This is a genomic window from Conexibacter sp. CPCC 206217 (assembly GCF_030646165.1).
Lineage (GTDB): Bacteria > Actinomycetota > Thermoleophilia > Solirubrobacterales > Solirubrobacteraceae > Conexibacter.
The window spans coordinates 56822-112622 of sequence record NZ_JAUTDO010000013.1; the positions used below are offsets into that span (position 1 = coordinate 56822).

General features: G+C 72.2%; 53 protein-coding genes (2 of these 53 cut by a window edge). 35 read left to right on the forward strand and 18 right to left on the reverse strand.

The window, feature by feature from the left end; genetic code table 11:
* The 11 genes from Q7L65_RS25180 to Q7L65_RS25230 form a co-directional block, all read left to right on the forward strand.
* On the forward strand, positions 1-1631 hold the 3' portion of the coding sequence (locus Q7L65_RS25180) for a copper resistance protein CopC (protein ID WP_304725756.1). It extends 121 nt beyond the left edge of the window; the window shows 1631 of its 1752 coding nt (coding positions 122-1752); the start codon falls outside the window, past its left edge; it ends in the stop codon at positions 1629-1631.
* Entirely contained in the window at positions 1628-2434 is an 807-nt protein-coding gene (locus Q7L65_RS25185; RefSeq protein WP_304725759.1) for a YcnI family protein, read from the forward strand. Before Q7L65_RS25180 ends, Q7L65_RS25185 begins: the two co-directional genes overlap by 4 nt.
* 321 nt (positions 2435-2755) lie before the next feature.
* Positions 2756-3598, forward strand: coding sequence for a DUF1775 domain-containing protein (locus tag Q7L65_RS25190; RefSeq protein ID WP_304725761.1), 843 nt, complete (start codon positions 2756-2758; stop codon positions 3596-3598).
* A 201-nt stretch (positions 3599-3799) separates the two neighbouring features.
* Positions 3800-4615, forward strand: coding sequence for a thioredoxin domain-containing protein (locus Q7L65_RS25195; protein WP_304725763.1), 816 nt, complete (start codon positions 3800-3802; stop codon positions 4613-4615).
* Positions 4616-4619: 4 nt separating this feature from the next.
* Positions 4620-5078, forward strand: a complete 459-nt coding sequence (locus tag Q7L65_RS25200) for a vitamin K epoxide reductase family protein (RefSeq protein ID WP_304725766.1) — start codon at positions 4620-4622, stop codon at positions 5076-5078.
* Positions 5047-6522 (forward strand): fenitrothion hydrolase, encoded by a 1476-nt coding sequence (locus Q7L65_RS25205; protein ID WP_304725769.1) that lies wholly within the window; start codon positions 5047-5049, stop codon positions 6520-6522. The genes Q7L65_RS25200 and Q7L65_RS25205 overlap by 32 nt, the downstream gene beginning before the upstream one ends.
* On the forward strand, positions 6519-7223 hold the full coding sequence (locus tag Q7L65_RS25210; protein ID WP_304725770.1) for an SCO family protein: 705 nt from the start codon (positions 6519-6521) through the stop codon (positions 7221-7223). Before Q7L65_RS25205 ends, Q7L65_RS25210 begins: the two co-directional genes overlap by 4 nt.
* A 70-nt stretch (positions 7224-7293) precedes the next feature.
* A complete protein-coding gene (locus tag Q7L65_RS25215) occupies positions 7294-7902 on the forward strand; it encodes a winged helix-turn-helix domain-containing protein (RefSeq protein WP_304725772.1) in 609 nt (202 codons plus the stop codon).
* 23 nt (positions 7903-7925) lie between these two features.
* A complete protein-coding gene (locus Q7L65_RS25220; RefSeq protein WP_304725775.1) occupies positions 7926-8138 on the forward strand; it encodes an RNA-binding S4 domain-containing protein in 213 nt (70 codons plus the stop codon).
* Between the two features lie 164 nt (positions 8139-8302).
* Positions 8303-8935 carry a 30S ribosomal protein S4 gene (gene rpsD / locus Q7L65_RS25225; protein ID WP_304725776.1) on the forward strand — a complete coding sequence of 211 codons (633 nt, stop codon included), beginning with the start codon at positions 8303-8305 and terminating at the stop codon, positions 8933-8935.
* Between the two features lie 5 nt (positions 8936-8940).
* Positions 8941-9609, forward strand: coding sequence for a hypothetical protein (locus tag Q7L65_RS25230; RefSeq protein WP_304725779.1), 669 nt, complete (start codon positions 8941-8943; stop codon positions 9607-9609).
* Here the strand turns inward: Q7L65_RS25230 and Q7L65_RS25235 are convergent.
* On the reverse strand, positions 9606-9791 hold the full coding sequence (locus tag Q7L65_RS25235; protein ID WP_304725781.1) for a CrcB family protein: 186 nt from the start codon (positions 9789-9791) through the stop codon (positions 9606-9608). The genes Q7L65_RS25230 and Q7L65_RS25235 overlap by 4 nt on opposite strands.
* A 111-nt stretch (positions 9792-9902) precedes the next feature.
* On the opposite strand from Q7L65_RS25235, the gene Q7L65_RS25240 reads away from it, so the two are divergent.
* Positions 9903-10808 carry a LysR family transcriptional regulator gene (locus tag Q7L65_RS25240; RefSeq protein WP_304725785.1) on the forward strand — a complete coding sequence of 302 codons (906 nt, stop codon included), beginning with the start codon at positions 9903-9905 and terminating at the stop codon, positions 10806-10808.
* Here Q7L65_RS25240 and trxA read toward each other — a convergent pair.
* The 3 genes from trxA to Q7L65_RS25255 form a co-directional block, all read right to left on the reverse strand.
* Complete coding sequence (gene trxA / locus Q7L65_RS25245) at positions 10794-11129, reverse strand: thioredoxin (protein WP_304725788.1); 336 nt, start codon at positions 11127-11129, stop codon at positions 10794-10796. The genes Q7L65_RS25240 and trxA overlap by 15 nt on opposite strands.
* A gap of 129 nt (positions 11130-11258) precedes the next feature.
* Entirely contained in the window at positions 11259-11624 is a 366-nt protein-coding gene (locus Q7L65_RS25250) for a hypothetical protein (RefSeq protein WP_304725790.1), read from the reverse strand.
* 86 nt (positions 11625-11710) lie between these two features.
* Complete coding sequence (locus tag Q7L65_RS25255; RefSeq protein WP_304725793.1) at positions 11711-12403, reverse strand: GntR family transcriptional regulator; 693 nt, start codon at positions 12401-12403, stop codon at positions 11711-11713.
* Between the two features lie 124 nt (positions 12404-12527).
* Between Q7L65_RS25255 and Q7L65_RS25260 the strand changes: the two genes are divergently transcribed.
* From Q7L65_RS25260 to Q7L65_RS25270, 3 genes are read left to right on the forward strand one after another with little or no spacing between them, the layout of a single operon-like run.
* Positions 12528-13208 (forward strand): ferritin-like domain-containing protein, encoded by a 681-nt coding sequence (locus Q7L65_RS25260; RefSeq protein WP_304725795.1) that lies wholly within the window; start codon positions 12528-12530, stop codon positions 13206-13208.
* A gap of 14 nt (positions 13209-13222) precedes the next feature.
* Complete coding sequence (locus tag Q7L65_RS25265; protein ID WP_304725797.1) at positions 13223-13957, forward strand: ferritin-like domain-containing protein; 735 nt, start codon at positions 13223-13225, stop codon at positions 13955-13957.
* Between the two features lie 4 nt (positions 13958-13961).
* Positions 13962-14858 (forward strand): L,D-transpeptidase, encoded by an 897-nt coding sequence (locus tag Q7L65_RS25270; RefSeq protein WP_304725799.1) that lies wholly within the window; start codon positions 13962-13964, stop codon positions 14856-14858.
* A 54-nt stretch (positions 14859-14912) separates the two neighbouring features.
* On the opposite strand, the gene Q7L65_RS25275 is transcribed toward Q7L65_RS25270, so the two are convergent.
* Complete coding sequence (locus Q7L65_RS25275; RefSeq protein ID WP_304725801.1) at positions 14913-16112, reverse strand: YibE/F family protein; 1200 nt, start codon at positions 16110-16112, stop codon at positions 14913-14915.
* Positions 16113-16182: 70 nt separating this feature from the next.
* Here Q7L65_RS25275 and Q7L65_RS25280 point away from each other — a divergent pair, with 70 nt between their 5' ends.
* From Q7L65_RS25280 to Q7L65_RS25300, 5 genes are all read left to right on the forward strand, one after another.
* A complete protein-coding gene (locus tag Q7L65_RS25280) occupies positions 16183-16524 on the forward strand; it encodes a hypothetical protein (RefSeq protein WP_304725803.1) in 342 nt (113 codons plus the stop codon).
* Complete coding sequence (locus Q7L65_RS25285) at positions 16521-17069, forward strand: hypothetical protein (protein ID WP_304725805.1); 549 nt, start codon at positions 16521-16523, stop codon at positions 17067-17069. The genes Q7L65_RS25280 and Q7L65_RS25285 overlap by 4 nt, the downstream gene beginning before the upstream one ends.
* Positions 17070-17315: 246 nt before the next feature.
* On the forward strand, positions 17316-18857 hold the full coding sequence (locus Q7L65_RS25290) for a sulfatase (RefSeq protein WP_304725807.1): 1542 nt from the start codon (positions 17316-17318) through the stop codon (positions 18855-18857).
* Positions 18857-20377, forward strand: coding sequence for a sulfatase-like hydrolase/transferase (locus tag Q7L65_RS25295; protein WP_304725810.1), 1521 nt, complete (start codon positions 18857-18859; stop codon positions 20375-20377). The genes Q7L65_RS25290 and Q7L65_RS25295 overlap by 1 nt, the downstream gene beginning before the upstream one ends.
* On the forward strand, positions 20374-22284 hold the full coding sequence (locus Q7L65_RS25300) for a DHA2 family efflux MFS transporter permease subunit (RefSeq protein ID WP_304725814.1): 1911 nt from the start codon (positions 20374-20376) through the stop codon (positions 22282-22284). Before Q7L65_RS25295 ends, Q7L65_RS25300 begins: the two co-directional genes overlap by 4 nt.
* Positions 22285-22286: 2 nt before the next feature.
* On the opposite strand, the gene Q7L65_RS25305 is transcribed toward Q7L65_RS25300, so the two are convergent.
* A complete protein-coding gene (locus Q7L65_RS25305; RefSeq protein WP_304725815.1) occupies positions 22287-23198 on the reverse strand; it encodes a PHP domain-containing protein in 912 nt (303 codons plus the stop codon).
* Between the two features lie 80 nt (positions 23199-23278).
* On the opposite strand from Q7L65_RS25305, the gene cysC reads away from it, so the two are divergent.
* Positions 23279-23881, forward strand: a complete 603-nt coding sequence (gene cysC / locus Q7L65_RS25310) for an adenylyl-sulfate kinase (RefSeq protein WP_304725817.1) — start codon at positions 23279-23281, stop codon at positions 23879-23881.
* On the opposite strand, the gene Q7L65_RS25315 is transcribed toward cysC, so the two are convergent.
* Entirely contained in the window at positions 23850-24935 is a 1086-nt protein-coding gene (locus Q7L65_RS25315) for a hypothetical protein (protein ID WP_304725819.1), read from the reverse strand. The genes cysC and Q7L65_RS25315 overlap by 32 nt on opposite strands.
* Before the next feature lie 147 nt (positions 24936-25082).
* Here Q7L65_RS25315 and Q7L65_RS25320 point away from each other — a divergent pair, with 147 nt between their 5' ends.
* Complete coding sequence (locus Q7L65_RS25320) at positions 25083-25406, forward strand: hypothetical protein (protein WP_304725820.1); 324 nt, start codon at positions 25083-25085, stop codon at positions 25404-25406.
* Positions 25403-25828 carry a type II toxin-antitoxin system VapC family toxin gene (locus Q7L65_RS25325; protein ID WP_304725822.1) on the forward strand — a complete coding sequence of 142 codons (426 nt, stop codon included), beginning with the start codon at positions 25403-25405 and terminating at the stop codon, positions 25826-25828. Before Q7L65_RS25320 ends, Q7L65_RS25325 begins: the two co-directional genes overlap by 4 nt.
* A 58-nt stretch (positions 25829-25886) precedes the next feature.
* On the opposite strand, the gene Q7L65_RS25330 is transcribed toward Q7L65_RS25325, so the two are convergent.
* From Q7L65_RS25330 to Q7L65_RS25345, 4 genes are read right to left on the reverse strand one after another with little or no spacing between them, the layout of a single operon-like run.
* The gene (locus Q7L65_RS25330; RefSeq protein ID WP_304725824.1) at positions 25887-26780 is read right to left on the reverse strand and encodes an ABC transporter permease; all 894 of its coding nucleotides are present in this window, start codon (positions 26778-26780) and stop codon (positions 25887-25889) included.
* The gene (locus Q7L65_RS25335; RefSeq protein ID WP_304725826.1) at positions 26777-27739 is read right to left on the reverse strand and encodes an ABC transporter ATP-binding protein; all 963 of its coding nucleotides are present in this window, start codon (positions 27737-27739) and stop codon (positions 26777-26779) included. The genes Q7L65_RS25330 and Q7L65_RS25335 overlap by 4 nt, the downstream gene beginning before the upstream one ends.
* Positions 27740-28981: a hypothetical protein gene (locus tag Q7L65_RS25340; protein ID WP_304725830.1), complete on the reverse strand. Its 1242-nt coding sequence runs from the start codon at positions 28979-28981 to the stop codon at positions 27740-27742.
* Entirely contained in the window at positions 28978-30381 is a 1404-nt protein-coding gene (locus Q7L65_RS25345; protein ID WP_304725833.1) for a HAMP domain-containing sensor histidine kinase, read from the reverse strand. The genes Q7L65_RS25340 and Q7L65_RS25345 overlap by 4 nt, the downstream gene beginning before the upstream one ends.
* A 91-nt stretch (positions 30382-30472) precedes the next feature.
* On the opposite strand from Q7L65_RS25345, the gene Q7L65_RS25350 reads away from it, so the two are divergent.
* Genes Q7L65_RS25350 through Q7L65_RS25360 form a run of 3 tightly spaced genes read left to right on the forward strand, consistent with a single transcriptional unit; the run spans position 30473 to position 32528 of the window.
* Positions 30473-31726, forward strand: a complete 1254-nt coding sequence (locus Q7L65_RS25350; RefSeq protein WP_304725840.1) for an alkane 1-monooxygenase — start codon at positions 30473-30475, stop codon at positions 31724-31726.
* The gene (locus Q7L65_RS25355) at positions 31723-31887 is read left to right on the forward strand and encodes a rubredoxin (protein ID WP_304725842.1); all 165 of its coding nucleotides are present in this window, start codon (positions 31723-31725) and stop codon (positions 31885-31887) included. The genes Q7L65_RS25350 and Q7L65_RS25355 overlap by 4 nt, the downstream gene beginning before the upstream one ends.
* A gap of 35 nt (positions 31888-31922) precedes the next feature.
* Complete coding sequence (locus Q7L65_RS25360; RefSeq protein ID WP_304725843.1) at positions 31923-32528, forward strand: TetR family transcriptional regulator; 606 nt, start codon at positions 31923-31925, stop codon at positions 32526-32528.
* A 24-nt stretch (positions 32529-32552) separates the two neighbouring features.
* Here Q7L65_RS25360 and Q7L65_RS25365 read toward each other — a convergent pair whose 3' ends face one another.
* Positions 32553-33218: a response regulator transcription factor gene (locus Q7L65_RS25365; RefSeq protein ID WP_304725845.1), complete on the reverse strand. Its 666-nt coding sequence runs from the start codon at positions 33216-33218 to the stop codon at positions 32553-32555.
* 173 nt (positions 33219-33391) lie between these two features.
* On the opposite strand from Q7L65_RS25365, the gene Q7L65_RS25370 reads away from it, so the two are divergent.
* From Q7L65_RS25370 to Q7L65_RS25395, 6 genes are all read left to right on the forward strand, one after another.
* Positions 33392-36637 (forward strand): choice-of-anchor D domain-containing protein, encoded by a 3246-nt coding sequence (locus Q7L65_RS25370; protein WP_304725846.1) that lies wholly within the window; start codon positions 33392-33394, stop codon positions 36635-36637.
* Positions 36634-38442 carry a hypothetical protein gene (locus Q7L65_RS25375; RefSeq protein WP_304725849.1) on the forward strand — a complete coding sequence of 603 codons (1809 nt, stop codon included), beginning with the start codon at positions 36634-36636 and terminating at the stop codon, positions 38440-38442. The genes Q7L65_RS25370 and Q7L65_RS25375 overlap by 4 nt, the downstream gene beginning before the upstream one ends.
* A 104-nt stretch (positions 38443-38546) precedes the next feature.
* The gene (locus Q7L65_RS25380) at positions 38547-39674 is read left to right on the forward strand and encodes a hypothetical protein (RefSeq protein WP_304725851.1); all 1128 of its coding nucleotides are present in this window, start codon (positions 38547-38549) and stop codon (positions 39672-39674) included.
* 7 nt (positions 39675-39681) lie between these two features.
* Positions 39682-42162: an FTR1 family protein gene (locus Q7L65_RS25385; RefSeq protein ID WP_304725853.1), complete on the forward strand. Its 2481-nt coding sequence runs from the start codon at positions 39682-39684 to the stop codon at positions 42160-42162.
* A 10-nt stretch (positions 42163-42172) separates the two neighbouring features.
* Positions 42173-42799 carry a DedA family protein gene (locus Q7L65_RS25390; protein WP_304725855.1) on the forward strand — a complete coding sequence of 209 codons (627 nt, stop codon included), beginning with the start codon at positions 42173-42175 and terminating at the stop codon, positions 42797-42799.
* A 34-nt stretch (positions 42800-42833) separates the two neighbouring features.
* Positions 42834-43334, forward strand: a complete 501-nt coding sequence (locus Q7L65_RS25395) for a DUF6328 family protein (protein ID WP_304725860.1) — start codon at positions 42834-42836, stop codon at positions 43332-43334.
* A gap of 3 nt (positions 43335-43337) precedes the next feature.
* On the opposite strand, the gene Q7L65_RS25400 is transcribed toward Q7L65_RS25395, so the two are convergent.
* From Q7L65_RS25400 to Q7L65_RS25410, 3 genes are read right to left on the reverse strand one after another with little or no spacing between them, the layout of a single operon-like run.
* On the reverse strand, positions 43338-44216 hold the full coding sequence (locus Q7L65_RS25400; protein ID WP_304725863.1) for a transglutaminase family protein: 879 nt from the start codon (positions 44214-44216) through the stop codon (positions 43338-43340).
* Between the two features lie 41 nt (positions 44217-44257).
* Positions 44258-45217, reverse strand: coding sequence for an alpha-E domain-containing protein (locus tag Q7L65_RS25405; RefSeq protein ID WP_304725865.1), 960 nt, complete (start codon positions 45215-45217; stop codon positions 44258-44260).
* Entirely contained in the window at positions 45217-46800 is a 1584-nt protein-coding gene (locus Q7L65_RS25410) for a circularly permuted type 2 ATP-grasp protein (RefSeq protein ID WP_304725867.1), read from the reverse strand. The genes Q7L65_RS25405 and Q7L65_RS25410 overlap by 1 nt, the downstream gene beginning before the upstream one ends.
* A gap of 233 nt (positions 46801-47033) precedes the next feature.
* Here Q7L65_RS25410 and Q7L65_RS25415 point away from each other — a divergent pair, with 233 nt between their 5' ends.
* Positions 47034-50846 (forward strand): alpha-L-rhamnosidase N-terminal domain-containing protein, encoded by a 3813-nt coding sequence (locus Q7L65_RS25415; protein WP_304725908.1) that lies wholly within the window; start codon positions 47034-47036, stop codon positions 50844-50846.
* Positions 50847-50899: 53 nt separating this feature from the next.
* On the opposite strand, the gene Q7L65_RS25420 is transcribed toward Q7L65_RS25415, so the two are convergent.
* Entirely contained in the window at positions 50900-52537 is a 1638-nt protein-coding gene (locus Q7L65_RS25420) for an ABC-F family ATP-binding cassette domain-containing protein (protein ID WP_304725869.1), read from the reverse strand.
* A gap of 190 nt (positions 52538-52727) precedes the next feature.
* Complete coding sequence (locus tag Q7L65_RS25425; RefSeq protein WP_304725871.1) at positions 52728-53573, reverse strand: alpha/beta fold hydrolase; 846 nt, start codon at positions 53571-53573, stop codon at positions 52728-52730.
* A gap of 59 nt (positions 53574-53632) precedes the next feature.
* Here Q7L65_RS25425 and Q7L65_RS25430 point away from each other — a divergent pair, with 59 nt between their 5' ends.
* Positions 53633-54232 carry a TetR/AcrR family transcriptional regulator gene (locus Q7L65_RS25430; RefSeq protein WP_304725874.1) on the forward strand — a complete coding sequence of 200 codons (600 nt, stop codon included), beginning with the start codon at positions 53633-53635 and terminating at the stop codon, positions 54230-54232.
* Positions 54229-55047 (forward strand): helix-turn-helix domain-containing protein, encoded by an 819-nt coding sequence (locus Q7L65_RS25435; protein ID WP_304725877.1) that lies wholly within the window; start codon positions 54229-54231, stop codon positions 55045-55047. Before Q7L65_RS25430 ends, Q7L65_RS25435 begins: the two co-directional genes overlap by 4 nt.
* 5 nt (positions 55048-55052) lie before the next feature.
* Here the strand turns inward: Q7L65_RS25435 and Q7L65_RS25440 are convergent, their stop codons facing one another.
* A protein-coding gene (locus Q7L65_RS25440; RefSeq protein ID WP_304725881.1) for an alkaline phosphatase D family protein crosses the window boundary here: on the reverse strand, positions 55053-55801 show its end. The gene runs 898 nt beyond the window's last position; the window shows 749 of its 1647 coding nt (coding positions 899-1647); its start codon lies beyond the right edge, outside the window; the stop codon is at positions 55053-55055.

Below are 55801 nucleotides of genomic sequence, written 5' to 3' on the forward strand. Positions count from 1 at the left end.
CCGTGCTGAGAACGCAGCCGGACGCGGTCGTGTTCCGTTTCGACGAGCCGGTCGAGGGCAACTTCGGCGCGGTGCGCGTCTTCGACGCGCGCGGCAGACGCGTCGACGCGGGCGACGCCTACCACCCCGGCGGGCGTGGAACCGCGCTCGCCGTCCACCTGCGCGACGACCTGGCGGACGGCGGCTACACCGCCACGTACCGGGTCGTCTCCGCCGACGCGCACATCGTCTCCGGCGGCGTCGTCTTCTCGATCGGCGAAGCGAGCACGTCCGGTCAGACGGTCGCCGAGCTGCTCGGCGGCCAGCAGACGGGCGCCGTCACCGACGTCGCGTTCGGGATCGCCCGCGGGCTCCAGTTCGGCGCGATCGCCGTCGCGCTCGGGGCGCTCGCGTTCCTGCTGTTGGTGTGGCGCGGCGTCGCCAGTTCGCTGGCGCTCTCAACCGCTGCGGTCATGGCGTTCGCGCGCCGTCATCGCACGCTCGTCGTCGGCGCCGCGCTCGCGGGCCTGCTGAGCGCCGTCGCCGGGATCGTGTTGCAGGGGGCGGAGGCCGCCGGGATCGGCGGCTTCGACGCACTCAGACCATCGGTCGTGCGCGAGACGCTCGGCACCCGCTTCGGCACGATCTGGGGGATCGCCGTTGCCGCCTGGTTGCTGATCGCGCTCGTGGCGCCTGTTGCGCTGGCACCGCCCGACACTCGCGGCGCGTTGCGTCCGCACGAACGCTTCGCGCTCGCCGCCTTCGTCGGGCCCGCGATCTTCCTGCTGCTGCTGCCGGCGCTCGGCGGGCATGCGTCGGTGCAGTCGCCGACGTGGCTGCTGCTGCCCGCCAACGCGATCCACGTCGCGGCGATGAGCGTCTGGGTCGGCGGGCTCGCGACGCTGCTGCTGGCACTGCCGGCGGCGACGCGCGCGCTGCCGGCGAGAGGCGATCGCAGCCGCCTGCTGGCCGCCGCGCTGACGCGCTTCTCGCCGCTGGCGCTGATCGCCGTGATCGCGCTCGTCGCGAGCGGGATCGTGCAGGGCGTCGTCGAGGTGCGCACGGTCGCGCACCTGTTCGACACGCCGTTCGGGCGGGCGGTCGCGATCAAGGTCGCGCTGCTGCTGATCCTGATCGGGCTCGGCGTCGTGCAGCGGCGGCGCGTGCTGCCGGCCCTGCGCGCGGTCGCGGCGGCGGCACGACCGCCCGCCGGCGCCGGGCTGCTGCTGCGGCGCGTGCTGCGCGGCGAGCTGCTGCTGATCGTCGCGGTGCTGGGCGTGACCGCTGCGCTGGCGTCCTACGCGCCGTCGATCGCGCAGCAGGCCGGGCCGTTCGCGGCGACCACGACGATCGGCCCGGAGCAGCTGCAGCTGACGGTCGACCCGGCGGCGGTCGGTTCCAACGAGCTGCACGTGTACCTGCTGGATCCGCGCGACGGCAGCCAGTTCGACGGCGCCAGAGAGGTGACGCTGTCGGCGACCCAGGCCGAGCGCGGGATCGGCCCGCTGGCGATCCCGGCCGACCGCGCCGGTCCCGGTCACTACGTCGCGCACGCCGCGCTCGGCGTGCCCGGCACCTGGGGCCTGCGCATCGCGGTGCGCGTCTCCGACTTCGACGAATACACGACAAGAGTGGAGGTTCCGATCCGATGAACCGCACAGGACCGACTGCCGCACGCTGCGCCCCTGCCCGGCTCCGGACCCGCCGCGCGCGGGCCGCACTCGCCGCGGGCGCACTCCTGCTCGCCGCGTTCCCGGCCGCCGCGCGGGCGCACGTCACCGTCGTGCCGAGAACGGCGCCGGCGGGCGCGTACACGGTGCTCGACGTGCGCGTGCCCAACGAGCGCGACGGCAAGGCGACGACGAAGGTCGACGTGAAGCTGCCGCCAGGGTTCGTCGCGGCGTCGTTCCAACCGGTCCCCGGCTGGGACGTGAGAGTGATCCGCGAGCGGCTGTCGAGACCGATCGAGACCGAGAACGGCCCGATCTCCGAGCAGGTCTCGCGGCTCGTCTTCAGCGGCGGCGAGATCCCGCCCGGCGCGTTCCAGGACTTCCCCGTCTCGGTCCAGATCCCCGACAGACCTGGTGAGACGCTGACGTTCAAGGCGTTGCAGACGTACGCCGGCGGCGAGGTCGTGCGCTGGATCGGCGCGCCCGACTCCGACACCCCCGCGGCCCAGGTCGCGATCGTCGCGGCCGACGGGGCGGGCGAGGGCGAGGGCGCCGGGGCGGGGCATGGCGGCGCGGCCGGCGGCAGCTCCAGCGGCGAGGCCGCCGCGAGCGCCGCCGCGTCGTCCGACGCCCCGGTGGCCGATCCGGCGCCCGCCGCCACGAGCGACGACGGCGCCTCCAAGGGCCTCGCCTACGCCGGTCTCGCGGCGGGCATCGTCGGCCTCCTGCTGGGCGCCGCCGCGCTGACGATCGTCACCCGCCGCCGGAGCACGCCGGCGGCATGACCGCGTTGCACGCCGATCGCCGCCGCAAGGACGCCGCGCACGCATGACCGCGTTGCTCGCCGGCCTGCTCTACCTCGCGCCCGCGCTGCTGATCGCAGCCGCGCTGCTGCGCGGGCGCTATCCCGGCGAGCGGATCCTGACCGCGGCCGCGAGCCGCGTGCGGCAGCCGCGCCGGCGACCGGCGCGCAGCAGCGGCAGCGCGCGGCGACGCCGCACCACGTCCCCGCGCGGCGGGCGGCTGGTCGCGACGCGGATGGCCGGACGGGCGCCCCCCGAGGGCGCGCGCAGCAGATCCGTCCACCAATCCTTCAAGGAGCATCCATGCGTTACCGCATCACGCTCGCGGCAGCCGCCGCGACCACCGTCCTCGCGCTGCCGGCCGCGGCGCAGGCGCACGTCACGATCAACCCCAAGGCGGTCCCCGCCGACAGCTACCAGGTGCTGAGCGTGCGCGTCCCCAACGAGGACGACAGCGCCGCCACGACGAAGCTGAGACTGACGTTCCCGCCCGGCTTCCAGTCGGCTTCCTACGAGGCGCAGGCGGGCTGGAGCGCGAGGGTCGCGCGGCGCAGACTGGCGAGACCGCTGCAGACCGAGGACGGTCCCGTCACGAGCGAGGTCGGCTCGATCACCTGGACGGGTTCCAAGCGCGGCCTCGGCCGGATCGCCCCCGGCCAGTTCCGCGACTTCCGCATCTCGCTCAAGCTGCCCGCGAGAGCCGGCGCGGTGCTGACGTTCCCGGCGCTGCAGACCTACTCGAACGGGACCGTCGTGCGCTGGACCGGCGCTCCCGACGCCGACAAGCCGGCCCCGACCGTGAGACTGACCGCGGCCGAGTCGGCCCACGGCGCCAGCACCCGACCCGCAGGCCCGCCCGCGCGCGCCGCCCACGCCGCGATCGTGCGGCGCACGCCGGCGCCGAACTCGACGGCGCGCGGTGTCAAGCGGGTCGCGATCACGTTCGCCGAGCGGCTCGTGACCGGCAAGCTCGACGTCTACCGCGGCTCCACGCGCGTGTCGCCGAAGAGCAGCGGCCCGTCCGGCGCGACCGTCGCGGCGACGTTCGCGCGCAAGCTCGCCGCTGGCAGCTACACGGTCCGCTGGCGCGCGGTCGCGCCCGACGGGCACGTGCAGACCGGCTCGTGGAGCTTCAAGGCGCAGTGACCCTTCGCGGGAGGGCGCCGAGCGGCGTCCTCCCGCGGTTCTTGATCCTCACCTAAGGTCGCACCCTGATCATGAACGGCCGTTACCATCGCTCGTAACTCCAAAGGCCCTGGGGGCGCGAGCGGTCGGAGACAGTCAAACCACGGGGGCGGGGCGACACGCCCCGTGTGCATCGGATTCAGGAGATCGAGGAACGACGCGATGGCGGACACGAGCGGCACCGGAACCAGAAGAGAGCGACGGGCGGCGCAGCGCGAAGAGCGCCAGCAGCGTGAGCGTGCAGAGGCCGCACGCGCCAGACAGCGCAGACGACTGTTCCAGCTCGGCGGCGCGCTCTTGCTCGCCGTCGCGATCGTCGTCGTGATCGTCGTCGCGACCGGCAGCGGCGGGGACGACGGCGCGCCGGCCAAGAGAGCGGGCGAGTCGGTCGCCGGGGCCAACGACACCGCCGCGCTGTTCCAGGGGATCCCGCAGAGAGGCGCCGAGCTCGGCGACCCGAGAGCGCCGATCACGCTGATCGAGTTCGGCGACCTGCAGTGCCCGTTCTGCAAGGACGCGTCCGACAGAATCATCCCGCCGGTGATCGAGAACTACGTCAGGGACGGCAGAGTCAAGTTCATCTTCCGCGACGTCGCCTTCCTCGGCACGGACTCGACGCGCGCCGGTCAGATGGCCGGAGCCGCGGCGCTGCAGAACCAGCTGTGGCCGTTCATCCACCTCTTCTACACCAACCAGGGTGAGGAGAACACGGGCTACGTCACCGACGACTTCCTGAGAGAGATCGGCGGCGGCGTCAGAGGTCTCGACGTCGACAGAGCGTTCAGCCAGATGGGCGACCCGGACGTGCAGAGAGCGATGACGGAGGCGCAGACGGAGTGGCAGGGCTACGGCCTGAGCGGCACGCCGTCGTTCGTCGTCGGCAGAACCGGCGGAACGCTGGAGCCGATCAACACGGACAACGGCCTCACGTTCGAGACGATCCAGGAGCCGATCGACAGACTGCTCGCGCAGAGATGAGCTGATGAGCGATCGCGTCCTCCACCGCGCGCTGCTGGTCCTGTCGTTGATCGGGATCGGCATCGCCGGCTACCTGACGTACGTGCACTACCGCGGCTTCGACCCGGTCTGCGCGGTCGGCCACGGCTGCGAGAAGGTGCAGGACTCCGAGTGGGCGAAGCTGGCCGGCGTGCCGGTCCCGCTGCTCGGTCTGATCGGTTACGTCGGCATCCTCGCGTCGCTGTTCGTGCGCGGGGAGCTGGCGCGGATGGCGACGGCCGGGATGGCGATCATCGGCTTCGCCTTCTCGATGTACCTCACGTACCGCGAGATATTCACGATCGAGGCGATCTGCCAGTGGTGCGTCGGCAGCGCCGTGGTGATGACGCTGATCGCGATCCTGTCGACGATCCGCGTGCTGCGGGTCGACGACGAGGCGTACGCTTCGGACCTTGCCGTCGAGCCGGAGCACGAGCCTGTCTGACCGTCGTCGGCCCGCGCGTCACGCGCGGGCTTGTGGCGCGCTCGTCGCGGCGCTGCTCCTGTCGGGAGCGGCGCTGCCGGCGGGCGCCCAGGCGCACGGCCTCGTCGGTCGCACCGACCTGCCGATCCCGCAGTGGCTGTTCGCGTGGGTCGCCGCGGTCGTCCTGATCGTCTCCTTCGCCGCGCTCAGCCTGCTGTGGCCGCAGCCGCGGCTGGAGCGCGCCGTCGCGACGCGGCGGCTGCGGGTGCCGCTGCTGCTGCGCGTGCTCGCGGGGGCGCTCGGCGTCGCCTTCTTCGCGCTCGTCGTCTACGCCGGCTTCGCCGGCACCGAGGTCCCGACCGCGAACCTCGCGCCGACCGCGATCTACGTGCTGGTGTGGGTCGGCATGCCGGTGCTCAGCGTGTTCTTCGGCGACGTCTGGCGCGTCGTCGACCCGTGGCGCGCGCTCGCGCGCGCGAGCGCCTGGGGACTGCGGGCGGTGCGCCGCGCCGACGCGGCGCCGCTGCGGCCGCCGCTGACGTATCCGGAGCGGCTCGGGCGCTGGCCGGCGGTCGTCGGCGTCGCCGCGTTCGCGTGGCTGGAGCTGGTCTACGTCGACCGCGACGTCCCGTCGACGCTCGCGACGCTGACGCTCGTCTACGCGCTCGTGCAGCTGCTCGGCATGGGATTGTTCGGAATCGAGCGATGGCGTTCGCGGGCGGACGCGTTCGCGGTCCTGCTCGAGTTCTTCGGGCGGATCGCGGCGCTGGAGCTGCGCGACGGCACCGTCTCGACGCGCCCGCTGCTGTCGGGCCTGCCGAGACTCGACGCGGCCGTCCCCGGCACCGTCGCGATGGCGGCGGTGATGATCGGCACGACGACGTTCGACGGCGCCTCCAACGGCGAGCTGTGGACCTCCGTCGCCGGCCCGCTGCAGGACTTCTTCGGCGACCTCGGGCTCGGCGTCACGCCGTCGGCCGAACTCGCCTCGACGGTCGGGCTGCTGGCCGCGATCGTGTTCGTCGGCGGCTTCTACCGGATGGGCATCGCCGGGATGCGAACCGTCGGCGGCGACCTCACCAGCGGCGAGCTGGCGCAGCGCTTCGCGCACACGCTCGTGCCGATCGCGTTCGGCTACCTGCTCGCGCACTACTTCTCGCTGCTCGTCTTCCAGGGGCAGTCGCTCGCCTATCTCGCGTCGGACCCGCTCGGCGACGGCTCGAACCTGTTCGGGACGGCTGACGCGACGGTCAACTACACGGTCCTGTCGGCTGCGAGCATCTGGTACGTGCAGGTCGCGGCGCTCGTCGCCGGGCATGTCGCGGGTCTGGTCTTGGCGCACGACCGCGCCCTGACGCTCTACCGTGACGCCCGTGAAGCGGTTCGCTCGCAGTACTGGATGCTCGTCGTGATGGTCGGTTTCACCTGCCTCGGCCTGTGGCTGCTGTCGGCGGTTTCGACGTGACGACGACGCCCGGCCCGCGCCGGCGCTCGCTCTCGACGCGCGCGCCCCTGCGTCGCGCCGCCGCCCTGCTCCTGCTGCTTGCCGGCTGCGCGCTGCTCGCCGCCGGCTGCGGCTCCAGCGACGGCGGCACGCAGACCGCGTCGGGCTCCGCCGACGGGCGCTTCGCGGCCGCCGACACGCTGCCGCCCGGCCTCGCCGGCAGAGCGGCGCCGCGGATGGCGCTGACCGACGCCAGCACGGCGGACGAGAGAACGCTCGACACCGCCTCGCTCGCCGGCACGCCGTACCTCGTCACGTTCCTCTACACGAACTGCCCCGACGTCTGCCCGCTGATCGGCCAGGAGATCCGGCAGTCGCTGCAGGAGCTGGGGCCGCGCGCCAGAGACGTCGCGGTCGTCGCCGTCAGCGTCGACCCGCGCCACGACACGGCCGAGGCCGTGCGCACGTGGCTCAGACGCCAGCGCCAGCCGTCGCAGTTCCACTACCTGATCGGCTCCGAGCAGCAGCTGACGCCGGTCTGGAGAGCGTTCTACGCCGCTCCGCAGGTCGCCGGCAACCCCGACAGCGCGCACACCGCCGTCGTCTGGCTCGTCGACGCCCAGGGCAGACTCGCCGGCAAGATCAGCGCCGGCGCCGCCTTCGAACCGGCCGACCTCGCCAAGGACCTGAGCACGCTGCTGTCCGAGCGCCCCGCGCGGTGATGCTCCCAACCGGGTCGTCGCTTAGCATGGTGCCTCGCACGCCGTTCCCCGCCGCCGGAGGTACCACCTGATGACCGAGTTGCTGCTCCCCCGCCTGAAGCAGGAGATCGAGGCACGCTTGGCGGAGCTGCGACCGCTCGTCGAGGAGATCGAGCAGTTGGAGGCGGCGAAGGCCGCGCTGCTGGCGCGCGCTGAACTGCCGGCGGCACCGCTGCGACGCAGAGCCGCCGCCCGCAACGGCGCCGCGCCGGCCGCGCCGTCGTCGTCGCCGAGCCCCGCTCCTGCTGCCGCCGCCGCGCCCGCCCGCAGACGCCGTGCCGCCAGAGCGGCGCCGGCCAGACGAGCCGAGGCGGCTGACGGCGATCGCGCTCCGCGCGGCGCCAACCGCGACGCGATCCTGCAACTGGTCGAGGAGCGTCCCGGCGTCTCCGTCGCCGAGATCGCGTCGGTGACGAAGATCGCCAAGCCGACCGTCGCGACGACCGTCTCCAAGCTCAAGCGCGAGGGCGTGCTCGCCGACGAGGCGGGCGGCGTCAAGCTCGCTTCGCGCCAGCCGCTGACGATCGCCGGCCCGGCCGCGGCGGACAAGCGTCCCGACGGCGTCAGCGACGCCGAGTGGGAAGAGGCCGCGCCCGCCGCCGGCGGCGGCGACGCCGCTGCCTCCGACGACGCGGCCTGACGGCGCGGCCTGACGGCGCGGCGATGCCCGTGCGCGAGATCCCGATCCGCGGCGAGATGATCCGGCTCGGCCAGCTGTTGAAGCTGGCCGACCTGGTCGACGTCGGCGCGGACGCGAAGCTGCTGCTGGAGGACGGGCTCGTGACGGTCAACGGCGAGTTGGAGCAGCGGCGCGGGCGTCAACTGCATCGCGGCGACGTCGTGCAGGTCGAGGACGAGTCGGTCCGCGTCGCGTAGCGCGCGTTCGACGCTGTTCGGGAACCCCCTGCGCAGGGGGCGAATTTCAAGGAGCACACCATGCGGACGGAACTCCCGCTACCATGGTCTGCCAATTTGCGAAGGACGGATGACCAGTCGTTTCTGCGACCGGTCATCTTTCCATGACTACCTAAGGAGACTGCGTGGGGCGTTACACCGGCCCGGTCGAAAAGCTCTCGCGTCGCGAGGGCGTCGACCTTTGCCTGAAGGGCGAGCGGCGACTGAATGGCAAGAGCGCTCTCGAGCGCCGTGGCCCGCAGCCGCCCGGCCAGCACGGCAACGCGCGGCGTCGTAGAGAGTCCGTCTACGCGGAGCAGCTGCGTGAGAAGCAGAAGGCGAAGCGCTACTACGGCGTTCGCGAGAAGCAGTTCCGTCGCTACGTCGCGGCTGCCACGAAGAAGCGCGAAGGCGTCGTCGGCGAGCAGCTGCTGCAGCTGCTGGAGCAGCGTCTGGACAACGTCGTCTATCGCCTCGGCCTCGCGTCGACGCGTCCGCAGGCGCGCCAGTTCGTCGGTCACGGTCACGTGCTCGTGAACGGCAAGCGTTGCGACATCGCGTCGCGTCAGGTCAGACCGGGTGACGTCGTGATGGTCGCGCCGGAAGCCGCGATCCGTCCCGTCTCGACGGTCGCCACCGAGCAGATGGGCCGCGTCGGCGCATGGCTCGAGGCCGACTTCGACTCGCTCGCCGGCAAGGTCCTGCGCCTCCCGGTCCGCAACGAGATCGACGCGCCGGTTGCCGAGCAGCTGATCGTCGAGTTCTACAGCCGGGTCTGAAACCGATGGCGGACGGGTTCGTCCCGTTCCACGCCCTCACGAGCTCGGACGACGTGGCGCACGGCGAATTGGCCGTTGCGCTCGGCGCCGAGTTCGAGACGGTGCGCGCGGCGTCACTCGACGCCGCGCTCGCACCGATGGTCGCCGAGTTGGCGCCGCTCACGAGCGGTTCTCCCGCCGAGCAGCTGCTCGGCGCGGAGGCGATCCTGTCCCGTCATCTGCAGGCCGAGGCGCGCGAGCACCGCGACCTCGGCATCGGCGACCTGCTGCCGCACGAGGTCGCCGAACGCGGTCGCGGCCATGAGCTGGCGGTCGCGCTGGTGGCGCTTGAGGCCGCCCGCCGCGCCGGCCTGGAGCTGAGCCTCGTCGCTTCGACCGAGGCCGTCTACCTCGCACATCCCGAGCTGGACGAGCCGGTGCTGCTGGCGCCCGAGCCGGAGGCCGACTGGCAGCTGCTCGACGCGCGTGAGCTGGATCAGCCGGAGCTGTCGTGGCAGTGCGCCCACGAGGCCGCCGCGCTGCTGCTGTCGCTGATCCTCGAGCGCACGCACGAGACCGGCCACATCGCGCACGAGCTGCTCGCCGCCGAGCTGTCGCTCGTGCTCCCGCTCGACGACGACGAGCAGGAGCGGATGCAGACGCAGCTCGCGTCGGTGCGGGCGCGGTTGAACTAGAGCGCGAGCGCGGCGAGACCCGCGGCCAGCGAGCCGGCGACGTTGAGCGCGGCGACCTGCGCATGGCCGGTCGCGCGCAGCCGCTCGCTGTCGACCATCCATGTCGAGAACGTCGTGTAGCCGCCGCGCAGCGCGATGCCGCCGAGCAGCGGCACGCCGATCCACGTCAGCGCCCCGCTCATCGCGGCGTCCGCCCGTCGGATCCGCTGGTCGCCGCCGCCGCGTCGTCGTCGACCGCCGCCAGCGGGTGCGGCCGCTCCGCGCGCGCCGGTCGCGCCCGTCACGATGTCCGGATGGAGCTGCGTCAGCTGCGCTACTTCTCCGCGGTCGCCCGCCAGGGGAACTTCACGCGTGCTGCCGACGAGCTGCACATGACGCAGTCGGCGCTGTCGCAGCAGATCAAGCGGCTGGAGGAGGAGCTGGGGGTCGAGCTGCTGGTGCGCGCGCCCAGCGGCGTCTCGCCGACGCCCGCCGGCGTCGACCTGCTCGCGCGCGCCGACGCGATCCTGGCGGAGGCGGCGCGCGCCCACGCCGACATGGACGCGCACGCCGGGCTGCTGCGCGGCGTCGTGCGGGTCGCGACCGACGCTGCCGCCGCGCTCGCGCTGCCGGCGGCGCTCGCGTCCTTCCATCGCGCTCATCCCGGCATCCGCATCGGCCTGCGTCAGGGCGCGGCGGGCGAGGTCGCGGGGCTCGTGCGCAACGGGGCGGCTGACCTGGCCGTCGCGTCGCTCCCGCTCGCCGTCGTGCCGGACGGCGTGCGCGCGGTCGCGCTCGCACAGGAGCCGCTGCACGCGATCGCCGCGCCCGGGGATCCGCTCGCGCGCGGCGGAGAGGTCGCCGTCTGGGAGCTGCGCGAGCGGCCGTTCATCCTCGCCGAGCCCGGCAGCGCGCTGCGCGAGCTGGTCGTCGCCGCCTGCGACGCGGCCGGCTTCGGGCCGGTGCCGCTGTTCGAGCTGAGCGACCCGGCGGCGGTGCGCCAGCTCGTGCACGAGGGGCTCGGCGTCAGCCTCGTGCCGGCCTCGTGGCTGGTCTCGCCCGGCCCCGCGGTCGGCGTCGCGCGGATCGCCGCGCCGGCGCCGCACCACCGCGCGCTGCTGCTCGCCCCGGCGGCCGGTGCCGCGCCGGCGGGAGAGCTGCTGGGGGCACATCTCGACGCGGCGCTCGGGAGCGTCCCGGCCCCCTCAGAGCGCCTCTGACAGCTCCCGCTCCAGGCGCGTCTTCGGCCGGCTGCCGACCAGCGTCAGCACCGGCTCGCCGTCGCGGAAGAGGATGAACGTCGGCATCGAGAGGATCGCGTATCTGATCCCGATCGCCTGCTGCTCGTCGACGTTGAGCGAGACGACGCGGAGGTCGTCGCGCTCGGCGTCGAGCGCGGCCAGCAGCGGTCTCATCGCGCGGCACGGCGGGCACCACGGCGCCCAGAAGTCGACCAGCACGGGGAGGTCGGATTCGAGCACGTCGGCGACGAAGCGGTCGTCGGTGGTGGCGGGGACGGCGGGAGCCGGGGTGACGGACATCGAGCGCTCCTTCGGCGTTGCAGAACGGGAGGAGCACGACCTTCGCGCAGCGACCGTGCGCGGCCAAGTCGAATCGCTGATCGCGGCGATCAGCTCCCGCGCTGATCGCCGTGCAGGCGCGTGCGGCGCTCAGGCCGCAGCGGTCTGCGGGAGGTGCGCTATCGCCTCCTGGAAGCGACCGATCGCCTCGGGGATCCCGGACGTCCCGTAGCCCTCGACCACGCGCAGGTCGTCGACGACGAGCGCCGCCTCCGCGAGGATCTGCTGGAAGCGGTCGTCCTGCACGACCGCGTCGAGCTGCGCGTGCGTCCCGTGCAGCAGCATCATCCCGTCGATCTCTGCGGCTGGCGTGAGGACGGCGTCGAACCGCTCGATCCGCCCCGTCTCCTGCAGCCCCGCGTAGTATCCGACCGCATCGTTGAAGACCTCCAACGAATATGCCTCGCGTCCGCGGGCGACCTGTCTCCAGGTCAGGCAGAGAATCCTGTCGGCCATCACCGACTCCTCTCTCCTCGACCGGGCCGGTCCGCCCGGTCTGGAAACGCGAGCATCGCACCGCGGCGACGCCAGCGCAACCCTCCTCACGCGCCGGACGCCGCCGCGCTGCGACGCCGCTTGACGACCGCGTCGCGCGTGCGGGAGAGGTGGCGCTCGACGATCGCGCGCGCTCCGGCGGCGTCGCCGGCGCGCGTGAGCCGCACGATCGTCGCGTGCTCGCGCGTCAGTCTGCGCGTGCCCTCGACCTGGAAGCTCTCGCTGCGGATCAGCACGTAGCGCTCGATCCGGCCGCGCAGCAGCTGCACGAAGTCGATCGCCGACGGTCTGCCCGCCGGCTCGTAGAGCGTGCGGTGGAACTGCGCGTCGAGCGCGAGCCAGCGCGCCTCGTCGTGCTCCACTCGCATCGCGCGGTTGAGGCGCGACAGTTGCGCGAGCCGGCGCTCGTCGACGTACGGGACGGCGGCCTCCGTCAGGTGACCCTCGACGAGCGCTCGCAGCTCGTACGCCTCGACGATGTCGTTGACGGAGATCGAGCGCACGATCGCGCGTCTGTGGGCCGCGGCCTCGATCAGGCCCTCCGCCTCCAGCCGCCGGATCGCCTCGCGCACCGGCACGCGCGAGACGCCGAAGTGCTCGGCCAGCTCGACCTGGTTCAGCTCTGCGGCGTCGGCGAGCTGGCCGCTGTTGATCGCCGCGCGCAGCGCGTCGGCGATGTGATCGGAGCTGGTGCGCCGGCGTCGAGGTGCCGTCGCCGCAGCAATCGGCAAGGCGTCCACGCGGCGAGCATACGCCGCGCCCGCCGGCTCGCGCGCCGGTCCGGACCGATGTGGGGCGAGCGAATGATCCGCATCGGGTGGGGCTGCGCAGTTAAGTGCGTATCCATCTGGAAGGAGTTGCAGCATGGACGATCAGGGAAAGCTCGCCGAGCTTGACCGTGATGGCGCGATCCGTGAACTGGGCGCCGAGGCGTCCGCAGCGGCGGTTGACGGTGGCGCCACGCGCGCTGCCTTCCTCGCGCGCGGCGGGCTCCTGGTCGGTGCCGGGCTCGGGCTCGGATCGCTGCCGATCGCGTTCGCCGGCGCGCAGGGAGGGCTTTCGTCAGGCGACGTGAGAATCCTCAACTACGCGCTGACGCTGGAGTACCTGGAGGCCGCGTTCTACGCCGACGCGCTCAGAAGAGCGGGCCTCAGAGGCAACGCGCTCGCATTCGCGAGAACCGCGCACAGCGACGAGCAGGCCCACGTCGACGCGCTCAAGAGAACGCTTGGCGGCAGAGCGGTGGCGTCGCCGAGATTCGACTTCGCGGACGCGACCGGGTCGCAGGACGCGTTCCTCAGAACGGCCCTGACGCTCGAGAACACCGGCGTGTCGGCGTATCAGGGGCAGGCGCCGCTGATCGCCTCCAGAGACGTGCTGGCGGCGGCGGGCGCGATCCTCGCGGTCGAGGCGCGTCACGCAGCATGGGTCAGCGACCTGATCGGCAGAGGGCAGGATCCGCTGCCGGCGCCGGACGCGTTCAGCCCCGCGATGGACATGAGAGCCGTGCTCAGCGCGGTCAGATCGACCGGCTTCATCCAGTGAGGAGGGAGCGAGCAATGGACAGCATCCATCCCAGCCTCGACCAGCTCGACCGTGACGGTGCGCTGCGCGACGCGGGTGCGCGGGTCGACCCGCTCACGCGCGGGACGTTCCTGCGACGTGCGCTGGCGATCGTCGGCGGCGCCGCGGTCGCCGGTGTCGCGGTGCCTGCGATCGCTATGCCCGGTGCGGCGTTCGCCCAGAGCAGCAGCGACGTCGACATTCTCAATTATGCGCTTACGCTGGAGTACCTCGAGGCCGCGTTCTACGCGGAGGCCAACGCCAGAGGCGCACTCAGCGGGCAGTTGGCGCAGTTCGCCAGAGTCGTGCAGCAGCACGAGGATCTGCACGTCTCCGCGCTGCAGAGAGCGCTCGGGTCCAAGGCGGTCAAGCGACCGAGCTTCGACTTCAAGGGCACGACCTCCGACGCCGACACGTTCTGGAGAACGGCGCAGACGCTGGAGGACACCGGCGTCGAGGCGTATCAGGGCGCCGCGGTCAACATCCAGAGCAGAGAGATCCTCACGGCGGCGATCTCGATCCACCCGGTCGAGGCGCGTCACGCCGCGTGGGTCGCGTCGATCGCCGCCAGAGGCGGCACGTCGCCGGCCTCGCCCGCGCCGCAGGCGTTCAACCCGGCGAGAGACATGGCGCAGGTGCTGGCGGTCGTCAGATCGACCGGCTTCATCTCGACGATGTCGGGCGCGCAGCCGTCGCCCGCGATGTCGAGCCAGCCGGCGATGACGGGCTGAGCCGGTGCGCCGCCTGCTGAGCGCGCTCGCCGTCGTGCTCGTCGCGGCCGTCGCCGGCCTCGCGCTGAACGCGTGGCTCGGCGGCAGCGGCGACGGAGCCGGTGCGCGCGCGCAGGCCGGCGACCCCGGTGCGCTCGGCGCCGCGGCGCCGGCGGGCGGCGGATCGACCGACTTCACGCCCGGGTCCGCCGCGGCGGACCCGGGCAGCGGCACGGCGATCGTCGCCCGCGGGCGGCGCACGACGGTTGCGGTCTATGCGCGGCCGGGGAACGCGGCGAGCGGGGCGTCGGCGCGTGCTCGCGTGCGCGGCAAGAGCGACACCGACTCCGGCTCCGCGCCGGGAGCGAGCGCGGCTTCCGCGAGACCGGTCCGTCAGATCACCCGCCGCACCGTCGACGGCAAGCGGCTGCCGGTCGTCTTCAGCGTGGTGCAGCAGCGCGGCGCGTGGCTGAAGGTCGAGCTGCCGGTGCGGCCCAACGGCGGGCGCGGCTGGGTCCGCCTGCGCGACGTGACGCTCGCGCGCAGCGACTACCGGATCGAGATCCGCCGTCGCGCGCACCGGCTGGTGCTGTTCGAGCACGGCCGCGTCGTGCTGAGCGCGCGGATCGCGGTCGGCAGAGCGGTCTCGCCGACGCCGACCGGCAGCTATTTCGTCGCCGACCTGCTGCGCCCGCCGGACCCGCGCGGCTTCTACGGCCCGTACGCGTTCGGCCTGTCCGCCTACTCGCCGGTCTACACGAGCTTCGCGGGCGGCGACGGCCAGGTCGGGATCCACGGCACGAACACGCCGAGCGTGCTCGGCAGCGACGTCTCGCACGGCTGCATCCGCGTCGCCAACGCGACGATCACGCGCCTGGCGAAGACCGTGCCGCTGGGGACGCCGGTCGCGATCCGCGGGTAGGGGAGCGGCTCGCGCTGGCCGTTCCGCGCGCGGCGGCCGCTCGCTCGCTCGCGCCTAGTGCACGTGCGCGTGGCCGTGCTCGGCCTCGTGCTCCAGCTCCGCGCGCGGCGTGTGCAGCGCGAGCCAGACGGCGAGCGCGGTCGTGCCCGGCACGGCCGCGATCAGCCCGATCGAGCCGACGAGCGTCGCGACGACCTGCTCGGCGACCAGTTCGAGGTTGAGCGCCTCGCCGACCCCGAGCGCGCCGGAGGCGAAGATCAGCAGCACGGGCAGCGACGAGCCGGCGTAGGCGAGCACGAGCGTGTTGACGGTCGCGGCGACGTGGTCCTTGCCGACGTCCATCGCGCGGCGGAACAGCTCGCGCGCGCTCAGGTCCGGGTTCGCCGCGCGCAGCGCGAAGACCGTCGCCGACTGGCTGACGGTGACGTCGTCGAGCACGCCGAGCGCGCCGATGATCATGCCCGCGATCAACAGCCCCTGCAGCGACACGTTCGGGTCGGCCAGCCGCAGCGCGAACGCCTCCTCGCCCGACAGCCCGGTCAGTCGCGTGGCATGCGTGAAGATCACCGCCAGCAGCGCGGTCAGCAGCAGCGACGCGATCGTCCCGAGCATCGCCGCCAGCGATTTCGGCCCGCGCCCGTGCGCCAGCGCGATCGCCGACAATCCGATCGCCAGCGAGCCCGAGATCGCGACCGCGACCGGCGGCTTGCCGTCGAGGATCGCGGGGATCACGTAGACGAGAATCAGCACGAGGCTGACGCCGAGGCCGAGCAGCGACAGCGCGCCGCGCAGGCGCGACAGCAGCAGCACCATCACCGCGAACAGCGCGAACAGGACGATCAGCGCCGGCCCGCGCTGGAAGTCGACGAGCGAGTAGGTGTGCTGCCCGACCTCCTCGTAGCCCGGCACCTCCTCCGCCTGCGCGACGCGCAGCTTGTCGCCGACGTGGACGGGCGGGTCGACGCCGTTGGCGTTCCACTGGATCACGCCTCTGGTGCCCTTGTCGTCGCCGCTGTCGACGTGGATCAGGACGCGGATGCAGCGATCGCTGACGGTCGCCCCGCACGGTCTGTCGTCGATCCCGGTGACGGTCGCGCGATCGCTCGGCTGCACGACCTCGGAGAACTTGTCCGCGACGTTGGTCGGCCACATGAACGCCATCGCCACGACGGTGCCGAGCGCGACCACGATGATGAATGCGCGCGTGGCGCCGAGGACGGACAGACGAGAGATCGCAGCATTGAAGCAGCGCAAGCTGAAGAACAGAGGACAGAGATCACGTGCATGACCGCAACATCGCGGTGGTCCGGCACGTCTCATCGACATGGGCAGAGTTCATCGGGGCGCCGCACGAGCGGTCGCGACGGTCGCAGCCGCGGGGCTGATGTCGGCGGGGATGGCCGGCGCGGCGGTGGCGGCGCAAGCGCCGGCGGCGAGTGGCGCGGCGCCCGCGCTGGCGACCGGGAGCACCCCGGACGGTCGGGCGGCATTTCGCCTGGAGGGCGATCGGCTGACGGTCACGCTCAGACGGCGCCTGGCGCCGCGCAGAAGCGGGACGCGCCCAGCGGTGACGGCGATCTGCGGCGCGGACTTGACCGCTGACAGATCCGGCACGCGAGCCGCGGCACGCCCGTCGGCTGCGCCGCGCCACCTGGAGCGCAGGTGAAGCAGGAGAGCGATCAGGTGCTCATGGTCCAGGTCGGGTTCTCGGGGTTCTCCGACGGCATGAGCTGGTTTTCCGCCTGCCTGAAGCCGGACGGCGCGTGGCGGACGCTGGACTTCAGCTCGTGGTCGAAGTACTTCGACGGGCGCTCGGTCGGGTTCGCCACCGCCGGCAGCCAGGTCGGCTGGTACAACCAGGACGACGACCACGGCGGGACGCCGCGCGGGTGCGCGGTCTGGCGCGTCGACCTCGCGTCCGCTCTCGGCCCGCAGCAGGTCCCGATGATGGCGGCGGGCGGCCCGGACGAGTACTGCGCATCCGCGATCGCGATCGCTCGAAACGGCACCCTGGCCTGGATTGCGGGTGATGTGACCAGGTATCCGGTCGCGCTCGATCGCCCGGACCAGCTCAACGTGATCGCTGCCGACGGCAGCGTGGTCGCACTGGACAGCGGTCTCCCCGGCACGCTCACCCAGCTCACCCTCGCCCCGGACGGCGGCACGGTCAGATGGCTCAGAGGAGGTGTCCAGCAGAGCGCCGCGCTGTGAGCGCGGGGAGTCCCGCATCGGTACGCGGGAGTCTCGGAAAAGCCCCGTTCTTCAGGCAAATCTCAGTCAGACTCGGCAACATCGGGCAGATGCGGGAAGCTATATGTCAACTTTGCGCGCGCAACTCCTACGTGCGGGCGGTGTTGGCAGTGCCGGATGGACCCCCAGTTTCCCCCGAATCTGACTGAGCTGGAGCACGATTTGAGCGGCAAGTCCGCGGCCGCGGCCGCGATGGGCGAGTAGTCGATGGCAACGCGACGCTTCACACGACGCGGTGTCATGAAGGCCGGCGCGGCAGGTGCCGCGGCGGTCGGTCTGTCCGCGTGCGGAGACGAGTACGAGGAGACGTCGCGGCGCTCAGCTGACGCGCCGAACGTGATCCTGATCGTGACCGACTCGACGCGCGCGGACTACCTTGGCGCGTACAACCCCAACGCGCTTGCCAGAACCCCGAACCTCGACGCGCTCTTCAAGCGCTCGTTGAAGTTCCAGTACGCGGTCCCCGAGGCGATGCCGACCGGCCTCGTGCGCCGCACGCTGCTGACCGGGATGCGCAGCTTCCCCAACCGCGACTGGGTCCTGTCGCCGCCGATGCCGAGCGAGGTCGGCTGGACGCGGCCGCTGCCGCACCAGCCGCTCTTCACGGAGGAGCTCGGCAAGGCCGGCATCGAGACCGCGTACGTGACCGACAACCCGTTCATCGTCGGTCCGCGCTACGAGAGATTCCGCCGCACGCTCAACATCGGCCACCCCGACTTCTCGCAGGGCGCCTACCGCGACTTCAACACCCCGTTCAGACGCCCGGCGCCGCGCTCCGCGATCGAGAAGTACCTGCTGCCGGCGCTGTCGGACACGGTCGAGGTCCGCCGCCTGCAGGACTACGTCGGCTGGAACTCGATGTACCGCGTCGGAGAGAAGAACTACTCCTCGGCGCGCGTGATGCGCGGCGGGATGGACGCGCTCGACGAGCTGAAGAACAAGCAGCCGTTCTTCCTCGGCGTCGACTCGTTCGACCCGCACGAGCCGTTCGACGCGCCGCCGCTGTACGTCAACATGATCGACAGACAGCCGAAGGGGATCCAGAAGGAGAGAGGGATCCTTCCGATCCAGCCCTTCCTGACGCCCGCGTCGAGACTCGAGAAGATCAACATCGACGCCGACACGCTCGAGCTGGTGCGCGAGCTGTACGCGGCCGAGCTGAGCTTCGTCGACGTCTGGATCGGCAAGCTGCTGAACAAGGTCGCGGACCTCGGCCTCTCCGACAACACCGTGATCTACTACCTCAGCGACCACGGCCTGACGCTCGGCGAGCACGGCATCATCGGCAAGTCGACCCCGCGTCCGTATAGCGAGATCCATCACGTGCCGTACATGATCCATGACCCCTCGGGTCGGATGGCGGGCAAGACCAGCAGGTACTTCGCCTCCACCCATGACGTCGCCCGCACGATCCTCTCGTTCCAGGGTGTGCGCGCGCCGGGCCTGATGAACGGCGAGGACCTCAGCGTGCTGTTCGACGGCCGCGAGCCGACCGAGCGCAGACGCTTCACCGCCTGTTACCAGGAGACGTGGATCTGCGGTGACTACGAGTGGCTGTTGATCTCCACGCCGGACGGCTCCAGAAGAGAGCTGTACGACATGGTCAACGACCCCGGCAACAACAGAGACGTCGCCAACGCCAGCCCTGAGAACAGAGCGATGGTCGAGGAGCTGTGGGCGGTGCTTCTGGACGAGGCCGGCGGCACGCTGCCGGTCTTCTTCGACCACGTCGGCGTGGTGGGCGGCTGATGGGCGAGAACGGACGGATCTCACGCCGCGCGCTGTTTCGCGGCGGCGGCGTCTCGGCCGGGGTCGCCGCGCTCGGCGGCGCGGGCCTGCTCGGCGCCGCGGCGACCGCGCAGGCACAGGGAAGAGACGCGAGAGAGCGGCCCAACGTCGTCCTGATCGTCGCCGACCGGCTGCGCTCGGACTACATCGGCGCGTACGACGACGTCTTCGACGACCGCACGCAGAAGACGCCGAACATCGACAAGCTCGCCGATCGCTCGCTGCGCTTCAGATACGCGACGCCCGACGGCATGGGCGCGATCCCGATGCGCCGCGGGATGCTGACGGGCATGCGCAGCTACCCGTTCCGCGACTGGAGAGCGACGCCCGGGATGCCGGCGGTGCCCGGCTACAACAAGATCTACGACTTCCAGCCGATGTTCACCGAGCTGGCCAGAGCGGCCGGGATCCGGACGGTCTACGTGACCGACAACCCGACCTTCAACGGCGGCCGCTTCGGCAAGATCGTCCGCACCGGCCCGCTGGCGCTGTCGGCCGGCTTCGAGCCGACCGAGCGCGACTACCTGCTGCCGCTCGGCGGCCCGGTCCAGAAGAGACGCGAGGAGCCGACGCAGAAGGCGCTCGCGGTCGGGATCAGACAGCTCGACGCGCTCAGAGGCGACCAGCCGTTCTTCCTCGCGATCGACGCGTTCGACCCCAACGACGCCTTCGAGATGCCGCGCCAGTACTTCTCCGGCACGGGGCCGATCCACAACGACGTGTCGCTGCCCGAGGCGCACATCTACCAGCGCTCGATCCCGGTCAGAGCTGACGACGACGTCAAGCGCGAGGTCCGCTCCCGCTACGCCGCCGAGGTCGCCGCGGTCGACAAGGCGCTCGGCCAGTTTCTCGCCAAGCTCGACGACACCGGCCTCGCCGACAGAACCGTCGTCGTGTTCGTCAGCGACGGCGGCCTCGCGCTCGGCGAGCAGGGCGTCTACGGCTCGCCGTCCGGCGTCTGGCACCGCCGCGCTTACCACATCCCGCTGCTGCTGAAGGATCCCGCCGGCCGCTGGGCCGGCGACACCAGCTCGTGGTTCGCCTCGACGTACGACATCCCGACGACGCTGTTGGCGTACTGGGGCATCACGACCCCGGGCAGAATGCAGGGCGAGGACCTCACGACGCTGCTGGAGGACTTCGACCTGCCGACGCGGCCGTACTACACCAGCTCGATCGACACCCACACCGTCACCGGCGACCGTCACTTCCTGTTGATCGGCCGCTCCGACGAGGATCGCTGGCGCCTGTACGAGGCCGAGGACGAGAACGAGCCGGACGACCTGCGCACCGAGACGGTCAAGTCGCCGACCGATCTGGAGGCGCTCAGACAGTGGACGCTGACGGCCGCCGGCGGCACGCTGCCGGTCTTCGACGACAGATCCGCGGTCGAGCCGCGCGAGCCGGACGCGAAGGACAAGAGAGTGGCCGACGACGGCACGCTCGACGAGGACGAGGAAGAGGCGAACGAGCTCAGATGAGTGCCTCCGACGTCACTCCAGACGCACTGACGCCGGTGCCGAAGCCGACGCGCCGCGAGCGGCGTGCGGCCAAGCGCGGGCGTGTGCGCGTCAACCCCACCGCCGAGGCGCTCCAGAGCATCAAGTGGAGAGTCTTCGGCGTCATGATGATCGCCTGGTTCATGACGATGCTGGACCTGTCGATCATGAACACGGCGCTGCCGGAGCTGCAGCACGACTTCGAGACGGTCCTGCCGACGGCGTCGTGGGTGGTCAACGTCTACAACATCGTCTTCGCGGTGCTGCTGATCGCGACCGGCCGCCTCGCCGACCAGTTCGGCCGCAAGAAGATGTTCGTCGGCGGTCTGATCGTCTTCACCGCCGGCTCGGCGCTGTGCGCGGTCTCGTGGGACATCGGCTGGCTCATAGGCTTCCGTGCCTTCCAGGCGGTCGGCGCCGGCATGATCGCGCCGCTCGGCTTCGCGATGACGGCGCTCGTGTTCCCGCCCAGAGAGCGCGGCAAGGGCCTCGCGATGATCGCCGTCGTGGCGCTCGTCGCCAACGGCCTCGGCCCCGTGATCGGCGGCGGCCTGATCGAGATCGCCAGCTGGCACTGGATCTTCATCATCAACCTGCCGCTCGGCGTGATCGGCGTGCTGCTGGCGCTGCGCTGGTGGCCCGAGACGTACGACCTCACCTCCAACCGCAGAATCGACTGGATCGGGATGGGGCTGCTCGCCGCGGCCGTCTCGCTCTTCACCTACGGCCTCGTCGAGGCGAACGTGAAGGGCTGGGACGACGCCCAGATCCTCTTCTTCATCCAGCTCTCGATCGTGCTGGGGATCGGCTTCGTCTTCTGGCAGCACCGCGCGAGAAACCCGATGATCCCGCCGGCGCTGATGAGAAACCGGCAGTTCCTGTCGGCCAACCTCGCGATGGTCATCCTCGCCGGCGGCGCGGTCGGCGGCCTCTTCCTGTTGGCGCAGACGTTCGTGAACCTGTGGGGCTTCTCGCAGCTGGAGGCCGGCCTCAGCCTGCTGCCGATCGGCATCTGCGGCGGCCTCGTCTGGCCGCTCGTCGGCCGCGCGGCCGACAACGCGCCCGCCTACCGGCTCGCGATCCCGGCGCTCGCCTCGCTCGCGATCGGCCTGACGTGGATGTCGTTCATGCCCTCGACCTACGAGGGCGTCGTCGACTACCTGTCGGTGCTGCCCGGCCTGGTCTTCATCGGGATGGGGATCGGGATCGGCTTCCCGACGCTCAACGTCGGCGCGATGAACGCGGCGATGGGACCGCAGATCGGCGTCGCCTCCGGCGTCGTCAACACGTCGCGCCAGCTCGGCTCGGCGCTCGGGATCGCGCTGCTGATCACCGTCTTCACCTCGACGTCGGCGATCCACTTCGACATCAAGCGCGACCACCTCGAGGACACCGCCTACGTGTGGGCGGTGCCGAAGGCAGACATCAACGCCGAGGTCTCGCACAACCTGGCCGAGTTCGCCGGCGCGGTGCCGCGCCGCGAGACGGCGCCCGTCGGCTTCGACCGCTGGGTCCGGCGCGAGTCGGCCGGCATCGCGCGCGACGGCTTCGGCTGGTCGTTCCGCGTCGCCGCGCTGCTGCTGCTGCTGATGATCCCGGTCGCGCGACGGCTGACGCTGACGCCGGTGGAGGCGCGCGCGAACGCGGCGATACTGATGCAGCAGGCGGCCGCGAGAGCCGCCGCGGCGCCGCCTGGGCCGGGCGGCGACGGTGCCAACGGCGCGCCTGCCGGCGTGCCCGTCCCCGTCAGCGCGCCCGCGGTGCCGGCCGGCACCGGCGCGGTCGCCGCCGGCAACGGCGGCGGCGTCGAAGGCCGCATCGCCGACCTCGAAGCCGCCCTCGCCGGTCTGCGCGCAGAGGTCGCCGACGGACGGGAGCGGCCGCGGTGAGCCTAGGAGCCGACCCCGCCTGTCTGGGCCGCCGCGCTGGCCGCGGCCTCTTCCAGCTGGGAGAGGTCCGGCACGTACTCGTACGTGTCGTGCGCGAGGAACGTTCTGAACAGGCGGTGCTCCGGCCCGTGGTAGTCGGAGGAGCCGGTCGTCAGCAGCCGCAGCTCGTTCGCGCGCTGGACGACGACCCTCGTCTGCGCCTCGCTGTGCGTCGGGTAGAACGCCTCGACGCCGTCGATGCCGGCTGCGGCGAAGCGGTCGAGCGCGCCGATCACCTCTTCGTCGGTGTCGAGGTCCCAGTACGGGTGCGCCCAGATCGCGAGGCCGCCGGCGTCGTGGATCCAGCCGATCGCCTCGAAGACGGTGGGATGGGTGCGGGCAAGGTAACCTGGCGTCCCCGGAATCAGGTACGCAGGGATGAACGAGGAGACGTCATCGTGACCCTCCCGCTCCAGGCGCGCGGCGTTGGCGGGATGGCGCAGCACGGCTTCGGCCAGGTGCGGGCGGCCGATCGGCTTGCCCTGCGCGCGACGCGCCGCCAGCAGCGTGTCGTCGACCTCGAAGCCCAGCTCGTTCAGCTTCGCCGCCATCCGCTCCGCGCGCAGTTCGCGGTCGGCGCGCGCGTCCAGCAGCCGCTCGGCCAGCTGGGGGTCGCGATGGTCGATCCCGTAGCCGAGGATGTGGAGGTCCTCGTAGCGTCCGTCGACGGAGGAGATCTCCGTCGCGGGCACGATTGCGACGCCGTGTCTGATGCCCGCGGCGATCGCCTCGTCGACGCCGTCGACGGTGTCGTGGTCGGACAGCGCAAGCAGCTTCACGCCCGCCGCGGCGGCGTTCGCGACGACGTCCGCGGGAGGCAGGACGCCGTCGGAGTGCAGCGAGTGCGATTGCAGGTCGAAGGTCGGCTTCGTCATGGCGGAGCACCTTACTGGTCGTGTGCGGGGTCGCCGCCTGCCGCACACGCGGGTCGGGATGCGGCGACGAGGAAGGAACGATGATGACGAGCGCCAACGTCACCTGGCACGAGGGGGTCGTCGGCCGTGCGCAGCGCTGGTCGTCGCTCGGCGTGCGCGGAGCGACGATCTGGTTCACGGGCCTGCCGGCCTCCGGCAAGTCGACGATCGCGGCCGCGACCGAGGCGCGCCTCGTCGGCGAGGGCCGCTCGGCCTACCGGCTCGACGGCGACAACCTGCGCCATGGCGTCTGCGGCGATCTCGGCTTCAGCACCGCCGATCGCGACGAGAACGTGCGCCGCACGGCGGAGGTCGCGCGCCTGTTCGCCGACTCCGGCTCGATCGCGATCGTCTCCGTCGTGTCGCCGTTCGAGAGCGGCCGTCGCGCCGCGCGGGCGCTGCACGAGCGCGACGGGCTGCACTTCGTCGAGGTGTTCGTCAACACGCCCGTCGAGGAGTGCATGCGGCGCGATCCAAAGGGCCTCTACGCGCGTGCCGTCGCCGGCCAGCTGACCGGCATGACCGGTGTCGACGCGCCCTACGAGGTGCCCAGCTCGCCGGACGTCGAGCTGCTCGGCCCGTGCGACGTGACCGATGCCGTCGAGCGCGTGCTCACGGCGCTGGAGCCTGCGCGCGCAATCTGAGGTACTCCGCCCGCGCGGCGAAGGTCGCGCGCATCTGCGCCGTGATCTCGTCGAGGAACTCCTCGCGGTAGGCGCCGTCCGTCAGCACCGCGATCGCGTAGTAGAGCCCTGACAGCGCGGCGATCGCGCCCGCGACGCGCAGCAGCTCGTAGGTCAGCAGCAGCGGCACGTCGAGGATCGTTGTGGAGATGATCGCGTCGCCCGCGCCGCCGGTCCACGCCTCCATCACCGCGCGGTCGATCACGATCATCCCGAAGGCGACGAAGAAGGCGCCGATCGCGAGCGTCACGACGACGATCTGCAGGCCGTGGCTGATCAGCAGCACGAGGCCGACGTTGGTGCGCTGTCTGCGGCTCAGCGCCGGCGTCCCGTCGGCCAGCACGTCCTCCTCCAGCAGCGAGACCTCCTTCGGCAGGCGGGCGACGAGGAAGGCGGTGGCGACGGCGGCCAGCAGCACGCCGACGGCGATCAGCGTCGCATCGGTGCGGTTGGCGAAGACGTTCCACATCTCGGTGTTGATGAACAGCACGAGCGCGAAGATCAGCAGCAGCGGGACCGCCTTCGCCAGCAGCAGCAGCGACTGCTGCAGCTGGCCCGTCAGCCGCCGCGCGGCCCACACGACGATCGCCCCGACGCCGAAGCCGAAGCCGATCGTGACGAGCCCGAGCAGGACGAGGTTCAGCACGATCACGGCCAGCCCCCAGCCGCCGTGGAAGATCCCCTGCACGACGGCGGGCAGCAGCACGAAGACGCCCAGCTCCCACGGCCCGATCCGCTCCGGGATCGCGAGCGCCCGCCGCCCGCGCGCGCGGTTGACGAGCATCACCGCGCCGAGCGTCAGCGCCAACGCCGCCGCGACCGCGCCGACGTTCGCCAGCACCGGCCAGTCGACGTCGAGCGCCGACAGCAGCTCCCCCAGCAGCACGAACGCGAGCAGCGGAAAGGCCCGGTTGAAGACGTCCTCGCGCGCCGAGAAGTCCTCGATCAGCAACGGCAGGCCAGCACGGCGAAAGCCGCGTTCGTAGTCGCTCAGCCGCTGCGCGCGCGTCGCCATCCGCGCAGATTCCACCCGACGCGGCGGACGGCGGGCCAACGCGCCCGCCCATTCGTGAAGCCTCGCGAGCGCCCGAGGCTAAGCGAACGGCGAAGGCACACCACGCGTGTGGTAGACGCCGATCATGTCCCGACCTAGATTGTCGGCATGTCGATCGTCCTTCCAAGGTCGCGTGTTACACATGTGTATGCTCTGCACATGTTGAACGAGCGTCTCCAGATCTTGGTGACCTCAGAGCAGCGTCGCCGGCTCGAGCGCGAAGCGCAGCGACGCGGCGTGTCGGTCGGAAGCCTGATCCGCGAGGCAGTGGACGCTCACTTCGGAGGCGTCACCGTGGAGGATCGCCGTCAGGCGCTTACAGTGATCGCCGCAATGAGAGGGTCGTTCGCGACGCCGGAGGAGCTGAACCGGATGGTCGAGGACGAGCGCGACGAGGCGGCCGACGTGATGCTCGGGCGGCTCAGACCATGATTTTCCTGGTCGATGCCAACGTGATCATCTACAGCGCGGTCGACTGTGAACAGCAGGCGGCGTGCCTCGGCATCCTGGAAGCAATCGTGGACGGAGCCGACGGTCGCACGTCGCCTGCGGTCCTCGAAGAGGTCTGGCACATCGAGCGGCGCGGGCGACTGGGCAGACTGGATGGACTGACGGAGCAGGCGCATCGCATCTTCTCCCCACTGGTGCCCGTGACCGACGAGGCGTTCGTGCTGGCGCGCGGAATCGACGTACCCCAGCTCGGCACCGCCGATCGCGTCCACGTCGGTACCTGCCTCGCGCACGGGATCGAGACGATCGTGACCGCGGACAGAGGCTTCGGCGCAACGCGCGCGATCCAGCGGGTCGACCCCGGCAACGCGCGCGCAGTGAAGAAGCTGCTGGCAGCCGCATGACGGCGTGCCGGACCCCAAGAAGCTTCGCTGACGGGCGGGCCCTGCTCGTCAGCGGCTTTCACCCGCCCGTCACGTCCCGCCGCATGAAGACGAGCAGGGCAGCGATCAGGGAGGGGATGGCGTAGAGGGCGCAGACCCAGGCGGAGCGGACGATCGGGGCCCAGTCGACCGGCTCGCGCAGGAGGCCCTGCCAGGCGTCGAACTGGGTCGAGAGGAGGTAGGGGCGCAGGGCGTCGAGGCCGGAGATGATGCCGACGATCTGCAGGACCAGCGACAGCATCAGGGCGCCGACGACGGCGGCCGCCGAGTTGCGGGTGACGGTCGAGAGCAGCAGCGCGATCGAGGCGATCGCGAAGACCGGCAGCAGGTACGCGAGCAGCACGCCGCCGAGCAACAGCAGGCCGCGGCCGGTTGGGATCGAGGTGCCCGACAGCGAGGTGAGCGGGTCGAAGCCGTAGCGCAGACCGCCCAGCAGCAGGCCGGTGCCGGCGAACAACAGCAGCGCCGCCGTCGCGTAGGAGAACGACGCCAGCAGCTTCGCGACGAAGATCTGGTGGCGGTCGACCGAGCGCGTCAGGATCGTCTTCAGCGTGCCGTTGCCGTCCTCGTTGGCGACGATGTCGCCCGCCACGAGCGAGACGATCAGCGGGAACAGCCAGATCGAGCTGAACAGCAGCAGCACCGGCGGGACCGCCAACCCGGTCTCCGTCACGTAGCGGCCGAACGGCACCTCGTCGGGCCCGCCGCCGTTGGCGGCCAGCGCGGCGAGGAAGATGATCGGCACCAGCACCGCCGAGCCGAGCCCGAGGTACGTGCGCTTCTGCGCGCGCAGCTTCAGCAGCTCCCAGCGGTAGACCGCGAACGTGGTGGGGCGGCGGACACGTGCGGCGGCAGCGATCGGAACAGTTTGCGTCTTCACGACAGGCTTCGCGATCGCTTCCGGCGTGCTCATGCCGCGGCCTCTGTCTCGTCGTCGCCCTCGGTCAGGCGGAAGAACAGCTCCTCCAGCGACGCCGCCGCCGGCACCAGCGCGAGCACCGCGATGTCTCTGCGCGCGAGCGCCAGCGTCAGCTGGGCGACCTCGCGCTCGTCGGCGGCGAACGTCAGGCCGTCGTGCGCGCGCAGCAGCTCGCTGACGCCCGGGCGGTAGGAGCAGATGTCCCAGGCCGCGACGTCGTCGGTCGTGCGCAGGCGGTAGCGCTGGCCGGTCGAGTGCAGCAGCGCGTCGAGCGCGCCCTCGTAGATCACTCTGCCGGAGCGCACGATCGCGACGCGGTCGCACAGCTCCTCGACCTCGCCCATCAGGTGCGACGAGAGCAGCACCGTGATGCCGTCCGCGGCGAGCCGTCTGACCAGCTCGCGCATGTCGCGCATGCCGGCCGGATCGAGGCCCGTCGTCGGTTCGTCGAGCAGCAGCAGCCGCGGATCGCGCAGCAGCGCCGCGCCGATCCCGAGCCGCTGCTTCATGCCGTGCGAATAGCCCTTCACCTTGTCGCCGTCGCGGCCCGCGAGCCCCACGGTCGTGAGCGCGTCGTCGATCCGGTCGGCGGCGTCGCCGCCGTCCAGCGCGGCCATCAGCTCGAGGTTGCGCCGCCCCGACAGGTACGGGTAGAAGCGCGGCGCCTCGACGAACCCGGCGACGCCGTCCAGCGCCGCCGCGCCCTCCTCCAGCGGGTCGCGGCCGAACAGCCGCGCGACGCCCTCGTCGGGCCGGATCAGCCCGAGCAGCATCCGCAGCGACGTCGTCTTGCCCGCCCCGTTGGGGCCGAGATAGCCGTAGACGGTGCCGGCGTCGACGGTCAGGTCGACGTGGTCGACGGCGGTCACGTGGTCGTAGCGCTTGACGAGGCCGCGCGCCTCGATCGGTGGCGCGGCGGTGGCCGTGGCGGGGGCGTGGGCGACGGCGGTCATCTAGCGCAGCTCCCGCGCCGCCGTCTCGGCCGCCTGCGGGCCGACGGATCCGATCACGACGTGGCTGACGCCGTCGCGCCGGAACGTCACGGCGGTGCCGAGCGCGGTCGCCAGCTCGGCGCCGGTCGCGCCGTCGATGTTCACCTGCGGCAGCTGCAGCGCGTGCGCGCCGCCGCCGGCATCGCCGCCGGACGCCGCGCCGAGCAGCCCTCTGTCGCTCTCGGTCTGGATCACGACGAGTCCGCCGAGACCCTCGCCGTACGTCATGACCGCGGCCGGGTTGCCGTCGGGGCGCGCGAGCCAGACGGCACGTCGCGGCAGGCCGGCGAGCGTCGCGGGGGCCGACAGCGTGAACGGCAGTTGGGCCTGCACCGCTCTGACGCCGTGGATCGCGCCCTTCTCGACACCGGGCGCCGCCGGCGCACCGTGCGTGTCGTCGGGTCCGCTGTGGTGGTCGGCGCCGAGCTCGGGCGTGAGGTCGACGACTCTCGCGTCCGACGGCGTCTGCGCGTCGAGGTCGTCCGCATCCAACTCGCCGTAGGAGACGTCGGTGGCGCTCAGCTCCAGCACCGGGTCGTCCTGGCCCTCGGCGTAGACCGCCGCGCGCAGCGGCACGCCGTTGGCGGCGTCCCATGCGAGCGTCGCGGCGCCGAGCAGCCCGCCGGCGTCCTTCGGCGCGATCCGCACCGAGTAGCTCGGGCGCCCGGCGACGTTGACCGGATCCGGGCCGGCGACGTCCCAGCGCTGCGCGAGCCGCTCGAGTCCGCGTCTGATCGCGTCCAACGACGGCGGCGCGGTCTCCTTCGGCCCAGCGCCGTCGGCCGCCTGCGCGGGGAGCGCGACGCGGAACGCGGTGTTCGAGGCGGCGTCGTACATCGTCAGCGTGTCGCCGTCGGAGACGACCTGCGCGTCGCCGCGGTCGGACTGCAGCTCCAGCCGGAAGCGGCCGTCGCTGGCCCACCAGAGGCGGCCCGACGCGCCCGACAGCAGCGGCGAGGCCGCGCTCGCCGGCATCGCGCCGGACGGGATCAGCCGGTTGGTGAACTCGATCCGCGCGCTGATGCCCTTGACCTGCGGCGCGGCGAGCGCCTCGCGCACGGCGAACGCCAGCGAGGTGCGCGGCGGCACGGCGCCGCTGCCGCCGATCGCGGCCTGGGCGATGCCGGCGCCGGCGATCAGCACGACGAGGCCGGCGATGATCGCGGTCAGTTTGCGGGTCGAAAGCGTCCGGAGGCGGTTCATGAGGCGTGGTCCTTCGCGTCGGGGGACGCTGGAGTTGTATGCCCGTTCTTTGAGAGATCCTTGAGAGGCAGTTCGAGCGTGAACGTCGCGCCGCTGACGGAGGCGCCGCCGCCGTGGCGCTCCGCCGTCGCGCGCACGATCGCCAGCCCGAGGCCGGAGCCGCCTGGCGCGGCGCGCTCGCCGCGCCAGAAGCGCTGGAAGGCGCGCTCGCCCTCCGTCGCGGTGAGCCCCGCGCCGGCGTCGGAGACCGACACGCGCGCGGTGCTCGCGCCGCCCGCGACGGCGATCTCGATCGCGCTGCCGGTCGGCCCGTGCTGCTCGGCGTTCTCGACGAGGTTGCGCAGCGCGCGCTCCAGCGCGGCGTGCTCGCCGCGCACGAGCGCGCGTCCACCGGTGGTCGCCACGCTCGCCCGCGGATGATCCCGCGCGACCGTCCGCGCCAGCTCCGCGAGGTCGACCGTCTCGGCGGTCGCGGCGCCCGGTCGCGCGGCCGCGTCCTCGCGCGCGAGCGCCAGCAGGTCGTCGAGCAGCTCCGTCAGGCGCGCGGCGTCGGCCTCGATGTCGGCGAGCGCCTCCGCGTCGGCGCCGTGGCGTGCGACGAAGGCGGCGTTGCCGCGCAGCGCGGTCAGCGGCGTGCGCAGCTCGTGCGAGGCGTCGTCGACGAAGCGCCGCTCGCGGGCACGGGCGTGCGCGAGCGAGTCGAGCATCGCGTTGAGCGTCGCGGTGAGGCGGCCGACCTCGTCCGCCCCCGGAGTTCCCAACCGCCGCGCCGGATCTCCCGTCCGCGCGATCGCCTCCGCGTCCTCGGTCAGGCGCGTGAGCGGGCGCAGCGCGCGGCGCGTCAGCAGGATCGCGAGCAGGCCGGCGAGCGCGGCCGCCAGCAGCGCCGCGATCAGCACGAGCGTGTGCAGCGGGCCGAGCGTGTCGTCGATCGACTGCGTCGTGCCCGCGACCGCGACCGCGCCGCCGGCCGCCTCGCCGCCGCCGAGCGCGGGCAGCGGGGCGGCGTAGACGCGCAGCGGCTCGTCGCCGAGCTGCTCGTCCTCGAATCCGCTGACGCGCTCGTTCACTGCTCTGGCGAGCGCTCGCCCCTCCGGCAGCACGCGTCCGCCGAGCGCGCCGGAGCGCGCGACGATCCGTCCCTGCGCGTCGATCACCTGCACGTACGCGGCGCTCGTCCCGACGCGCCCTTCCAGCACGCCGGCGGCGGTCACGAGTCTCGGCGTCGTCGCGACCAGCCGCGAGACCTCGACGGCGCGGTCGCGCAGACCGTCGTCGAGCGAGCGGTGCAGTTGGCGGTCGACGAGCGTCACGGTCGCCGCGCCCAGCAGCGCCACCGCGATCGCGATCGCGAGCGCCGCTGCGAGCGCGACGCGCACGCGCAGCGAGAGGCGGGACATGGTGGAAAAGCGTACCCGGTTGACACCAAACCCCGTTCGTGTCAATCTTGCATACGCAGAGTCGGTTGACGACTACCGAGGAGACGCGGGCATGTCATCTGTTGCGCACGCGCACGGCGACGACGGGCATCACCACCACCATCACGACGACGACGGCGTCGAGCTGACGCCCGCGACGTGGAAGGACGGCAAGCGCTACGCCTGGCTGCTCGGCCTCCTGATCCCGACGCTGCCGTTCCTCGCCTACGGGCTGGTCGAGCTGACCGGCGTCGGCCTCTTCTGGTTCTTCGGGCCGATCCTCGTGTTCGCGATCTTCCCGCTGCTCGACCTGCTCGTCGGGCTCGACGCGACCAACCCGCCCGACTCCGTGATCAAGTGGCTGGAGCAGGACCGCTACTACCGCTGGTGCACCTACGCGTACATCCCCGTGCAGTACGCGGGCCTGGTGTTCGCCTGCTGGCTGTGGTCGGGCGGCGACCTCACGACGGTCGACTCGATCGGCCTCGCGCTGACGATGGCGATGGTCAGCGGGATCGCGATCAACACCGCCCACGAGCTGGGCCACAAGCGCGCGAGCATGGAGCGCTGGCTGTCGAAGGTCGCGCTCGCGCAGAGCGGCTACGGCCACTTCTTCATCGAGCACAACCGCGGCCACCACGTCCGCGTCGCGACGCGGGAGGACCCCGCCAGCTCACGCCTGGGCGAGTCGTTCTGGGCCTTCCTGCCGCGCACCGTCAAGGGCAGTCTGACGTCGAGCTGGGAGCTGGAGTGCGTGCGCCTGGACCGCATGGGCGCACGCCACTTCAGCCTCAAGAACGACATCGTCAACGCGTGGCTGATGACGCTCGTGCTGTTCGGCGTGCTGACGGCGGTCTTCGGCTGGGTCGTGCTGCCGTACCTGATCGTGCAGGCGGTGCTGGGCTTCTCGCTGCTGGAGGTCGTCAACTACCTCGAGCACTACGGGCTGCGGCGCGACAGACGCGAGGACGGCCGCTACGAGCGCACGCGCCCGGAGCACAGCTGGAACTCCAACAACGTCGCGTCCAACGTGCTGCTCTACCACCTGCAGCGCCACAGCGACCATCACGCCAACCCGATGCGCCGCTACCAGGCGCTGCGCCACATGGACGACGCGCCGCAGCTGCCGACGGGCTACGCCGGGATGATCGTGCTCGCGACCGTGCCGCCGGCGTGGCGCCGCGTGATGGACCGGCGCCTGCTGGAGCACTACGGCGGCGACGTGACGCGCGCGAACATCCAGCCGCGCAAGCGGGAGCAGATCTTGAAGCGCTATGGCGGCAGGGGTACTGCCGGCGCGCCCGGGGCGGCGGAGGCGGCAGCGTGAGCGCCTTCCGCTGCCCCGGCTGCGGCTACGTCTACGACGAGGCTGCCGGCCACCCGCGCGAGGGCTTCCCGCCCGGGACCGCGTGGAGCGAGGTACCCGACGACTGGGCCTGTCCGGACTGCGGCGTACGCGACAAGGTCGACTTCGAACCCGACGAATGAGGACGACGGGGGGCGCGGCTGGCACCATTGGGGCGATGCCACCGGCTCGCACCCCCTACGCCGTCGCCGCGCGCGAGCTGCTGCGCGACACGCTCTTCGACGCCGCGCGCGACGCGATGCAGGAGCGCCCGTGGGCGGAGGTGACGATGGCCGAGGTCGCCGCCGCGGCCGGTGTCAGCCGCCAGACGCTCTACAAGGAGTTCGGTTCCCGTGACGAGTTCGCGCAGCTGTTCGTCGTGCGCGAGGGCACGCGCTTCCTCGAGGCCGTCGAGCAGGCCGTCCGCGCCCACCTCGACGACCCGCGCACGGCGCTCTCCGCTGCGCTCGGCGTCTTCCTGACCGCCGCCGCCGAGGACCCGCTCGTGCGCACATTGCTGACCGACGACGGTACCGGCGGCATGCTCCCGCTCGTCACGACCCAGTCCCAGCCGGTCGTCGCGTTCGCCTCGCTGCGCCTGACCGAGGTGATCCACGACGGCTGGCCGCAGGTCGCCCGCGCCGACGCCGAGCTGCTCGCCGAATGCCTCGTGCGCCTCGCGATCAGCTACGCGATGCTCCCGAAGGATCCGCCCGACGCGGCGATCACGACCGTGATGACGCTGATCGAGCCGTACATCGAGCGGGCGCTGGCGCGTCCGTAGCGGCGAGGGGGCGACGAGCGGCGCTCACGCGTCGAGCCGGAACCCGACGCCCCGCACCGTGCGGATCAGCGGCGGGTCGGCGAGCTTTCTGCGCAGGTAGGCGACGTAGCGGTCGACGACGTTGGGCTGGGCCTCCAGCTCGCCGCCCCAGACCTCCTCGAGCGCGCGCTCGCGCGTGACCACGGCGCGCGGGTCGCGCAGCAGCAGGGCGAGCAGCTCGGCTTCGCGCGGCGTCAGTTCGAGGTCGCGGCCGGCGCGCTCGCCGCGGCCATCCGCCAGATCGAGCGTCACGTCGGCGAAGGCGAGCAGGTCGGGCACCGCGCGCCCGCGCCGCAGCAGCGCGCGCAGGCGGGCGCTCAGCTCCTCGGTCGCGAACGGCTTGACGAGGTAGTCGTCGGCGCCGGCGTCGAGCCCGGCGACGCGGTCGGAGACGGCGTCGCGCGCGGTCAGCAGCAGGATCGGCGTCGCGAGGCCCTTGCCGCGCAGCCGCCGCGCGACCGCGAGGCCGTCCATCCCCGGCATCGCGACGTCGAGCACGACGACGTCCGGGACCGACTGCTCGACGGCCGCGAGCGCCGCGCCGCCGTCGGCCGCGGAGCGCACGTCGAAGCCCTCGGCGCTGAGCGTCCGCGCGAGCATGCGGCGCACGGGGGCGTCGTCGTCGACGACGAGCACGGTCGGGAGGGACATGCGGGGAGCGTAGTCCGCGCGGATCGCGCGGTCGGTACGGGAGGCCGCACCGACCGCGCGCCTGCCGGTTGCCGCCGGCTGCGCGTTCGTGCGTCGTCCCAACACACGCGACATGCATCTTAGGGTAACCTAATAAAGGCACCCTTACGAACTCCCGAAGGCGCTCCTCACCCATGCACCATTCCGTCGCCCGTTCACGGGCGCGCGGTCGCCGCACGCTTGCGCTCAGCGCAGGCGCGCTGGCTGCCGCGCTCGCCCTGCCGGCGCTCGCCGCCGCCGCGCCGACCGCCACGCTCTCGCCGACGACCGCGTTCGACGCGGGCGGCCGCCAAGTCGGCGCCGGTCCCTCGACCGCGCGCACGTACACGCTCAGAAGCACCGGCACCGACCCGCTCGCGGTCAGCTCCGTCGCGCTGACAGGCGCCGACGGCGGCCAGTTCGCGATCACCGCCGACACCTGCAGCGCACGCGGGGCGGGCGATCCGCTCGCGCAGAACGCGACCTGCACCGTCGCCGTCGCGTTCGCCCCGAACGCGGTCGGCGCGCGCTCGACGACGCTCGAACTGGTCACGAACGGACCGACGCTGACGAGCGCGGCGATCAGCGGCGCGGGCCACGACCTCGGCGTCACGACCACCTCGCTGGCATTCGGCGCGGCCCGCATCGGCGACGCGCCGACGCAGCAGACGGTCACGCTGACCAACCAGGATGGGGCGCCGTGGACACTCGGCGCCGTCACGCTCGCCGGCACCAACGCGAACCAGTTCTCGAAGGTCGCCGACGGCTGCAGCGCCGCCGCGCTTCCCGTCGGCGGCAGTTGCACCGTCACCGTCGCGTTCGCGCCGACGACGCCCGGCGTCAAGGCCGCGACGCTGGCGCTCGCCTCGTTCGGCCCCGCGCCCGTCACGCTCTCGGGCACCGGCACGCAGCCGGCCGCCGCGCTCGCGCCCGCCACGCGCGACCTCGGGATCCTCAGAGCCGGCAGCGTCTCGGAGCCGCAGACCTTCACGCTCACCAACAGCGGCAACGGACCGCTGACGGTCGGCGCGGTCACGCTCGGCGGCCTCGACGCGGAGGCGTTCCGGCTCGGCGCCGACAGCTGCTCCGGCAGAGCGGTCGCGGTCGGCGCCGACTGCACCGTCGCGGTCACCTTCGCCCCGGCGCGCAGCGGCTGGCGGACCGCCTCGCTGCGGGTCGCGACCGACGTCGGCGGCACCAGCGCGACCGCCGTCGCGCACCTCAGCGGCCGCGGCGCCGGCCTCGGGCTCGACAGCGACCCGCTCGGTCTCTTCGACCTTGCCGACCAGCCGCTGCTGCGGTTGGCCGGCGACGGCGACGACGGCGCGGCGAACGTCGCGTCGGGCGCCTGCGACGTCAACGGCGACGGCTACGACGACGTCCTCACGGGCGCGCCGACGTGGAGCCGCACGCCGGTCGAGCGCTCGTGGGAGGGCGGCGCCTACGTCCGTTTCGGCGGGCCGCAGATCGGCTCGTCCGACCTCGCCGAGCACGGCGACGGCCGCGTCCTGCTCTTGGAGGGCGAGCAGCCGAGCAGCCAGACCGGGACCGGGATCGGCTGCGCCGGCGACGTCAACGGCGACGGGATCGACGACTTCGGGATCGGCGCGTGGGCGTACGAATACGCCGGACGCCCGTCCGGCACCGCCGCGGCGCGCGGCATCGCGTACGTCGTCTTCGGCGCGAGAGACCTCGCGCAGCAGAGCCCGCTCGACCTCGGCCACCTCGGCGAGCGCGGCTTCCGCGTCGAGGGCACCGACGCGGAGGAGTACGACCACCTCGGCTACGCGATCACCGGCATCGGCGACGTGACCGGCGACGGCCGCGCCGACCTCGCCGTGATGGCGAACACCGGCGACACGACCGACGTGACGCCCGCGCGCAGCAACAACGGCATCGTCTGGCTGATCGCGGGCCGCGACTCGACCGCGACGGTGAACCTCGCGACCCCGGGCACCGCGCTGGCGCAGATCGACGGCGCCTCGCCGGGCTCAAGCGCGACGCCGTTCGGTCAGATGATCGGCCTCGCCGGGCTCGGCGACGTGAACGGCGACGGCACGCCGGACCTCGGCATCGGCACCTACACGGCGGTCGCGTTCGGCCGCTCGACGGCATCGGGCGCGGCGTTCGTGCTGAGCGGCGGCGTGCGCGGGCGGGTCGACCTCGCCGACAGCTCCTCGTGGCTGTTGGCGGTCGGCGGCGCCTTCGCGGGCCACCGGCTCGGGATCGACGTCTCGGCCGCGGGCGACGTCAACGGCGACGGCCTCGCCGACGTCGCGATCGGCGCGGACAGCACCGCGGCCGCCAACAGCGACGCGGCGTACGTCGTCTACGGCAGCAGAACGGCCGAGGCGGCGGTGCTCGACAGCGCCGATCTCGGCACGCGCGGCTACCGCATCCTCGGTCTGCCGAACACGTCGAGCGGCTTCTCGCTCGACGGCGTCGGCGACGTCGACGGCGACGGCCGCGACGACCTGGTGGTCGGCGGCTACGGCAGCGGCGCGGCCGGTACCGCGTGGCTCGTGCACGGCGTCGCAGATCCGTCCACGCTGCCGGCGAACGACGCCGATTCCGGCCTCGTGCCGGTGAACGCGGCCGACAGAACCCGCTACGTCGCGCTCGCGAGACTGACGCCGCAGCAGGGCAGCCGGCTCGACGGCCAGCAGGCGGGCGAGCGCTTCGGCCGCGCGGTCGCAGGCGTCGGCGACGTTGACGGCAACGGTGCGGCCGACCTCGCCGTCGGTGCCGACATGGCGCTGCGCTTCGAGCGCGCCGGAGCCGGTGAGACGACCGTCGCGCTGCTGCCGGCGGCAGCGCCGGCGTACACGCCGGACCCGGACCCCGATCCGACGGACCCCGATCCGACCGACCCGGATCCGACCGACCCGGATCCGACCGACCTGGGCCCGAGCGACCCCGGCGGCCCGAGCGCTCCCGCCCCGGCTGGCCCCGGCACGCCGAGCGGCCCGGCTCCCGGTGACGGCACGCCGACCACGCCCGGCGCCGGCAAGCCCGGCCCCGGCAGCAGACAGAACGCAAGCGTCGTCGCCAAGCGCCTCGGCTCCATCACGCTGCGCCGCCCGACCGGCACGCTGACGGCGACGCGCGCGGGTGCGCTGCGCCTCGGCACCGTCACCTGCGCGCGCTCCACGGCGGCCCGCTGCACGGTGACGACGACCGTCACGGTGAAGATCGGCGCCAAGCGCTGGACGCTCACGGTGAAGACTCACACGCTGCGCAATGGCGCCACGGCGCGCGTCACGGTGACGCTGCCGAAGGCGGCGCGCGCGGCGCTCAAGCGGACGGCCAACGGAAGCCTGGTCGCGCGCGTGGTCTCGCGCGACGAGGACGGCCGCCGAGGCTCGGGGACGTGGCGCGCCGCGCTGCGGGGCGCGCGATGAGGGGATCGCGCGTCCACCCCCGGGCGATCCTGCTGGCGGCGGGCGCGGTGGCGGTGCTCGCTGCCGTCGTGCCCGCGGCGCACGCGGCCCCCGTGGCCGACGCGGCGCGCGCGACGCCGAAGCGCGCGCCCGTCGCGTGCCGGACGGCGACCGTCACCGTCACGAGCGGCAAGAGCGTGAGACTCACGCTCGACTGCCGCGTCGGCAGACGCTGGATCGCGCGTGGTGCCGGCGTCGCGCGCAGCGTCGCGGCGAAGCCCGCGCACGGACGCCTGACGGGATTGGACCGTCGCCGCGGGAGCGTCCGCTACGTGCCCGCGAGCGGCTATCGCGGGACCGACGCGGTCCGCTTCGCGCTCGTGCGCAGAGGCGTCGCGTACCGCGGCACGATCCGCATCCGCGTCGTGCGCGCGGCGAACCCCGCGCCGAGCCCGGCGGCGCCGACGCGACCGGGGCCGGTCCGGCCCGACCCGACCGGCCCCGCTCCCACCGATCCCGCGCCCACCGATCCCGCTCCGGTCGACCCCGGTCCCAGCGACCCCGGCCCGAGAGATCCGGATCCCGACGACCCCGCCCCCAGCGACGGCCTGCCGCCTCAGCTCCCGCCCGCGCAGCCGTCCTACGCGTCCGCGAACTGGACGCCGACCGCGTTCGACACCTGCCCGGTCAGCGTGCACGAGCGCTATTCGGTGATCGGGCCCGACGGCAAGCGCTACCCGACCTGGCATCCGCCGACGACGACGGACCCGGCGACCGGCAGAACCTGCACGTTCGGGCACGAGCACGGGCGCGATCCGCAGCAGTCCGACATCTACAGATGGGTCGCAGAGCACCTCGCCAACCCGGCTGCACCCACCTACGCCGGGATCCCGTTCGGCCTCGCGACGGAGTCGCTCGACGTCTACGCGGGCGCCAACCCGGGCACGAGAATCCGCCACGAGGACCACGTCGGCTACAAGGTCGACTACGAGAACGACGTGAGACTGCTCGCGGCGGACGGCGGCAGCGTCGGCGTCACGTGCGACTACCTCGTCTCCGTCCATCAGGGCTCGCACTCGCCCGACGCGATCAGCAACAACGTCCACGAGCTGCTCTACGCGGTCCGCTGCGACGACGGCACGGAGCTGATCAGCGACACGATCAGCCGCTTCGGCGCGCCCGGTCAGTACACGCGCGCCTGCGATCCCGCGAGAACGGTGACGACGACCGACAACGGCTACCCGACCGGCGTCGGCGGGCGCTCGATCCCCGACCGCGGGTGCGTCGAGCAGACGACGCTCGTGCCGGCCGGCAGCACCACCTCGGCGTGGGCGCTGTACGAGAAGTGGAGCGCGGACAACGTGCTGAAGACCGCCGACGGCCACAGCATCGCGACGTACGACTCGGCGTTCGGCGTGTTCGACCCGAGCCGCTACGCGGACGCGAGCACGGTGACGAAGATCGGCCGCACGCTCGACCTCTGCTGGGAGGTCGCGCCCGGCGACGCGCGCGCCCGCTCCGCCGCCTGCGACATCGCGACCGACCACGGCTCGATCGCCGGCGCCTACGCGTTCGGCGACCCGCGCTCGCCGTTCGACGGCACGCACCGCGACGTCTACCTGCGCGAGACGCGCCTGGAGAACGCCGGCGGCGCGCGCCTGTGGTGGACCGACCCGTACGGCGAGAAGGGCTCGACGAGACCGTTCCCGGGCGCGCTCTGCCAGCTCGTCGCGACGGTCGACACGAGCGCGCGGCCGAGACTGCAGGAGCGCGTCTTCGGACGCAACCGGCCCAACGACGGCGAAGGCGTTCACGCGCCGAACTGATCGCAACACCTCGCGCGCGGCGACATGAGGGCAACCTAATGTTAGGATGCCCTAAAGCGTCGTCGCGCGCGACCTAAGGCCCCTTCACCACTCCAGGGAGAACGATGACGAACCTGATGACGCGCTGGCGGCGTACTCCGGCAGTGCTTGCGGTCGGTGCCGCGCTGGCACTCGGCGCCTGCGGCTCCGACGACGACGAGTCGGCGAGCACGAGCAACTCCGCCGCCTCCACGACGGCGACGACCGCCACCGAGACGATCGACTACGCCCCGATCCAGGACTACCTCTACGAGCACACGCAGCGGCTCGTCGACGACACCGCCACGCTGCAGAGAGACGCCGAGGCGTACTACGCGCTCGCCGAGTCGGTCGACTTCGACTACGCCGAGCTGCTCAGAACGAGACGTGCCGAGACGGAGAGACTCGTCAGAGCGCTGCAGAGAGACCTGCGCACCGCGAACCCGTCGTACGAGCAGATGGAGGGCGTCGTCGCCGGCGTCCCCGAGTTGGCCGACTACGACGTGATCATCGACGCCGGCAGCGACGGCAGCGACCCGGAGAGCGCGGTCCCGTTCTCGATCAGAACGCCGGGCGGCAGAACCTTCAGACAGCCGGGCAACTTCTTCGCGCTGGTCGAGACCTCGGTCTTCGGCACCGAGCCGAGATTCACCGTCAGAGGTGTCAGACCGGACCTGAACGGGGACGGCAGAGTCGTGTTCGGAGAGGCCCTGCCCGATGCGGACTTCCTCGTCGCGACCGCGAGAGACTTCCACACGCAGGCCGTCGAACTGGACGAGTCGGCGCACAGATGGGAGCCCGCGCCCGAGGACGTCTTCACCGCCGTCGTCGTGATGACGCCGACGATGTCGGAGTACTTCGAGGCGTGGAAGAACTCGCGCTTCGTCGCCGGTGACAGAGCGACCGAGTCCGGCTTCGTCGGCACCTCGCGCCTGTCCGACATCGCCGACATCCTCGGCGGCCTCGTGCTCGTCTATGACTCGATCGAGCCGTCGATCGGCCAGGTCGACGCCGAGCAGGCGAAGCAGACCGGCCAGTCGCTGAGAAGACTGACCGCGTTCGCGCAGCGGCTGCGCGACGAGGAGGCCGGCGGGCGCAGATTCACCCCCGGCGACGCCGACACGCTCGGCGGCGAGGCGCAGGACCAGGCCGAGGCGATCGCCGGCCAGGTCTCGCAGGCCGCCGCGCAGCTCGACATCACGCTGGAGAACTGACCCGTACATGACCCGCCGCCGCCCGCTGCCGTTCCTGCTCGTCCTCGTCGCGCTGCTGCTCAGCGGCGCGGCGCTGACGGGAACGGCGGGGGCGGCTGAAGCCCAGCCCTGGCAGGTCGCCGAGAACGTCCGCTCGCAGCTGTTCGAGGCGCAGACGGCGCTGATCCTCGATACCGGCGCAGACGCGGCGCGCGCCGTCGAGCGCGCCCGCTCGAGCTACGAGAGAACGCTTCAGGCGACCGTCAGAGCGGCCGATCCGGACGCCGACAGAGCGATCCGCGCCGCCTTCGCCGACGCAGCCCGCGCCGCCAGAGCCGGCGACCAGGAGGCGCTCGCCGCCGCGCGCGGGGAGATCCGCGCCGCGCTGTTCGCCGGCGCCTACGTCGTCACGCTCGACGCGATCGACGACGGCGACGCGGCGACGGCGAGACAGTGGCTGCTGCTGCGCGAGTTCCGCACCGCGACGCGCTTCACCCGCCCCGGCGGCGACGCGACGCTGGCGGTGCAGCAGCTGCAGCGCAAAAGAGCGACGCCCGAGGAGACGCGCGCGATCGTCGCGAAGGACCTGCTCGACGCCTACCAGGGCCGCCTGCGCGAGCTGCTCGACGACGCCGCGCGCGGCGACGAGCGCGACCTGCCCGCCCGCCGCGCCGAGGCCTCCGCGCAGGCCGCCGGCTACTTCGCGATCCTGCTGCCGCGCTACCTGCAGGACATGGGCGACGCGAGCGCCGACGAGGCGCTCGCCGCCTTCGGAAAGATGCAGCGGGCGGCGCTGAGAGGCGACTCGGCCGCGTTCAAGGCCGCGCACGCCGACGCGGTCGCGTCGCTGGACGGCTTCACCGCCGCGCCCTTCACCGACGACGAGGCCGCGCGCCGCGCGCAGCAGCTGCTGCGCTTCCTCGCGCTCGTGCCGGTCGAGTACGGCCGCGGCGTGAAGGACGGCCGCGTCAACCTCGACTTCGAGATCCAGGAGGCGGTCGCGTTCCAGACGGGCGCCGAGGCCGCCTTCCAGGATCTGCAGGCGACGCTCGCCAAGCGCGATCCCGCGCGCACGCAGGAGATCGCCGCTCAGCTCGACAGACTCGGCGAGATCGTCGACGAGGCGACGAAGAGAAAGGAGGGCGTGACGCCCTCCGGCGACGTCGACGCGCTGACGTCGCAGATCGAGGACGGCCTCACGGCGATCATGCCGAAGGCGTGGCAGGAGCAGACGGACGAGTCCGACTACGACCTGATCGCGCTCACGCTCGACCGCATGGAGGCCGCCGCCGGCGCCGGTCAGTACCAGCAGGCGGAGCAGGCGCGGCTGGAGGCATACGCGTTCTTCGAGTTCGGCCCCGAGCGGCGGCTGAAGGCGTTCGACCCGGGCCTCGCGCTCGACGTCGAGGGCCTGATCTGGTTCGGCGCGCTGGACCAGGAGGGGCTCGCGACGCTGATCGCAGACCGCGCCCCGCGGCGCGAGATCCACGAGACGCGACTGGTGCTCGACGAGCAGCTCGGCGACGCCGCCGCGACGCTCGGCGACAGCGCCAACAAGACGCAGGTCGTCGTCAACTCGGCGATCCTCGTCTTCCGCGAGGGGCTGGAGGCGGTCCTGATCCTCGCCGCGATCACCGCCTCGTTCATCGGCGCCAAGCGCCGCATGCGCCGGCCCGTGCTGATCGGCGCCGGCCTCGGCCTGCTCGCGTCGGTGATCACGTGGGTGCTCGCGCAGACGATCCTGACGTCGCTGGACCAGTACGGCGAGAAGCTGGAGGCGGTCGTCGGCGTGATCGCGATCGCGGTGCTGCTGCTGATCACGAACTGGTTCTTCCACAAGGTCTACTGGAGCGAGTGGATCGGCAAGTTCCACCGCCAGCGCAAGCGGCTGGAGAGATACGACAAGGTCGGCTTCATCTCGGCGCAGGTGATCGGCCTGGTGCTGCTGGGCCTGACGAGCGTCTATCGCGAAGGCTTCGAGACGGTCCTCTTCCTGCAGTCGCTGGAGCTGAGCGCCGGCACCGCGACGGTCGTCGAGGGCGCCGGTCTCGGCCTCGCGATGGTGCTCGCCGTCGCCGTCCTCACCTTCGCGGTCCAGCGCAAGCTGCCGTACAAGAAGATGCTGATAGTGACGGGCGTGATGATCGGCTTCGTGCTGGTCGTGATGGTCGGCCAGACCGCCCGCACGATGCAGGGCACCGGCTGGCTGCCGATCACCCCGATGGGCTTCGACCCGCCCTACTGGGCGAGCCTCTGGTTCGGCATCTACCCGACGTGGGAGACCGTCGGCGCGCAGTTCGCCGCCGCCGCCTTCGTGATCGGCTCGTACTACCTCGCGCAAGAGGTCCGCGTCAGACGGCCGCAGCGGCTGGCGCGCAAGAAGCGCGCGAAGGGGGAGCCGGCCGTCGCCGTCGCCGGGCCGGTGAACGGCGACGGGAACGGCGCGGGAGACAGCTCCCGCGAGCACGCTGGTGCTGGCGCCACTGCGCCGCGCAGCGACGATCGCTAGCCTCGCCGACGTGCTCGACAAGATCACCGACGCCGCGCGCGACGCGGTCACCACGCTCGGCTACCCGGGCATCTTCGCCGCGATGGTGGCGGAGAACCTGTTCCCGCCGATCCCCTCCGAGGTCGTGCTGCCGCTGGCTGGCTTCGAGGTCGACAGCGGCGACCTCAACTTCGTGCTCGTCGTCGTCGCGGCGACGCTCGGCTCGCTCGCGGGCGCGCTGATCCTCTATGCGATCGGGCTGTACGGCGGGCGCCCGGCGGTGCTGCGCTGGGGCCGCGTGCTGCGCGTCAGCGCGAGCGACCTCGACAGAGCCGAGGACTGGTTCGACCGCTGGGGCGACTGGGTCGTGCTGTTCGCACGGGTCGTGCCGCTGGCGCGCTCGCTCGTCTCGATCCCCGCCGGCATGATGCGGATGGGGCTCGTGCGCTTCATCGCGCTGACGACGCTCGGCAGCCTCGTGTGGAACACCGTGCTCGTCTTCGCGGGCAGACAGCTGGGCGCGAACTGGGATGACGTCACGAACGTGATCGAGCGCTACTCACTCGTGATCAGAGTCGCCGCGGTGCTGGCGATCGTCGCTGGCGTGTACTGGGTGTGGCGTCGCTGGCGCGGCGTGCCGACGCATCAAGCGCGCTGATCCGGGGCACGTCTGCTCGTGCATGCGCGAGGAGATGACAGGCAGCAGCCGCGACGCGGTGCGCGACGACCGTCGCGACGAGACCGAGGCGGAGCGGCTGGACCGCAACCTGCTGGAGCTGCTGAACGAGCTGCGCGTGGCGCTGCCCGGCGTGCAGGTGCTGTTCGCCTTCCTGCTGGCGGTTCCGTTCCAGCAGCGCTGGGACCAGGTGACCGAGTTCCAGAAGGACGTCTATTTCTTCACGCTCTGCTGTGTGCTCGTCTCGACGGTGCTGCTGGTCGCGCCGACCGCCTACCACCGCCTCAACTTCCGCGCCCGACGCAAGAAGGAGCTGGTGCGCGCCTCCAATCAGCTCGCCATCGCGGGCCTCGCGACGCTCGCGCTCGGCCTCGTCGGCGTGATGGTCCTGATCACCGACGTGCTGTTCAGCACCACGATGACGATCGTCGTCGGCATCCTCACCGCCCTCCTCTTCATCCTCCTCTGGGCGGTCATCCCCCTGCGCCACGACTTCGGCGACGAGGGCGACGGCTGAACGCTAGGCCCGCGCCCCCGCCTGCGGGTCCAGGCGCGACATCTGGACGTTGGCGTCCAGTGCGGAGGAGCCGCCGCCGCGGTAGACGCCCTTGACGGGCGGGGTGTCGGCGTAGAAGCGGCCGTGGCCGATCTTCACGTGCGTCTCGCCGGTGAGGCGGCGGTTGGTCGGGTCGACGCCGACCCAGACCGGCTCGCCGCGGCCGTCGGTGCCGGGCAGCAGCGCCTCCAGCCAGGCGTGCGTGTCGACCTCCAGCGAGTCCGAGCCCTCGTCCTCGGGGGCGGCCCAGAGGTAGCCGGAGACGTAGCGGGCGGCGATCCCGTGGCGGCGCAGCAGCACCAGCGAGACGTGTACGAAGTCCTGGCAGACGCCGGCGCCGGCCTCCAGCAGGTCGGTCACGGTCGAGCCGACGTAGGTCGCGCCGCGGCGGTACTCGAACGTGTCCGGGATCAGCTCGATCAGCAGCTTCAGCGCCGCGAGCGGGTCGCTGGCGGCGCCGATCGAGCCCTGCAGGCCGTCGAGCCCCGCGATCGCGGGCTGGTCCTGCCACGGCAGCAGGAACTCGCCCGCCGCCTCGACATAGGCATCGGATCTGACGCCCGTCCACGGCCCGTGCGGCGGAGGCGGCGGCGCGCTCGTGACGACGCGCGCACGGACGTCGATCGTCAACTGCTCATGCGAGGTCGGGATGCCGAACTCGAGCACCTCCGTGCCGAAGTAGTCGAGGTGGCGGCTGACGCGCGCCTCCGGGTCGATCCGCGTGTGGAACTCGTCGCAACGCTGCGTCGAGGTCGTCGCCGGCCGCACGCGCAGCGCGTTGAGGTTGTCGCTGACGGGGTGCTCGTATCTGTACTCCGTCAGGAATCTGATCGAGAAATGCATCGGCTCCTCAGGGTCCGGTCCGGCTCACTGGCGCACAGGCGTCACACGACCATCGCGATGCCGCGCTCGCCTGGCGCCATCCCGGCGAAGTAGTGGTCGGCGACGTCGAGGTCGACCGACACCAGCTCGTGCTGCGCGCGCTCGCAGATGTCGATCAACTCCGCGCCCGCCGGCAGCACGCGCCGCTGGAAGTCGAGGTCGGCGGCGAGGCGGCTGATCCGCAGCACCGGCTGCGAGTCGCGTGGGCGCGCGTCGGCGGCGGCGAAGGCGTCGTGCAGCGAATCGACGCAGGCGGCGACGCTGTCGGGATACGCGCGCTCGAACATCAGGAAGCGCGCGACCGGCTGCGCGTTCGGCGGCGCGGTGACGGCGCGCAGATAGGCGTGGAAGCCGCCGACCGCCTGCAGCAGCGCCAGCGCGTTGCCGTCGCGGCGCGGGTCCTGCGCCTCGGCCGGCAGCGCGATCCGCAGCAGCCGCAGCATCATGTCCGCGACCTCGATGAACGAGCCTGCGTCGAGGAACGACTTCGCCTCGTCGCGCAGCATCGCGCGGTCGGCGATCCCCCAGATCAGCGCCATCCGCTGCTTGACGTACTGCGAGGCCAGATAGGGCCCGGCCGGGGCCGACCATCTCGCGCTGCCGTCGCCGCGCAGCGTCAGCGTCGTCGTGTTGATCGCCTCCCACATCTCGGCGGAGATCACGTCGCGGACCGTCCGCGCGCCCTCGCGCGCACGCTCCACGCAGGCGAGCATCGAGTCGGGCCGATCGGCGTCGAGCGTCAACCGAGCGAGCGCTTGGCTGCGGTTCGGCGCGGGTTCCTCGCCGCGCCCGCCGCCGAGCATCGCCAGCAGCCCGCTCCAGCCGAGCGTGACGCCCGGACCGGAGTCCGACGGCCCCTGCAGCTCGGCGCGGAAGACACCGTCAACGGCGCGCGCGGTGAACTCCGCCCGCGCGAGGTTGCGGCCGAGCCAGTACAGCTCGTGGGCGATCCGCGCGAGCATCACTGCGGCTCCTGCTGCTGTTGCTGCTGCTGGTTGGTCCAGGCGTCGCCGTAGCGCATCTCCGGCAGCGTCGGCGGGGAGGCGTCGGCGATCGGCGGGCCGGCGCGGTCGGCGTCGTCACCGTCCTCCAGCACCCATGTGTCCTTCGAGCCGCCGCCGCGCGAGGAGTTGACGATCATCGAGCCCTCGGTGAGCGCGACGCGCGTCAGCCCGCCGGGGACGATGTCGATCCGCTCGCCGAAGACGGCGAACGGGCGCAGGTCGACGTGGCGCGGCGCGAGCGTGCCGTCGGGGCCGACCGTCGGCACCGTCGACAGCCGCACGACCTCCTGCGCGATCCACGCCTCCGGCCGCGCGCGCACGGCCGCGGCGACCTGCGCCAGCTCCTGCTCGCTCGCATGCGGGCCGATCGTGACGCCTCTGCCGCCGCTCTCGTCGGTCGGCTTGACGACGAGCTGGTCGAGCCGGCCGAGCACGTGCTCGCGGACCTCCTCGTCGGCCAGCAGATACGTTCTGACGTTCTCGAGGATCGGCTCCTCGCCGAGGTAGAAGCGGATCATCTCCGGCACGAAGTGGTAGACGGCCTTGTCGTCGGCGACGCCCGTGCCGAACGCGTTCGCGATCGCGACCGAGCCGGCGCGGTAGGCGCGCACGAGGCCCGGCACGCCGAGCATCGAGTCGGGCCGGAACTCGAGCGGGTCGACGAAGTCGTCGTCGAGCCGGCGGTAGACCGCGTGGACGCGCTCGAGCCCGCGCGTCGTGCGCATGTAGAGGACGTCGTCGCGCACGACCAGGTCGGACGCCTCGACCAGCTCGACGCCCATCTGGCGCGCGAGGAAGGCGTGCTCGAAGTAGGCCGAGTTGAGCGAGCCGGGCGTCCACACGACCACGGTCGCCTCGCTGTCGGCCGACGGCGCGACGGAGCGCAGCGCGCTCAGCAGCAGCTGCGGATAGTGGTTGACCGGGCGCACCCGATAGGAGGCGAAGAGCTGCGGCACCAGCTGCGTCATCGCGGCGCGGTTCTCGAGCACGTAGGAGATCCCCGACGGCGTGCGGACGTTGTCCTCGATCACCTTCCAGGAGCCGTTGGAGTGGCGCACGAGGTCGCAGCCGGCGACATGCGTGTAGACGCCGCCGGGCGGGCGGATCCCGTGCACCGCGCGCGCGAAGTGCGAGGAGCCGACGACCAGGCGCCACGGCACGATCCCCTCGCGCACGATCTCGCGCCCGTGGTAGATGTCGTCGACGAAGTGGTTGAGCGCGCGGATCCGCTGCGCGAGCCCGCGCTTGATCGAGCGCCACTCCTCGCCGCCGATCACACGCGGCACGAGGTCGAGCGGGAACGGCCGCTCGCTGCTGCGCGCGCCGTCCTCGCCGCTGGTCTCGAACGTGATCCCCTGGCGCAGGAAGGTCGCGTCGCGCCGGCGGCCGGCCTCCGCGAGGCCCTCGGGCCCGAGCCGCTCCAGCTCGGCGATCAGCGCCTGCGCGGTCGGGCGCGGGCGGCCGTCGTGCTCGAACAGCTCGTCGAGGAACGGGACGCGCGGGTGGTAGCCGTCGAGCGGCGGTGCGGCTGCTTCGGACATCTGCAGCGATTCTCGCGACGCGGCCGCGCGACGGCATTCGCCGCATGGAGCGTCTTCGGCCAGCCGGCCTGGCCCGAATGTCGAGCGGGCACTTCGTGGTGATTCGTGGTGGGAAAAGTGTGAAGGTGGTGAGAATTTGAGATACAGTGCTCGCGTTCGCGCAGGAGAGAGCGCGACGGACAGCGAGGAGAGCAATGCGAAGTTTCGGAAGTTCCACCCTGGCCCGGGTGGCGATGACTGCTGGGTGCGTACTGGCGTCAGGCGGTGTCGCGGCCTCGACCGCGGCGGCCGACGGCCCCGCGCCGACCGAGCTGACCGTCCGCAACCAGGCCCGGCCGCTCAACGTCGTCGGCAATCCGCAGTTCGGCTGGATCGTCAACAGCGCTCGCGGCGACGACGTCCAGGGCGCCTACGAGCTGAGAGTGACCCGCTCCAGCGACGACCGTCAGGTCTGGGACAGCGGCAAGGTCGCCTCCAGCCGCCAGTCCTACGTCTCCTACGGCGGCCCCAATCTCGCGCCCGGCGCGAGCTACGAGTGGTCCGTGCGGACCTGGAACGGCGCCGACGAGGCGTCCGACTGGGCTTCGACCGCGCGCTTCGACACCGGCATCGGCGACTACGACTGGTCCAACGCCGAGTGGATCCGCCGCGCCACGGCGACCGGCAACGACTCGACCGAGGACTTCTCGCTGCTGCGCAAGGAGGTCCCGTCGATCTCAGCCAGCCCGGTCACGCGCGCTCGCGTGTACGCCTCCGGCATGGCGCAGTACGAGATCCACGTCAACGGCAGAAAGGTGCTGCGCGACGCGTCGTTCGGCTACCCCGGCGAGGGCCAGTACGCCGTCGCCGACATCACCGACTCCGTCGCCGCCGGCCAGCCGCTCGCGCTGTCGGCGCAGACGCACTACTGGACCTGCACCTGCCAGGGCCGCGCCAACGGTCCCGCCAGCACCGCGAGACTGACCGCCGCGGCCACGGCCGGTGACACGAACCTGAAGGTCACGGCCGTCAACGTCTTCGACGTCGGCGACTACGTCGACGTCGGCCCGGCCGGCGGCAGCGAGCGCGTCAGAGTGACGTCGATCGGCACGTCCGGCGCGTCCGGCACCGGCATCACGATCTCCGCCCCGCTCGTCGGCTCCTTCGCCAACGCGGCCGCCGTCACCGACCTGTCGGGCCCGACAGGCCTGCTGGCGAAGTTCGTCGTCGACCACGCCGACGGCACGCGCGAGACGTTCGTGACCGACGGCAGCTGGAGAGTCGCCAAGAACACGGCGTTCACGAACGCGACGATCACGTCGCGCAACGGCGACGCCGGCGATCGGCTCGAACGCTACGACGCGACGCAGGAGATCGCGGGCTGGGACGCGGTCGGCTTCGACGACTCGACCTGGCAGAGCGCGATCTCGGTCGGCACGCACCCGCGTCCGGTCAACCCCGTGCGCGACTCGTTCTCGCACCTCGATCCAGCGATCGCGGAGCTGACCTACAGAACGCTCAGACCGGTCTCGGTCAGAACGCTCGCCGACGGCACGGTCATCGCGGACTTCGGCCGCGTGATGTCGGCGGTGCCGCAGGTGCGCTTCCAGGACGGCGTCGCGGACACCGCGGTCAGCATGGTGATGAGCTACCGGCTCAACAACGGCAGACTCTCGGCCGACGTCGCCGCGGGCGCCACGGAGCTGGCGATCCTGAGATCCGAGAGAGCCAACGACTTCCAGGTCGGCGACCGGATCGCGGTCGACGCCCCGGGCGTCAACTTCGGCACCGGCGACGTCGAGGAGCGGACGGTCGCCGCGATCAGACTGCCGGCCGACCCGGCCGACAGAACGTCGATGGTCGTCACGCTCGACAGACCGCTCGCGAGAGCCCACGCGACCGGCGCATACCTCGAGGGCGAGCGCGCAGGCACGACCGGTCAGGACACGCAGGGTTCGAACCTCGCGTGGTTCTACACGCAGAAGAACGGCGACCAGACGGCGCAGGGCTACACGTACTTCGGCTGGCGCTATCTGCAGATCACCGGCGGCGCGGCGGGTCAGACGATCGACCCGTCGGACATCGGCGCGGTCGAGCAGTACTCCGAGAACCCCGAGAGCCACGCGGCCACGTTCGACTCAGACAACGCGACGCTCGACGACGTGTTCGAGCTGATGCAGCGCTCGGGTCGCGATTCGACGCAGGAGACGTACCTCGACACGCCGACGCGTGAGAAGGGCGGCTTCCTCGGCGACGGGATCGACATCTCGTGGGCGAACACGCTCGCGCTCGGCGAGCGCAACGCGACCGCCCGCGCGATCCGCGAGATCGTCTACTCGCAGACGCACAAATGGAAGGCCGCGGCCAGCGGCTACTGCACCGCGGGACAGGTGCCGTGCTCGTACGAGTCGCTGCTGACGCCGGGTCGCCTCAACTCGGTGTATCCCAACGGCGACAACATGCGCGACATCCCGGACTACACCGAGGCGTTCCCCGACTGGGTGTGGCGCTACTACCTGCTGACGGGCGATCGCAAGACGCTCAGCGACGCCTACCCAGCGATGCAGAAGGTCGCGGCCTACATCCAGCGCGACGTCAGAAGCGACGGTCCGGGCGAGGGTCTCGTCTGGAACCTGACCGGCGGCACCAGCTCGTACAGATATGGGATCATCGACTGGCCGGCGCCGATGCGCTACGGCTACACGTTCACCGGCAACGCCGCCCGCACGATCCACAACGCGGAGGGCGTCGGCGCGTTCCGCGCGACGCAGAACGCGGCCGACGCGCTCGGGCACGACGACGAGGCCGCGCAGTACGGCGGCTGGGCCGACGCGCTCAGCACGAACATCAACCAGAAGCTCGTGCAGCCGAGCGGCCTGTACACCGACGGTCTCGCCGAGGCTGACGGGACGCAGATCGCCAACAACGCGCAGCACGCGCAGACGTACCCGATCTACTTCGGCGTCGCGCCGAGATCGGACTGGCCGAGACTGGCCGACGAGATCACGGCGCAGGGCATGAGACAGGGCCCGATGACGTGGCACGTGCTGCTGAAGTCGCTGGCGCTCGCCGGTCGCGACGACCAGATCGTCAAGCTGATGACCGACGCCAGAGCCGATGGTCCCGCGCGCACGCTCGCCGAGGGCGGCACGTTCATGTGGGAGCAGTGGAGCCCGGCATGCGCGACCGTCTCGCCATGCAGAGACGCCTCGCAGACCAACAGCGAGAGCCACTCGCACGGTTGGGGCTCGTGGGGCATCGTCGACATGATCGAGACGCTGCTCGGCGTCGAGGTCACCTCGCCCGGTGCCGCGACGGTCAAGATCGCGCCGCCGACGCTCACCGACGCGAACTCGCCGAAGACGATCAGAGGCTCGGTCTGGACGCAGCGCGGCACGGTCGACGTCGACTGGGTCCGCACCGACAGAGGCGTCGAGCTGAACACGGACGTGCCGGTCAACGTCCGCGCCGAGGTGCACATCCCCGGCGTCAGCGATCCGGCCTACGTCGCGGCGAGCGGCGCGGGTGCGCCGAAGTTCGAGCGGATCGAGGACGGCGCGGCCGTCTTCAGCGTCGGCTCGGGCGCGTCGCACTTCGCGCCGACGACGCCGGACACGCCGGTCGATCCGCCCGTCGATCCGCCGGTGAACCCGCCGGTCGATCCGCCGGTGAACCCGCCCGTCAACCCGCCCGCGAATCCGCCGGCCAACCCGCCGGTCGCCAGAGACACGGTCAAGCCCAGCATCAGCAGCCTCAAGCTGCCGCGCGGCACGCGCATCCGCGCGCGCGGCACGCTGGCGCTGTCGCTGAGACTGTCCGAGCGCGCGACGGTGCGCGTCACGGTGCAGCGCTCGGTCAAGGGCCGCTGGCGCAGTTCCGGCAAGGCAGTCTCGACGAGACTGTCCGCCGGCAGACGGACGCTGAAGCTCAAGCTCGGCACGCGCGTGCCCGGCAGCTACCGGCTGACGCTGGTCGCGAGTGACGCGGCCGGCAACAAGAGCAGCTCGAAGGTCGTGCGCTTCACGATCGTCAGAGCGGCCAAGCCGAAGCCGAAGGCGAAGCACTAGGACGGTCCCGTCCCCGCGCCGCCGGACTCCGCCGGCGGCGCGGGAACACACCGTCAGACGATCGTCCTTCTGGACGGGTTCACCGCCACCTCCCGCGTGAGCGCGAGCGCTTCGCGCAGGCGGCGGTCGTGCGTGGCGACGACGAGCGCGCCGGGCCAGTCCGCGAGCGCCGCCTCGAGCGTCTGCAGCGATTCGACGTCGAGGTGGTTGGTCGGCTCGTCGAGCAGCAGGCAGGTCGCGCGGCGATGGGCGAGCACGGCCAGCTCCGCGCGCGTGCGCTCGCCGGGCGACAGCGTCGAGGCCGGTTGCTGCGCGGCGTCGGCCTCCAAGCCGTAGGCGGCCAGCGCGGTGCGTGCGTCGGCCTCGCCGAGCCCGGTCAGCTCCCGCACCGCCGCGGCCAGCGGCCGTGCGTCGGCGGCGAGCCGGTCGCGCGCCTGGCCGAGCTGGGCGATCACCGCTGCGGACGCCAGCCGCCGCGTTCCGGCGCTCAGCGCAAGCGTCCCCTCCAGCGCACCCAGCAGCGTCGACTTGCCGCTGCCGTTGGGACCGCTGAGGAGCACGCGGTCGCCGTGCTCGACCGCGAAGTCCAGCGGACCGAGCACGAACGAGCCGGTTCCGCGCGTGATCGTCGCCTGCTCCAGCGTGACGACGGCGCCGCCGCGCCGCTCGGCCGCGGTCAGCCGCAGCCGCAGCGGGCGCTGCTCCCACGGCTTGTCCGGCACCTCGATCCGCTCTGCGCGACGGGCGACGACGGAGGCGCGGTGCGCGACGCCGTCGGCGCGCGCGGCGAACCACTCCTTCACGTGCTTGTCGCCGTCGCGCGGGCGGCGGTCGAGCTTGCGCGTGGTCCCGGCCGCGCGGCGGCGCTCCTCGCTCGCGGCGGTGCGCAGCTGCGCGCGCTTGGCGATCGCCTCGTCGTGGGCCGCACGTGCGCGCTCGCGCTCGGCGTCGCGCTCGCGCTCGTACGCGTCCCAGCCGCCGGCGTATCGGTGGGCGCCGCCGCTGTGCGGGTCGAGCGCGACGACCTCGTCGGCGGCCTCGGCCAGCAGCGCGCGGTCGTGCGAGACGAGCACGATCCCGCCGGCACGCTCGGTCAGCAGCTGCGACAGCCGTCGCAGCCCGTCCGCGTCGAGGTGGTTGGTCGGCTCGTCGAGCAGCACGACGTCGAAGCGCGAGGTGCGCAGCGCTGCCAGCCCCGCGCGCGCCGCCTGCCCGCCCGAGAGCGTGCTGAGCGGCCGGTCCAGCAGCGCGGCGCCGAGCCCCAGCTCGTCAGCGGCTGCGCCGAGCCGCGCGTCCGCGTCGGCACCGCCGAGCGTGATCCAGCGCAGCAGTGCTTCGGCGTGCACTTCGATCACCTCGAGGTCGCCGCTGTCGAGCACGCCGGTGAGGTGGTCGAGCGTGCGCGCGGCCGGCGCGACGCCGATCCGTTCGAGGATCGTCTCGCGGACGGTCACGCTGCCCTCACCCGCGAGCTGCGGCAGATAGCCGACGCTCCCCGCACGCCGAACCGAGCCGCCGTCAGGCGTCTCCAGCCCGGCGAGGATCCGCAGCAGCGTCGACTTGCCGGACCCGTTGGGCCCGACGAGCGCGATCCGGCTGCGCGCGTCGACGCGCAGGTCGACGCGGTCGAGCACGGTGCGGGTGCCGTGCCGGCGGATGATCTGTGAGGCGTCGAGCAACGCCGATGACATGCAGTGCTCCTTCGATGCGCGAGGTCTTCGAACGGGACGGCCGCGACGACCGGTCAGGAACCGGTCGCTGCTCGTGGCGGCTGTCAGTCGAAGAAGCGCATAGGCGGGCCCGGAGGCCGACGGGCAAGGTAGCACGGCCTCCGCGAGGCGCGCAAGCGCCACGTTCCACCGACTGAGCGCCTGATCGTCGTCAGGCCGGCACGCGCGCGGCGAAGGCAGCGACCTCGTCGGCGAGACGCAGCGGTTGGTCGTGGGGGACGAAGGTGCGGGCGTCGGGGATCTCGACAAGACGCGCGTCGGCGAAGCACGCCTCCAAACGGCGGCCGAGCTCGATCGTGAAGAAGCGGTCGCGCGGGGCCCAGCAGAGCAGCACCTGGCCGGGGAAGCGGCGCAGGCGGGTCGCGATGCCGGACAGCTCGGCCGGGTCGATCCCGCGGCAGAAGGCGGCTGCGTCACGGCGCACGCCGGCGTCGGTCAGGTACGGCATCACCCAGCCGCGCGACTGCTGCGCGGCCAGCGGTCGCTGCACGAGCAGGCCGAAGCCGAGCGGGCCGTGGCGCAGCGCGGTCAGGCGCATCCCCTGCATCACGGCGTGGAACAGGCGCGGACGGCAGGCGAGCTTCAGCAGGATGTCGAACGGCTTCGGCGGAAAGACCTCGATCCCGTCGCAGTTGGTCAGCACGACGCGGCCGATTCGCGACGCGTCGGTGTCGAGCACGAACTGGCACAGCGCGCCGCCGCTGTCGTTGCCGACGAGCGTCACGTCCTCCAGTTCCAGCGCGGTCGCGAAGCCGACGATCAGGCGCGCGACCCCGCGTGGCGAGAGGTCGGCGTCGGGATTCAGCGCGAGCTTGTGCGCACCGAGCGGCAGGTCGGGCTGCAGCGTGCGGTAGCCGCGTGCCGCGAGCGCGTCCGCGACCTCGTCCCACAGCGATCCGTCGACGAGGAAGCCGTGCGCGAACAGCACGGGCGGACCGTCGGCCGGCCCCTGCTCGCGGTAGCGGACCGTTCCCTGTTCAAGCCTGATCTCGGGCATTCCGGCTCCTCTCGCCATAGTCTTCAAGCAGTGTTTCCATTAACATACGTACAGTCTGTATGAGCGTCAACCGTCGTACGCAGAGAGACCGATCGACGACCACGCGCGCCGCGCTGCTCGCTGCCGCGCGGCCGCTGTTCGCCGAGCACGGCTTCGCCGCCGTCGGGACCGAGACGATCGTCAGAGCGGCCGGCGTCACCCGCGGTGCGCTCTACCACCAGTTCGCGGACAAGACGGAGCTGTTCGTCGCCGTCTACGAGCAGGTCGCGCAGGAGGTCGCCGAGCAGATCGCGCTGCGGCTCGCCGAGCTCACCGATCCGTCGGAGCTGCTGCGCGCCGGCGTCGACGCGTGGCTGGAGCTGTCGAGTGCGCCGGACGTGCAGCGGATCGCGCTGATCGAGGCGCCGGCCGTGCTCGGCTGGGAGCGCTGGCGCGACGCCGGGCAGGCGAGCGCGATGGGCCTCGTCGAGGCGGCGCTGAACGCGGTGATCGCCGTCGGGCGGATCCCGCAGCAGCCGGTTCGCCCGCTCGCGCACGTGCTGATCGGCGCGATCGACGAGGCCGCGCTGTTCGTCGCACGCGCCGACGACCAAGCCGCCGCACGCGCGCAGATGCGCGCCGTGCTGCACGCGGTGCTCGCGGGACTGGAGCGGTCGTGAGCGGCGCAACGCGCGGGATCCTCGAGCCCGATACCGGGCAGGCGACCTTCCGGCTCGCCCGTCACGCGCCGGCGCTGGACCTGCGCGACGTGATCGCGCAGCACTGGACAGTCGCGTGGGACTTGCGCGGGCGCCCGCCGTTCGCACAGCAGATCCTCACGCACCCCAACGTCAACCTCTCGTTCGAGCCTGACGGCGCGTTCGTCTGGGGCGTCGGCACGACGAGCACGAGCCACGAGCTGCGCGGCCGCGGCTGGGTGCTCGGCACGAGATTCCTGCCCGGCGGCTTTCGCCCGTTCGCCGACGTCGCGGTCGCGACGCTGACCGACAGGATCGTGCCGCTGCACGAGCTGGTCGGCCGCGGCGCCGCCGAGCGGCTGGAGCGGCGCGTGCGCGGGGAGGAGACGACGCCGGCGCGGATCGCGCACGTCGAGGCGTTCCTGCGCAACCGCCACGACGGCGGCGACGCGCGCGTCGCGGAGGTCGCCGCGATCGTGCAACTGCTGCTGGACGAGCCGCAGATCCGGCGCGTCGACCAGCTCGCCGCGCGCTGCCACGTCTCGACGCGCACGTTGCAGCGGCTGTTCCACGAGTACGTCGGTGTGAGCCCGAAGTGGGTCGTGCAGCGCCATCGGCTGCAGACCGCCGCCGAACGGATCGCCGAGCAGCCGGCGCTCGACCTCGCCGGCCTCGCCGTCGACCTGGGGTATTTCGACCAGGCCCACTTCATCAAGGAGTTCAAGGGCGTGATCGGGCGGACGCCGGCAGAGTACGCAGGCGCGTGCGCGGCGGCGGCGCGGATGATGGCGGCATAGCCGGCTCAGATCCGCGCCAGCGTGCGCTCGAAGCTCGTGTGCAGCTCGGGTTCGCGCCACTCCTCCGGTCGCGTGCACTCGACGCGCATGTGGGCGCCGCGCCCGTCCAGCTCCAATGTGCCGACGTGATTGTCGAACGTCGCCGGCGCCAGCAGTCTCCATTGCATCCGCGGCGCCGGCACACGCGCCGCGCGCGCCAGCAGTCTCGCGACGAACGCGGCGGGGCGTCTGTGCATCGCTCTGAGGAAGCGGCGCTCGCGCGCGTCGAGCGGGTTGCGCATCGGCGAGCAGACGGCCTGCACGACGACGCTCTGCGCGCCGCTGCCGCGCGGGAAGGCGGCCTGTGCGACGTAGGCGTGATGGACGTCGCCGGACAGCAGCACGATCGAGCCGGGCGCCGGGCCGCGCTCGCCGCAGGCGACCGCGCGCAGCTCCTCGGCGAGACGGTTGAAGCTGTGCTGGAACGCGGGCCAGTGCTCCAGATCGAGCCCCTGGCGCAGCTTCTCGCCCAGGCGCGCGGCCAGCCCGCCCCACGCGCCGGCGCAGACGGCCTCGTTCCACGCCTCCGCGTCGTGCAGCGCGGGCGCCATCAGGAACGGCAGCGAGGTTGCGATCAGGAGGTGGTCGACGTCGCCGCTGATCTGCGCTCCGACCCACTCCCACTGCTCGTCGGAGAGCATCTGGCGGTGACGGTCGTCGGCGACGATCCGCCCGGCGCGCGAGTCGAGCACGACCAGCCGCGTGCGGCCGAAGT

Bases quoted from the DNA above. Each gene is read 5' to 3' on its own strand.
- Q7L65_RS25185 (WP_304725759.1), top strand. From the start codon at position 1,628: ATGAACCGCACAGGACCGACTGCCGCACGCTGCGCCCCTGCCCGGCTC.
- Q7L65_RS25190 (WP_304725761.1), top strand. From the start codon at position 2,756: ATGCGTTACCGCATCACGCTCGCGGCAGCCGCCGCGACCACCGTCCTC.
- Q7L65_RS25195 (WP_304725763.1), top strand. From the start codon at position 3,800: ATGGCGGACACGAGCGGCACCGGAACCAGAAGAGAGCGACGGGCGGCG.
- Q7L65_RS25200 (WP_304725766.1), top strand. From the start codon at position 4,620: ATGAGCGATCGCGTCCTCCACCGCGCGCTGCTGGTCCTGTCGTTGATC.
- Q7L65_RS25215 (WP_304725772.1), top strand. From the start codon at position 7,294: ATGACCGAGTTGCTGCTCCCCCGCCTGAAGCAGGAGATCGAGGCACGC.
- Q7L65_RS25220 (WP_304725775.1), top strand. From the start codon at position 7,926: ATGCCCGTGCGCGAGATCCCGATCCGCGGCGAGATGATCCGGCTCGGC.
- Q7L65_RS25230 (WP_304725779.1), top strand. From the start codon at position 8,941: ATGGCGGACGGGTTCGTCCCGTTCCACGCCCTCACGAGCTCGGACGAC.
- Q7L65_RS25235 (WP_304725781.1), bottom strand. From the start codon at position 9,791: ATGAGCGGGGCGCTGACGTGGATCGGCGTGCCGCTGCTCGGCGGCATC.
- Q7L65_RS25240 (WP_304725785.1), top strand. From the start codon at position 9,903: ATGGAGCTGCGTCAGCTGCGCTACTTCTCCGCGGTCGCCCGCCAGGGG.
- trxA (WP_304725788.1), bottom strand. From the start codon at position 11,129: ATGTCCGTCACCCCGGCTCCCGCCGTCCCCGCCACCACCGACGACCGC.
- Q7L65_RS25250 (WP_304725790.1), bottom strand. From the start codon at position 11,624: ATGGCCGACAGGATTCTCTGCCTGACCTGGAGACAGGTCGCCCGCGGA.
- Q7L65_RS25260 (WP_304725795.1), top strand. From the start codon at position 12,528: ATGGACGATCAGGGAAAGCTCGCCGAGCTTGACCGTGATGGCGCGATC.
- Q7L65_RS25265 (WP_304725797.1), top strand. From the start codon at position 13,223: ATGGACAGCATCCATCCCAGCCTCGACCAGCTCGACCGTGACGGTGCG.
- Q7L65_RS25280 (WP_304725803.1), top strand. From the start codon at position 16,183: ATGGGCAGAGTTCATCGGGGCGCCGCACGAGCGGTCGCGACGGTCGCA.
- Q7L65_RS25290 (WP_304725807.1), top strand. From the start codon at position 17,316: ATGGCAACGCGACGCTTCACACGACGCGGTGTCATGAAGGCCGGCGCG.
- Q7L65_RS25295 (WP_304725810.1), top strand. From the start codon at position 18,857: ATGGGCGAGAACGGACGGATCTCACGCCGCGCGCTGTTTCGCGGCGGC.
- Q7L65_RS25300 (WP_304725814.1), top strand. From the start codon at position 20,374: ATGAGTGCCTCCGACGTCACTCCAGACGCACTGACGCCGGTGCCGAAG.
- Q7L65_RS25305 (WP_304725815.1), bottom strand. From the start codon at position 23,198: ATGACGAAGCCGACCTTCGACCTGCAATCGCACTCGCTGCACTCCGAC.
- cysC (WP_304725817.1), top strand. From the start codon at position 23,279: ATGATGACGAGCGCCAACGTCACCTGGCACGAGGGGGTCGTCGGCCGT.
- Q7L65_RS25315 (WP_304725819.1), bottom strand. From the start codon at position 24,935: ATGGCGACGCGCGCGCAGCGGCTGAGCGACTACGAACGCGGCTTTCGC.
- Q7L65_RS25320 (WP_304725820.1), top strand. From the start codon at position 25,083: ATGTCGATCGTCCTTCCAAGGTCGCGTGTTACACATGTGTATGCTCTG.
- Q7L65_RS25325 (WP_304725822.1), top strand. From the start codon at position 25,403: ATGATTTTCCTGGTCGATGCCAACGTGATCATCTACAGCGCGGTCGAC.
- Q7L65_RS25330 (WP_304725824.1), bottom strand. From the start codon at position 26,780: ATGAGCACGCCGGAAGCGATCGCGAAGCCTGTCGTGAAGACGCAAACT.
- Q7L65_RS25335 (WP_304725826.1), bottom strand. From the start codon at position 27,739: ATGACCGCCGTCGCCCACGCCCCCGCCACGGCCACCGCCGCGCCACCG.
- Q7L65_RS25340 (WP_304725830.1), bottom strand. From the start codon at position 28,981: ATGAACCGCCTCCGGACGCTTTCGACCCGCAAACTGACCGCGATCATC.
- Q7L65_RS25345 (WP_304725833.1), bottom strand. From the start codon at position 30,381: ATGTCCCGCCTCTCGCTGCGCGTGCGCGTCGCGCTCGCAGCGGCGCTC.
- Q7L65_RS25350 (WP_304725840.1), top strand. From the start codon at position 30,473: ATGTCATCTGTTGCGCACGCGCACGGCGACGACGGGCATCACCACCAC.
- Q7L65_RS25360 (WP_304725843.1), top strand. From the start codon at position 31,923: ATGCCACCGGCTCGCACCCCCTACGCCGTCGCCGCGCGCGAGCTGCTG.
- Q7L65_RS25365 (WP_304725845.1), bottom strand. From the start codon at position 33,218: ATGTCCCTCCCGACCGTGCTCGTCGTCGACGACGACGCCCCCGTGCGC.
- Q7L65_RS25370 (WP_304725846.1), top strand. From the start codon at position 33,392: ATGCACCATTCCGTCGCCCGTTCACGGGCGCGCGGTCGCCGCACGCTT.
- Q7L65_RS25375 (WP_304725849.1), top strand. From the start codon at position 36,634: ATGAGGGGATCGCGCGTCCACCCCCGGGCGATCCTGCTGGCGGCGGGC.
- Q7L65_RS25380 (WP_304725851.1), top strand. From the start codon at position 38,547: ATGACGAACCTGATGACGCGCTGGCGGCGTACTCCGGCAGTGCTTGCG.
- Q7L65_RS25385 (WP_304725853.1), top strand. From the start codon at position 39,682: ATGACCCGCCGCCGCCCGCTGCCGTTCCTGCTCGTCCTCGTCGCGCTG.
- Q7L65_RS25395 (WP_304725860.1), top strand. From the start codon at position 42,834: ATGACAGGCAGCAGCCGCGACGCGGTGCGCGACGACCGTCGCGACGAG.
- Q7L65_RS25400 (WP_304725863.1), bottom strand. From the start codon at position 44,216: ATGCATTTCTCGATCAGATTCCTGACGGAGTACAGATACGAGCACCCC.
- Q7L65_RS25405 (WP_304725865.1), bottom strand. From the start codon at position 45,217: ATGCTCGCGCGGATCGCCCACGAGCTGTACTGGCTCGGCCGCAACCTC.
- Q7L65_RS25410 (WP_304725867.1), bottom strand. From the start codon at position 46,800: ATGTCCGAAGCAGCCGCACCGCCGCTCGACGGCTACCACCCGCGCGTC.
- Q7L65_RS25415 (WP_304725908.1), top strand. From the start codon at position 47,034: ATGACTGCTGGGTGCGTACTGGCGTCAGGCGGTGTCGCGGCCTCGACC.
- Q7L65_RS25420 (WP_304725869.1), bottom strand. From the start codon at position 52,537: ATGTCATCGGCGTTGCTCGACGCCTCACAGATCATCCGCCGGCACGGC.
- Q7L65_RS25425 (WP_304725871.1), bottom strand. From the start codon at position 53,573: ATGCCCGAGATCAGGCTTGAACAGGGAACGGTCCGCTACCGCGAGCAG.
- Q7L65_RS25430 (WP_304725874.1), top strand. From the start codon at position 53,633: ATGAGCGTCAACCGTCGTACGCAGAGAGACCGATCGACGACCACGCGC.